The 57,671-nt window shown below is 61.5% G+C and carries 47 protein-coding genes and 2 tRNA genes (2 of these 49 cut by a window edge); 15 read left to right on the top strand and 34 right to left on the bottom strand.

The window, feature by feature from the left end:
• Window positions 1–342, top strand: the 3' end of a protein-coding gene (gene nadE / locus RG836_RS12085; protein ID WP_310845677.1) for an ammonia-dependent NAD(+) synthetase. Its footprint begins 486 nt before the window's first position; 342 of the gene's 828 nt are visible here — the last part of the coding sequence; its start codon lies off the left edge, out of view; it ends in the stop codon at window positions 340–342.
• 107 nt (window positions 343–449) lie between these two features.
• Here nadE and azu read toward each other — a convergent pair whose 3' ends face one another.
• A complete protein-coding gene (gene azu, locus RG836_RS12080; RefSeq protein WP_310845676.1) occupies window positions 450–896 on the bottom strand; it encodes an azurin in 447 nt (148 codons plus the stop codon).
• 551 nt (window positions 897–1,447) lie between these two features.
• Here azu and RG836_RS12075 point away from each other — a divergent pair.
• A complete protein-coding gene (locus tag RG836_RS12075; protein ID WP_310845674.1) occupies window positions 1,448–1,639 on the top strand; it encodes a hypothetical protein in 192 nt (63 codons plus the stop codon).
• A 49-nt stretch (window positions 1,640–1,688) separates the two neighbouring features.
• Here RG836_RS12075 and RG836_RS12070 read toward each other — a convergent pair whose 3' ends face one another.
• The 11 genes from RG836_RS12070 to rnr form a co-directional block, all read right to left on the bottom strand.
• Window positions 1,689–2,621: a transglutaminase family protein gene (locus tag RG836_RS12070; protein WP_310845673.1), complete on the bottom strand. Its 933-nt coding sequence runs from the start codon at window positions 2,619–2,621 to the stop codon at window positions 1,689–1,691.
• Complete coding sequence (locus RG836_RS12065; protein ID WP_310845670.1) at window positions 2,621–5,107, bottom strand: circularly permuted type 2 ATP-grasp protein; 2,487 nt, start codon at window positions 5,105–5,107, stop codon at window positions 2,621–2,623. The genes RG836_RS12070 and RG836_RS12065 overlap by 1 nt, the downstream gene beginning before the upstream one ends.
• A gap of 87 nt (window positions 5,108–5,194) precedes the next feature.
• Complete coding sequence (locus RG836_RS12060) at window positions 5,195–8,470, bottom strand: transglutaminase family protein (protein ID WP_310845669.1); 3,276 nt, start codon at window positions 8,468–8,470, stop codon at window positions 5,195–5,197.
• Between the two features lie 385 nt (window positions 8,471–8,855).
• A complete protein-coding gene (locus RG836_RS12055; protein ID WP_310845667.1) occupies window positions 8,856–11,159 on the bottom strand; it encodes a YgiQ family radical SAM protein in 2,304 nt (767 codons plus the stop codon).
• Window positions 11,160–11,417: 258 nt separating this feature from the next.
• On the bottom strand, window positions 11,418–12,815 hold the full coding sequence (gene dnaB / locus RG836_RS12050) for a replicative DNA helicase (RefSeq protein WP_310845665.1): 1,398 nt from the start codon (window positions 12,813–12,815) through the stop codon (window positions 11,418–11,420).
• Window positions 12,816–12,925: 110 nt separating this feature from the next.
• Window positions 12,926–13,372 carry a 50S ribosomal protein L9 gene (rplI, locus tag RG836_RS12045; protein ID WP_075117606.1) on the bottom strand — a complete coding sequence of 149 codons (447 nt, stop codon included), beginning with the start codon at window positions 13,370–13,372 and terminating at the stop codon, window positions 12,926–12,928.
• 19 nt (window positions 13,373–13,391) lie between these two features.
• Window positions 13,392–14,282 carry a YybS family protein gene (locus RG836_RS12040; RefSeq protein WP_310845663.1) on the bottom strand — a complete coding sequence of 297 codons (891 nt, stop codon included), beginning with the start codon at window positions 14,280–14,282 and terminating at the stop codon, window positions 13,392–13,394.
• A 36-nt stretch (window positions 14,283–14,318) separates the two neighbouring features.
• Complete coding sequence (gene rpsR / locus RG836_RS12035; RefSeq protein WP_002551829.1) at window positions 14,319–14,549, bottom strand: 30S ribosomal protein S18; 231 nt, start codon at window positions 14,547–14,549, stop codon at window positions 14,319–14,321.
• A 28-nt stretch (window positions 14,550–14,577) separates the two neighbouring features.
• Entirely contained in the window at window positions 14,578–15,000 is a 423-nt protein-coding gene (gene rpsF / locus RG836_RS12030; protein WP_003217491.1) for a 30S ribosomal protein S6, read from the bottom strand.
• 308 nt (window positions 15,001–15,308) lie between these two features.
• The gene (gene rlmB, locus RG836_RS12025) at window positions 15,309–16,070 is read right to left on the bottom strand and encodes a 23S rRNA (guanosine(2251)-2'-O)-methyltransferase RlmB (protein ID WP_007939580.1); all 762 of its coding nucleotides are present in this window, start codon (window positions 16,068–16,070) and stop codon (window positions 15,309–15,311) included.
• Window positions 16,067–18,694: a ribonuclease R gene (gene rnr, locus RG836_RS12020; protein WP_310845658.1), complete on the bottom strand. Its 2,628-nt coding sequence runs from the start codon at window positions 18,692–18,694 to the stop codon at window positions 16,067–16,069. The genes rlmB and rnr overlap by 4 nt, the downstream gene beginning before the upstream one ends.
• A gap of 225 nt (window positions 18,695–18,919) precedes the next feature.
• On the opposite strand from rnr, the gene RG836_RS12015 reads away from it, so the two are divergent.
• The 4 genes from RG836_RS12015 (at window position 18,920) to RG836_RS12000 (ending at window position 22,028) form a co-directional block, all read left to right on the top strand.
• A tRNA-Leu gene (locus RG836_RS12015) sits at window positions 18,920–19,006 on the top strand.
• Window positions 19,007–19,173: 167 nt separating this feature from the next.
• Window positions 19,174–19,260 (top strand) — tRNA-Leu (locus tag RG836_RS12010).
• 198 nt (window positions 19,261–19,458) lie between these two features.
• Window positions 19,459–20,469 carry an extracellular solute-binding protein gene (locus tag RG836_RS12005; protein WP_310845657.1) on the top strand — a complete coding sequence of 337 codons (1,011 nt, stop codon included), beginning with the start codon at window positions 19,459–19,461 and terminating at the stop codon, window positions 20,467–20,469.
• Window positions 20,469–22,028, top strand: a complete 1,560-nt coding sequence (locus tag RG836_RS12000) for an ABC transporter permease (RefSeq protein WP_310845656.1) — start codon at window positions 20,469–20,471, stop codon at window positions 22,026–22,028. The genes RG836_RS12005 and RG836_RS12000 overlap by 1 nt, the downstream gene beginning before the upstream one ends.
• 92 nt (window positions 22,029–22,120) lie before the next feature.
• On the opposite strand, the gene RG836_RS11995 is transcribed toward RG836_RS12000, so the two are convergent.
• The 12 genes from RG836_RS11995 to RG836_RS11940 form a co-directional block, all read right to left on the bottom strand.
• Complete coding sequence (locus RG836_RS11995; protein ID WP_310845655.1) at window positions 22,121–24,055, bottom strand: methyl-accepting chemotaxis protein; 1,935 nt, start codon at window positions 24,053–24,055, stop codon at window positions 22,121–22,123.
• Between the two features lie 140 nt (window positions 24,056–24,195).
• Complete coding sequence (locus RG836_RS11990; RefSeq protein ID WP_310845653.1) at window positions 24,196–25,488, bottom strand: adenylosuccinate synthase; 1,293 nt, start codon at window positions 25,486–25,488, stop codon at window positions 24,196–24,198.
• Window positions 25,489–25,542: 54 nt separating this feature from the next.
• Window positions 25,543–26,730 (bottom strand): ATP phosphoribosyltransferase regulatory subunit, encoded by a 1,188-nt coding sequence (locus RG836_RS11985; RefSeq protein ID WP_310845651.1) that lies wholly within the window; start codon window positions 26,728–26,730, stop codon window positions 25,543–25,545.
• Between the two features lie 319 nt (window positions 26,731–27,049).
• Entirely contained in the window at window positions 27,050–27,919 is an 870-nt protein-coding gene (gene hflC, locus RG836_RS11980) for a protease modulator HflC (protein WP_310845649.1), read from the bottom strand.
• The gene (gene hflK / locus RG836_RS11975; protein WP_310845648.1) at window positions 27,919–29,094 is read right to left on the bottom strand and encodes an FtsH protease activity modulator HflK; all 1,176 of its coding nucleotides are present in this window, start codon (window positions 29,092–29,094) and stop codon (window positions 27,919–27,921) included. Before hflK ends, hflC begins: the two co-directional genes overlap by 1 nt.
• A 96-nt stretch (window positions 29,095–29,190) precedes the next feature.
• Window positions 29,191–30,492 carry a ribosome rescue GTPase HflX gene (gene hflX / locus RG836_RS11970; protein WP_310845647.1) on the bottom strand — a complete coding sequence of 434 codons (1,302 nt, stop codon included), beginning with the start codon at window positions 30,490–30,492 and terminating at the stop codon, window positions 29,191–29,193.
• 12 nt (window positions 30,493–30,504) lie between these two features.
• Window positions 30,505–30,765: an RNA chaperone Hfq gene (gene hfq, locus RG836_RS11965; protein WP_007902656.1), complete on the bottom strand. Its 261-nt coding sequence runs from the start codon at window positions 30,763–30,765 to the stop codon at window positions 30,505–30,507.
• 93 nt (window positions 30,766–30,858) lie between these two features.
• Window positions 30,859–31,830 (bottom strand): tRNA (adenosine(37)-N6)-dimethylallyltransferase MiaA, encoded by a 972-nt coding sequence (miaA, locus tag RG836_RS11960; RefSeq protein WP_310845646.1) that lies wholly within the window; start codon window positions 31,828–31,830, stop codon window positions 30,859–30,861.
• Window positions 31,830–33,740 carry a DNA mismatch repair endonuclease MutL gene (mutL, locus tag RG836_RS11955; RefSeq protein ID WP_409078077.1) on the bottom strand — a complete coding sequence of 637 codons (1,911 nt, stop codon included), beginning with the start codon at window positions 33,738–33,740 and terminating at the stop codon, window positions 31,830–31,832. Before mutL ends, miaA begins: the two co-directional genes overlap by 1 nt.
• Window positions 33,737–35,173 (bottom strand): N-acetylmuramoyl-L-alanine amidase, encoded by a 1,437-nt coding sequence (locus RG836_RS11950; protein ID WP_310845810.1) that lies wholly within the window; start codon window positions 35,171–35,173, stop codon window positions 33,737–33,739. The genes mutL and RG836_RS11950 overlap by 4 nt, the downstream gene beginning before the upstream one ends.
• Window positions 35,174–35,176: 3 nt before the next feature.
• Window positions 35,177–35,647, bottom strand: a complete 471-nt coding sequence (tsaE, locus tag RG836_RS11945) for a tRNA (adenosine(37)-N6)-threonylcarbamoyltransferase complex ATPase subunit type 1 TsaE (RefSeq protein WP_310845645.1) — start codon at window positions 35,645–35,647, stop codon at window positions 35,177–35,179.
• The gene (locus RG836_RS11940; RefSeq protein ID WP_310845644.1) at window positions 35,635–37,134 is read right to left on the bottom strand and encodes an NAD(P)H-hydrate dehydratase; all 1,500 of its coding nucleotides are present in this window, start codon (window positions 37,132–37,134) and stop codon (window positions 35,635–35,637) included. The genes tsaE and RG836_RS11940 overlap by 13 nt, the downstream gene beginning before the upstream one ends.
• 63 nt (window positions 37,135–37,197) lie before the next feature.
• Between RG836_RS11940 and queG the strand changes: the two genes are divergently transcribed.
• Window positions 37,198–38,277 carry a tRNA epoxyqueuosine(34) reductase QueG gene (queG, locus tag RG836_RS11935; RefSeq protein WP_310845642.1) on the top strand — a complete coding sequence of 360 codons (1,080 nt, stop codon included), beginning with the start codon at window positions 37,198–37,200 and terminating at the stop codon, window positions 38,275–38,277.
• On the opposite strand, the gene RG836_RS11930 is transcribed toward queG, so the two are convergent.
• Together RG836_RS11930 and orn are read right to left on the bottom strand one after the other, a co-directional pair.
• The gene (locus tag RG836_RS11930) at window positions 38,259–38,870 is read right to left on the bottom strand and encodes a trimeric intracellular cation channel family protein (protein WP_310845640.1); all 612 of its coding nucleotides are present in this window, start codon (window positions 38,868–38,870) and stop codon (window positions 38,259–38,261) included. The two genes, queG and RG836_RS11930, sit on opposite strands and share 19 nt — an antisense overlap.
• Window positions 38,871–39,063: 193 nt before the next feature.
• On the bottom strand, window positions 39,064–39,606 hold the full coding sequence (orn, locus tag RG836_RS11925; RefSeq protein ID WP_310845639.1) for an oligoribonuclease: 543 nt from the start codon (window positions 39,604–39,606) through the stop codon (window positions 39,064–39,066).
• Window positions 39,607–39,713: 107 nt separating this feature from the next.
• Here orn and rsgA point away from each other — a divergent pair, with 107 nt between their 5' ends.
• The 3 genes from rsgA (at window position 39,714) to RG836_RS11910 (ending at window position 41,910) form a co-directional block, all read left to right on the top strand.
• Window positions 39,714–40,745, top strand: coding sequence for a small ribosomal subunit biogenesis GTPase RsgA (rsgA, locus tag RG836_RS11920; RefSeq protein ID WP_310845637.1), 1,032 nt, complete (start codon window positions 39,714–39,716; stop codon window positions 40,743–40,745).
• A 362-nt stretch (window positions 40,746–41,107) separates the two neighbouring features.
• Window positions 41,108–41,392: a hypothetical protein gene (locus tag RG836_RS11915; RefSeq protein ID WP_310845636.1), complete on the top strand. Its 285-nt coding sequence runs from the start codon at window positions 41,108–41,110 to the stop codon at window positions 41,390–41,392.
• Entirely contained in the window at window positions 41,392–41,910 is a 519-nt protein-coding gene (locus RG836_RS11910; RefSeq protein ID WP_310845809.1) for a helix-turn-helix transcriptional regulator, read from the top strand. The genes RG836_RS11915 and RG836_RS11910 overlap by 1 nt, the downstream gene beginning before the upstream one ends.
• A gap of 49 nt (window positions 41,911–41,959) precedes the next feature.
• Here the strand turns inward: RG836_RS11910 and motB are convergent, their stop codons facing one another.
• Both motB and motA read right to left on the bottom strand, forming a co-directional pair.
• On the bottom strand, window positions 41,960–43,006 hold the full coding sequence (gene motB / locus RG836_RS11905; protein WP_310845634.1) for a flagellar motor protein MotB: 1,047 nt from the start codon (window positions 43,004–43,006) through the stop codon (window positions 41,960–41,962).
• 3 nt (window positions 43,007–43,009) lie between these two features.
• Window positions 43,010–43,861, bottom strand: a complete 852-nt coding sequence (gene motA / locus RG836_RS11900; RefSeq protein ID WP_310845632.1) for a flagellar motor stator protein MotA — start codon at window positions 43,859–43,861, stop codon at window positions 43,010–43,012.
• 166 nt (window positions 43,862–44,027) lie between these two features.
• On the opposite strand from motA, the gene RG836_RS11895 reads away from it, so the two are divergent.
• The 4 genes from RG836_RS11895 to RG836_RS11880 all read left to right on the top strand — a co-directional run bounded on the left by RG836_RS11895 (window position 44,028) and on the right by RG836_RS11880 (window position 49,252).
• Entirely contained in the window at window positions 44,028–45,566 is a 1,539-nt protein-coding gene (locus RG836_RS11895) for an HDOD domain-containing protein (protein WP_310845630.1), read from the top strand.
• 43 nt (window positions 45,567–45,609) lie between these two features.
• Window positions 45,610–46,425: a rhodanese-like domain-containing protein gene (locus RG836_RS11890; protein WP_310845628.1), complete on the top strand. Its 816-nt coding sequence runs from the start codon at window positions 45,610–45,612 to the stop codon at window positions 46,423–46,425.
• 18 nt (window positions 46,426–46,443) lie between these two features.
• Window positions 46,444–47,304 carry an archaetidylserine decarboxylase gene (gene asd, locus RG836_RS11885; RefSeq protein WP_310845627.1) on the top strand — a complete coding sequence of 287 codons (861 nt, stop codon included), beginning with the start codon at window positions 46,444–46,446 and terminating at the stop codon, window positions 47,302–47,304.
• Between the two features lie 184 nt (window positions 47,305–47,488).
• The gene (locus tag RG836_RS11880; RefSeq protein WP_310845626.1) at window positions 47,489–49,252 is read left to right on the top strand and encodes a molecular chaperone; all 1,764 of its coding nucleotides are present in this window, start codon (window positions 47,489–47,491) and stop codon (window positions 49,250–49,252) included.
• A gap of 58 nt (window positions 49,253–49,310) precedes the next feature.
• On the opposite strand, the gene serB is transcribed toward RG836_RS11880, so the two are convergent.
• Complete coding sequence (gene serB, locus RG836_RS11875) at window positions 49,311–50,525, bottom strand: phosphoserine phosphatase SerB (RefSeq protein ID WP_310845624.1); 1,215 nt, start codon at window positions 50,523–50,525, stop codon at window positions 49,311–49,313.
• Between the two features lie 133 nt (window positions 50,526–50,658).
• Between serB and RG836_RS11870 the strand changes: the two genes are divergently transcribed.
• A complete protein-coding gene (locus tag RG836_RS11870) occupies window positions 50,659–52,176 on the top strand; it encodes an AhpA/YtjB family protein (RefSeq protein WP_310845623.1) in 1,518 nt (505 codons plus the stop codon).
• A gap of 194 nt (window positions 52,177–52,370) precedes the next feature.
• On the opposite strand, the gene RG836_RS11865 is transcribed toward RG836_RS11870, so the two are convergent.
• The 5 genes from RG836_RS11865 to parE form a co-directional block, all read right to left on the bottom strand.
• Window positions 52,371–53,084 (bottom strand): PqiC family protein, encoded by a 714-nt coding sequence (locus tag RG836_RS11865; protein ID WP_310845622.1) that lies wholly within the window; start codon window positions 53,082–53,084, stop codon window positions 52,371–52,373.
• A gap of 176 nt (window positions 53,085–53,260) precedes the next feature.
• Window positions 53,261–55,525: a DNA topoisomerase IV subunit A gene (gene parC / locus RG836_RS11860; protein ID WP_310845621.1), complete on the bottom strand. Its 2,265-nt coding sequence runs from the start codon at window positions 55,523–55,525 to the stop codon at window positions 53,261–53,263.
• A 10-nt stretch (window positions 55,526–55,535) separates the two neighbouring features.
• Window positions 55,536–56,057: a retropepsin-like aspartic protease family protein gene (locus tag RG836_RS11855; RefSeq protein ID WP_310845620.1), complete on the bottom strand. Its 522-nt coding sequence runs from the start codon at window positions 56,055–56,057 to the stop codon at window positions 55,536–55,538.
• A complete protein-coding gene (locus RG836_RS11850) occupies window positions 56,054–57,043 on the bottom strand; it encodes an esterase-like activity of phytase family protein (protein ID WP_310845618.1) in 990 nt (329 codons plus the stop codon). The genes RG836_RS11855 and RG836_RS11850 overlap by 4 nt, the downstream gene beginning before the upstream one ends.
• Window positions 57,043–57,671: the 3' end of a DNA topoisomerase IV subunit B gene (gene parE, locus RG836_RS11845; protein ID WP_310845617.1), read on the bottom strand. The gene runs 1,276 nt beyond the window's last position; 629 of the gene's 1,905 nt are visible here — the last part of the coding sequence; its start codon lies off the right edge, out of view — the gene reads right to left on this strand; its stop codon occupies window positions 57,043–57,045. Before parE ends, RG836_RS11850 begins: the two co-directional genes overlap by 1 nt.

Genomic DNA, 57,671 nt, shown 5'->3' with positions numbered 1-57,671 from the left:
TTGGTGATCGGCACCGACCACGCCGCTGAAGCGGTGATGGGCTTCTTCACCAAGTTCGGCGACGGCGCCTGCGACCTCGCGCCACTGAGCGGGTTGGTGAAAAACCAGGTGCGGTCGATTGCCCGGCATTTCGGCGCACCGGAGTCGCTGGTGGAAAAAATCCCTACCGCCGACCTCGAAGACTTGTCACCGGGCAAACCAGATGAAGCGTCGCACGGCGTGACCTATGCCGAAATCGATGCGTTCCTGCACGGCAAACCGGTGCGTGACGAGGCGTTCAAGATCATTTGCGATACCTACCGCAAGACCGAGCACAAACGAGTGTTGCCGTTTGCGCCTTGATAGGTGAGAGGCCTTCACCCTTCTATTCGCGAGCAGGCTCAATCGGTTGAAAGCCAGGCACAAAAAAAAGCGTCCGCAATGGACGCTTTTTTATGCGCGGAGCCTGATCACTTCAGCGTGACAGTGCCTTTCATCATCGAGATATGGCCCGGGAACGAGCAGAAGAAGCCGTATTTTTGCGTCGGGTCGAGTTTCGACACATCAAAGGTCACCGAGTCAGATTCTTTGGCGCCGATGATTTTGGTGTGGGCGATGACACGGGTATCGCCTTCCTTCAGATAGTCCTTGTCGATACCGGCGCCCAGGCCATCGGTGGCGATCGGCTGCATGTCGGCTTCTTTACTGATCACCAGGTTATGGCCCATGACGTTCTTCGGCAGGGTGCCGCCGTGGGTCAGCTTGACGGTGAAAGTCTTGCAGCTCTTGTCGATGGCGATGTCCTTGGTGTTGAAGGTCATCTGGTCTGTGGAGTCGACGGTGACCTCGCACTCCGCGGCCATCAGTTGGCTACTGGCCAGCGTCAGCAGGGATACCGCAACGAGTTTGGCAAACATGGTGATTCTCCAAGGCAGGGTGTTGTTATTGAATCGTCTGGAGCAGAAGACTGCCTGAATTTTTCGCAAGTTCCTATGATCTGGATCAAAAAATTGTATACAACTTGACGCTATAGCCCCCATCGAGACAATCAAACAGCCGGCCCACGGGGCGCGCACCTATGATCGGCGCATCGACTTGCTTACCCACATACCGGAGCGCTCACCATGTTTATCAACAGCCTTTTTTGCAGTTTGCTCGCCGCCTACGCCTGCGGCGCCAGTGGTACGTACGAAACCCCAAAACGCGAAGCTTGAACGCCGAATCATCCGGACCAGCCCCTCTGGCGCGATTTTCTCGCTCATATCGTCGGCGAACGCTTCGTTCGCGGGCAGCGCCGTGACATGCTGCCACCGAGCGAGTCGCCGCCACGCCTGCCGGATACACCTGACCTCTGGCAACGGGCGGTGCTTCCGAAACGGTTCGAGCGAAAACCCAGCTAACGGCTCGACCTCGATACAGGGCAGAATACGCGCCGCTCAACCTCACCTTCGACCCAAGAGGATCGCCCATGGCTAAACCTAATTATTCCTTCGCCAAACGTCAGAGAGACTTGGCCAAGGAGCAGAAGAAAGAGGAAAAGCTTCAGCGCAAGAAAGCCACTGCTGAAGAAGAAGCCGCTGCACTGAACCCGGAAGCCGAGGGTGACGTCGCCGCAGAAGATGATGTTGAAGCACCGAAAGATCGGGCGCCCGACGCCTGAGACCTCAGGGCCGATGTTCTGATCTGGCCCACCGGATCTGTGTCCGGGGTCAGCAGCCTGGCTGCTGCCCCTCACAGAAGACCGGCACCTCTTCCTCCAGTGGCATCACCGTGACCTGAACCTCGGGGTCATGATTGCCGCCTCCCAGAATCACCCCACGCAACGGCGACACATCGGAAAAATCCCGGCCCCAGGCCAGGGTGATGTGCTCCAGCGCCGGCTGAACGTTGTTGGTCGGATCGAAATCGACCCAACCCAGCACTGGGCAAAACACTGAAACCCAGGCATGCGACGCATCGGCGCCGATCAACCGTGGCTGGCCCGGCGGTGGCTGGGTCAGCAAGTACCCGCTGACATAGCGGGCGGCCAGACCGCGAGAACGCACGCAAGCCAGCATCAAGTGCGCGAAGTCCTGACACACCCCGCGCTTGCGCTCCAGCACTTCCACCAGCGGAGTGGCGACCTGAGTGGCTTCCGAGTCGAAGGTGAACTCGCTGAAGATCTTGTGCATCAACGCCTGCACCCCGAGCATCAACGGCCGCCCAATGGGAAAGCAGCTTTCGGAGAATTCGACGAAATTGCGCTTCAGGTGGACGTAGGGGGATTCGAAACGATAGCGGCAGGCTTCCAATATTTGCGGAGCCAATGGCTGACTGCTGTAAGTAAGCGCCTGACGGGTCAATTCCCAGGCAGGTGACTGGTTGAAATCCAGCAGTGGCCGGGCGAGGACTTCGACCGTCAATTGCGCATTCACCCGCAACTCGTCGTGGGGGCGCTCGAACGCGAGGCGGGTCAGCGGATTGCCGAACACGTCCAGTTCATCCCGTCGAGCCGTCGGGTCCGGGCTGATCTGCAACTGCCGCGCCCTGCAACGCTGCCACTCGCAATCCCGTGGCCATAAATGCGCCAGCTGCTGCGCCAGGGACACCGGGCTGTCGTAGTGATAATGAGTGTCGTGGGAAATCTGATAACGCGCGCTCATCAGACAGACACCGTGCGCTGGCTGACGTCGTCGACATGGGCAAAATGACGCAGGGCCAGGCGATCCGAGACTTGGCCACTGGCCCCGGCAATCTCTTGCAGCAGATCAGCCAGGCCCTCGACCGCAGCTTCAACAGCGGCCGCACCAAACAGCGAGTTTTCCAGGCAACGTAGATCGAATTGCGCCAGTCGCTCCACCAACACTGGCAAACCGGCTTCGCGCGGTGCGCCGAAGTCATCGTTCAAGCGCTTGAGCGAGCGCGTCACCAGCTTCAACTGGAACAGCACCGCGTGCGGGTTTTGTTCATCGAGCAACAGCAAGTCGAGCACCGGGACCAATTGCGCCACGGCCAGATAGCGGGCGCGGTAGGTGATGCTGCTATTGCCCAGCTCCAGCAACCACTCCAGCCCGGCCTGATCGTGGGCACCGCTGCCTCGCAGGAACGCCGCGAGGCTGTTGCTGAGAAACTGCAAACGCTCGATGCGCCGGCCGATCATCAGAAAACGCCAGCCTTCGTCGCGGGTCATGTCGTCGAGGGCGAAACCGGAGAGCGCCGCCAGGGACATCACCAAGCGGTTGAGGAAGTCGAGCAACTCGCCGAAATCCGGTTCTTCGGTTTCCAGTTCCAGGGCTTCGCGCTGCAGTTCCACCAGCGCCTGCCAGTTTTCCCGGGACAACTTGCCGCGAACCTGGGACGCCGCCCACTGCAAGCGCTGCAAGTTGGAACGCAGACTGAACGACCAGTCATCACCCAGCAAGGCGGCGAGCAGGCGCTCCGGCAACTCGCCCTCCTCCGGCAACAGCATCAGCCGTTCGCCGAGGTCGACCGCCGCTTGCAAGGCTTGCGGATCGTCGCCATCGACATAGCGCGCGAGCATGATCCGCAACAGTCGCGCGCTGTCGTCGCAGCGCTCGCAATAACGGCCGAACCAGAACAGGTTTTCCACCACCCGCGACGGCAGGTACGGATCGCGGCGCACCAGATCGTGAACGCCGATGGTTCGCTCGGCGGTCCATTTCTCGCCGGTGGGTGCGTGTTCGCCGACCACCCAAGTGTCCTTGCTCGCGCCACCGCGCTGCATCGACACCACCTCGGCATCGGCCTGCGCCGCGACACGGGTCAGCCCGCCGGGCAACACCCGATAACCGTTGCGACTGGCCACTGCATACATCCGCATGCCGATGGCCCGCGGTTGCAGTTGCCCGTCCTCGGCCTGCCAGATCGGCGCCTGGGACAGTTGCGCCAGTTCTTGTGCCACGTAAGCGTAAGGCCGCGCCTGCATTCGCGCAGCCAGGGACTGGCGCTGTGGCTCTGTGAGATCGCGGCCGAACACCGGGGCGAAACTTTGTGAGGGGAATGCCGGTTTGATCAGCAGCTCCGGCAACTTCTCCAGCGCTTGCGCCAGCACCGGCGCTTCGCCGCACCACCACGTGGCAATGGAGGGCAGGATCAAATCTTCGCCAAACAGAAATTGGCTGATCCTTGGCAAAAACCCCAGCAAGCCTGGCGATTCAAGCACACCGCTGCCCAAGGCATTGGCCACCAGCACCCGCCCCTGACGCACCGCCTCCAGCAAACCCGGTACACCCAACGCCGAGTCGGTGCGCAATTCCAGCGGGTCACAGAAGTCGTCGTCGAGCCGGCGCATGATTGCGTGGACCCGGCGCAAGCCGCTGAGGGTTTTCAGGTACACCGTGGCATCGCGCACGGTCAGGTCGCCGCCTTCGACCAGGGGATAGCCGAGTTGGCGCGCGAGGTACAAATGTTCGAAATAGCTTTCATTGAAGCGCCCCGGCGTGAGCAGCACGATCAATGGCGTCTCGTTGTCGCTGGGGGCCTGGCGAGCGAGAGTTTCCTGCAACGAGCGGAAGAACCCCGCGAGGTGCTGCACTTTCAGGTCGCGGTACAACTCGGGAAATGCCCGGGACACAATAGTGCGGTTTTCCAGGGCATAGCCCGCGCCCGACGGCGCCTGGGTACGGTCCGCCGTGACCCACCAGCGACCATCGGGCGTGCGCGCCAGGTCAACCGCATACAGGTGCAAAAAGGCCCCGTCCGGCGGTTGGATGCCCTGACAGGGCCAGAGGAAGTTGTTGTGACCGAACACCAACTCGGCCGGCAGCAAACCTTCGCTGATCAAGCGCTGCGGGCCGTACAGGTCCGCCAGCACTGCGTTCAGCAACCGCGCACGCTGGGCGATGCCCGCCGACAAGTGCTGCCATTCATCGGCGGCAATCACGTGGGGCAACAGGTCCAGCTCCCAGGGCCGATCAGCGCCCTTGGGGTCGGCATAAACGTTATAAGTGACGCCGTTTTCCTGGATCTGCCGGGCCAGCAAGGCTTGGCGCTGCACCAGTTGCGCAGGCGTGCTGCGTTGCAACTGATCGAACAGCCGCTGCCAGTGGGGGCGCACCCTCCCCGTGTCATCGAGCAGTTCGTGATACGTGCCCGTGGTGCGCGGGTAGCGGTCAAGCAGGTCAGGCATGGAAAGCTCGGCAGACGGCAAGGAAAGTCAGGTTAACGCAGGCACATGACACCCGGATATCGGAAATATCCGAGCGTCGTGTCTGATTTAGAAACGTCGTAAATCGAGAGTCATCGGCAGCTCGTCGTTGATCTCCAGCGCAGGCGTCGGAATATTCCCTGGTGTGTGACCGACCCGGAAGAATCGCGCCATCCGCCGGCTCTCCGCTTCGTTGGCGTTGACCGGCAGGCTGTCGTAGTTGCGCCCGCCCGGATGGGCGACGTGGTACTGGCAACCGCCCAGTGAACGCTGCATCCAGGTGTCGAGCACATCGAACACCAGCGGCGCGTGTACCGGAATGGTCGGTTGCAGGCAGTTAGCCGGTTGCCAGGCGCGGAAACGCACTCCGGCGACGAATTCGCCCACTCGCCCGGTCGGCTGCAACGGCACCGGCACCCCGTTGCAGGTCAGCAGATAACGCTGCGGCGCCAGGCCGGTGAGCTTGACCTGCAAGCGCTCCAGCGACGAATCCACGTAGCGCACGGTGCCGCCAGCGGTGCCCTCTTCGCCCAGCACGTGCCAGGGCTCAAGGGCCTGCCGGACTTCCAGCTCGATGCCGCTGACTGCGTAATCTCCGACTTTCGGGAAGCGGAACTCCAGGTGCGCGGCAAACCATTCGGCGCGCACCGGATATCCGGCGGCGTTCAGGTCGACCATCACATCGGCGAAGTCCTGCTCGATAAAGTGCGGCAGCATGAAACGGTCGTGCAGCTCGGTGCCCCAGCGCGCCAGTTTTGCCGGCGCGTAAGGCTCACGCCAGAACCGCGCCACCAGCGCCCGCAGCAACAATTGCTGGGCCAGGCTCATGCGTGCGTGCGGCGGCATTTCGAAGGCCCGCAGTTCGAGCAGGCCGAGACGCCCAGTGGCACCGTCCGGCGAGTACAGCTTGTCGATGCAGAACTCGGCGCGGTGAGTATTGCCAGTCACATCAATCAGCAGGTTGCGCAGCAACCGGTCGACCAGCCAAGGCGCGCACTCTTCGCCCGGCGCCGGCATCTGCGCAAAAGCGATTTCCAGCTCGTACAAGGCGTCATTGCGCGCCTCGTCGACTCGCGGCGCCTGGGACGTCGGGCCAATGAACAAGCCGGAGAACAGGTAGGACAAGGACGGGTGGTTATGCCAGTAACTGATCAGGCTGCGCAGCAGATCCGGCCGGCGCAGAAACGGTGAGTCCGCCGGGGTCGCGCCGCCGAGGACGAAATGGTTACCGCCACCCGTGCCGGTATGCCGGCCATCGATCATGAACTTCTCGGTGGTCAGGCGATTCTGCCGGGCCTCTTCGTAGAGAAACTCGGTGCGCTCGACCAACTCGTCCCAACTGGCGGACGGCTGCACATTGACCTCGATCACGCCCGGATCCGGGGTGATGCGGAAGTTGCACAGGCGCGGATCGCTCGGCGGTTCATAGCCTTCGAGCAGCACCGGGCAGTGCAACTCCTGGGCGGTGGCCTCAATCGCGGTGACCAGTTCCAGGTAATCCTCGACCCGCTCCAGCGGCGGCATGAACAGGTACAAGCGACCGTTGCGGGCCTCGGCGCAGAATGCGGTGCGGGTCAGCCAATCGGCGGACTCGTCGATCTTCGGTTCTTTATCCATAGCCTCGGCGGCGAGACCCGGGCTTTTGAGCTGGACCGTGTCCGGCAGGGTCGGAAATTCCTGGTTCGGATCGTTGGGGTGGATAAACGGATATTCCGCCGCCGTCACCCACGGCTGCGAACCCAGCGGCAGGCGATAGCCCAGCGGCGAATCCCCCGGCACCAGTCGACAATGGTTGTCACGCAGGTACCAGCGACCGCTCTGCCATTGATCGCCCTTGGCGGTGCGCGCCAGCGGCAGGACCTGGCCAATGACTTTGTCGAGGCCCTGGCTGAAGACTTTGCGCAACCGCGCGCGCTCCAGCGGTTCTTCGAGGCGTGAATCTTCAGCACTGACGTTCGACGGCAAGGCGCCCTCGCGCCACAGGTAATAGAAATTGTCTTCGTAGGCCGGGAACACGAAGCGCGTGGGAATTTTCAGGCGTTCGGCGACACTCGCCAGAAAACGCCCGGCCAATTCGCCATCGGCGCCGTAGTCCTGCTGCTCATCGGCAATCAGCGCACTGTTGTGCCAGATCGGCACGCCGTCGCGGCGCCAGTAGCAGTTCAGCGACCAGCGCGGCAGTTGCTCGCCGGGGTACCACTTGCCCTGGCCGAAGTGCACCAGGCCTTTGGGCGCATAGTGCTTGCGCATGCGCTGGAACAGTTCCGCCGAGAGCTTGCGCTTGTCCGCGCCGAGCGCGGCGGTGTTCCATTCCTCGCCGTCCGGGTCGTCGATAGAGACGAAGGTCGGCTCGCCGCCCATGGTCAGGCGCACGTCGCCTTCAAGCAGGTCGGCATCAATCTGCCGGCCGAGGGCCTGGATCGCCTTCCATTGTTCTTCGGTGTAGGGCTTGGTGACCCGTGGCGCCTCCCAGATCCGCTCCACCGACATTTCGTGAGTGAATTGCGTCTCGCAAGGTTCGACCAAGCCGCTGATCGGTGCCGCAGAGCCCGGATCGGGACTACAGGCCAACGGAATATGTCCTTCACCAGCGAACAGCCCTGACGTGGCGTCCAGGCCGATCCAGCCGGCACCTGGCAGGTAGACTTCGCACCAGGCGTGCAGGTCGGTGAAATCCACTTCTGTGCCGGAAGGCCCGTCGAGGCTTTTGACGTCGGCGGTCAACTGGATCAAATAGCCGGAGACAAAACGCGCGGCCAGCCCGAGATTGCGCAACAACTGCACCAGCAACCAGGCCGAGTCGCGGCACGAACCGGACGCATGTTCCAGGGTGTGCTCAGGGGTTTGCACCCCCGGCTCCATGCGGATCAGGTAGCCGATGTCTTCGCTCAGCCGCTGGTTCAGTGCCACCAGGAAATCCACCGCCGGCAACGGCGTGCGGTCGATGGCGTCGAGGTAGGCCTTGAACTTCGGCGTGAGCGGCAGGGTTTCCAGGTACGGCGCCAGTTCCTTGCGCTCATCGGACGCGTAAGTGAACGGAATGCGCTCGGCGTAGGGTTCAAGGAAGAAGTCGAACGGGTTGAACACCGCCATTTCCGCCAGCAAGTCGACTTCAATGCGCAGTTCATCGGTCTTTTCCGGGAACACCAACCGCGCCAGGTAATTGCCCTGGGGATCTTGCTGCCAGTTGATGAAATGCTGCTCGGGCGAGACTTTCAGGGCATAGGAGAGAATCCGCGTGCGGCTGTGGGCAGCCGGGCGCAGGCGGACGATCTGTGGGCCGAGTTCGACGGCGCGGTCGTAGCGGTAATGCGTGACATGGTGCAATGCGACATGTATCGACACGGCGTGCCTCCTGCGAGCCTAAAGCGTATTCGACAGCGCGCAAGACTTATGCCACACGGCAGGTGCGGCGCTTTCGCGAACGACTTCAGGCAGTACAGCACCAAAATCGGGCGATGCGGGAAAATGCTTTGCGAGGATTGCACGTAAATGTGGCGGGATGTGCCGAGGGTCGGGATTCATCGGTGTCACGACTGGCTCATTCGCGAGCGGGCTCGCTCCCACAGGTTTTGTCTGTGGGTGCAGAATTTGTTGACGACAGGAATCCCTGTGAGAGCTGGCTTGCCAGCGATGCGGCCAGTAGCCCCGACCCAAGACCAGCCTCTGTAAAGCCCACCATGCAAAACGCCAACCCGAGGGTTGGCGTTCTGTTCATCCACGTCAAAGCTTAGCGCGGCACAACCGGCTTGCGGGCCGGTTTCGGCCCTTTGCCCTTGGCCGCATCCTTGCGCTCCTTGGCGGCTTGCTGGTTGCGGGCAAACGCGGCGGCCTTGGCCTGTTCGCGCTTGTCCCACGCGTTGCCGCCGTCGCTCGCGCGCGGTGGCAGGCCGGTGTGCTGGGTGAGGATCTTGGTGGTCTTCTCCCCCGCCACTTTATGGCTGCCGGCCGGTGTCGAATTCTTACGACGGGCGCTTTGGTAGCTGTCGGTCGCCGGCTGATGCAACGGGATCAACTGGTGCTTGCCCGGCCCGATCAGGTCGGCGCGGCCCATGCGGGTCAGCGCTTCACGCAGCATTGGCCAGCCCTTTGGGTCGTGATAACGCAAGAAGGCTTTGTGCAGACGACGCTGTTCTTCGCTCTTGACGATAGTCACCGCGTCACTCTTGTAGGTGACCTTGCGCAGCGGGTTCTTGCCCGAGTGGTACATCGCAGTGGCGGTGGCCATCGGCGACGGGTAGAACGCCTGCACCTGGTCGGCGCGGAAACCGTTGCCCTTGAGCCACAGCGCCAGGTTCATCATGTCTTCATCGGTGGTGCCGGGGTGGGCGGCGATGAAGTAAGGAATCAGGTACTGCTCCTTGCCCGCTTCCTTGGTGTACTTCTCGAACATGCGCTTGAACTTGTCATAGCTGCCGATGCCCGGTTTCATCATCTGGTTGAGCGGACCTTCCTCGGTGTGTTCCGGGGCGATCTTCAGGTAACCACCGACGTGGTGGGTCACCAGCTCTTTAACGTATTCCGGCGACTCGACCGCGAGGTCGTAACGCAGGCCGGAGGCGATCAAAATCTTCTTCACACCCGGCAAGGCACGGGCGCTGCGGTACAACTGGATCAGCGAAGAGTGGTCGGTGTTCAGGTTCGGGCAGATACCGGGGAACACGCAGGACGGCTTGCGGCACGCGGATTCGATTTCCGGGCTCTTGCAAGCGATGCGGTACATGTTCGCGGTCGGGCCACCGAGGTCGGAGATCACGCCGGTGAAGCCCGGAACCTTGTCGCGGATCTCTTCGATTTCGCGAATGATCGACTCTTCGGAACGGTTCTGGATGATCCGGCCTTCGTGCTCGGTGATCGAGCAGAAGGTGCAGCCGCCGAAGCAGCCACGCATGATGTTCACCGAGAAGCGAATCATGTCGTAGGCCGGAATCTTCTCCTTGCCGTACGCCGGGTGCGGAACCCGCGCGTAAGGCATGCCAAACACGTAGTCCATTTCTTCAGTGGTCATCGGAATCGGCGGCGGGTTAAACCAGACGTCGACTTCGCCATGCTTCTGCACCAGCGCACGGGCGTTACCTGGGTTGGTTTCCAGGTGCAGCACGCGGTTGGCGTGAGCGTACAACACCGCATCGCCACGGACTTTTTCCACGGAGGGCAGACGGATGACGGTCTTGTCGCGGGTCATCCGAGGGCTGGCGAGGATCTGCACGACCTTGGCTTCGTTCGGGTCTTCGACCGGGCCTTTCTCTTGCTCAATCGCGCAGGCCTGGGTGTCCTGGGTGTTGACGTAGGGGTTGATGATCTTGTCGACCTTGCCCGGGCGGTCGATACGCGTGGAGTCCACTTCGTACCAGTCTTTCGGGGTGTCGCGACGAATGAACGCGGTGCCGCGCACGTCGGTGATGTCTTCGATCTTGTGGCCATAGGACAGGCGCTGCGCCACTTCGACGATGGCCCGCTCGGCGTTGCCGTACAGCAGGATATCGGCGCAAGCGTCGATCAGGATCGAATTGCGCACCCGGTCCTGCCAGTAGTCGTAATGGGCGATGCGGCGCAGGGACGCTTCAATGCCGCCGAGCACGATCGGCACATGCTTATAGGCTTCCTTGCAGCGCTGGCTGTAAACCAGGCTGGCGCGGTCCGGCCGCTTGCCCGCCATGCCGCCCGGCGTATAAGCGTCATCAGAGCGGATTTTCTTGTCGGCGGTGTAGCGGTTGATCATCGAGTCCATGTTGCCGGCCGCGACGCCGAAAAACAGGTTCGGCTCGCCGAGCTTCATGAAGTCGTCTTTGGACTGCCAGTTGGGCTGGGCAATGATCCCGACGCGGAAGCCTTGCGACTCCAGCAGCCGGCCGATGATCGCCATGCCGAACGATGGATGATCGACGTAGGCATCACCGGTAACGATGATGATGTCGCACGAATCCCAGCCAAGCTGATCCATCTCCTCCCTGCTCATCGGCAGGAATGGCGCGGGACCGAAACATTCGGCCCAGTACTTGGGATAGTCAAATAACGGCTTGGCTGTTTGCATGACGATGACCGGTGTTGAGATGAAAAATCGCGGGCGCGGAATATAGCACAAAAAATAACCAATTCCGACGGCTATGGTCGGAATTGGCTGAAGCAAATGTCATTGGCAACCACGAACCCTTGTGGCGAGGGAGCTTGCTCCCGCTCGAGTGCGCAGCGCTCGCCTGATCGAGGTCTGCTGCGCAGCCCAGCGGGAGCAAGCTCCCTCGCCACAAAAGGAAGATTGCAGCAAGCTCCCTCACGAAAGCGACAACGCGACTTATTCGTCGTCGTCGAAGTTATAGCTGCCCGGCGCCAAATTTTCGAAGCGGGTGTATTTGCCGATGAACGCCAGACGGACAAAACCGATGGGGCCGTTCCGCTGCTTACCGATAATGATCTCGGCGATGCCTTTGTGCTCGGTTTCCGGGTGATACACCTCGTCGCGGTAGACGAACATGATCACGTCGGCATCCTGCTCGATCGCTCCGGATTCCCGCAAGTCGGAGTTCACCGGGCGCTTGTTCGGCCGTTGCTCCAGAGAACGGTTGAGCTGCGACAGCGCCACCACCGGGCACTGGAACTCTTTCGCCAGGGCTTTCAGGGACCGGGAGATCTCGGAAATCTCGTTGGTCCGGTTGTCACCGCTGGAGCCGGGGATCTGCATCAGTTGCAAGTAGTCGATCATGATCAGGCCGACTTCGCCGTGCTCGCGCACCAGGCGGCGGGTCCGCGCACGCATTTCCGAGGGGCTGATGCCCGCGGTATCGTCGATGAACAGTTTGCGGTCATTGAGCAGGTTGACCGCCGAGGTCAGGCGCGGCCAATCGTCATCTTCCAGTTGGCCGGAGCGGACCTTGGTCTGGTCGATGCGACCCAGGGACGACAACATCCGCATGATCAGCGATTCGCCAGGCATCTCGAGGGAGTACACCAGCACCGCTTTCTCGCTGCGCAACACGGCGTTTTCCACCAGGTTCATCGCGAAGGTGGTTTTACCCATCGACGGACGACCGGCGACGATGATCAAGTCGGACGGCTGCAGGCCGCTGGTCTTCTCGTCGAGGTCGGTGTACCCGGTGGACAGGCCAGTGATGGCGTTGTCGGTGTTGAACAGCGTATCGATCCGGTCAATGGCTTTGGTCAGCAGGTCATTGACGCTCACCGGGCCGCCGGTTTTCGGCCGGGCCTCTGCGATCTGGAAGATCTGCCGCTCGGCTTCGTCAAGGATTTCCGCGGCGGTGCGGCCTTCAGGGTTGAAGGCGCTGTCGGCGATCTCGGTGCTGATGCCGATCAGTTGGCGCAAGGTGGCCCGTTCGCGGACGATCTGCGCGTAGGCCTTGATGTTGGCGACCGACGGGGTGTTCTTTGCCAGTTCGCCGAGGTAGCCGAGGCCGCCCACTTGCGAGGTCTGGCCTTCCTTGTCCAATTGCTCGGCCAGGGTCACCACGTCGATTGGCATGTTCTGATCGGCGAGCTTGGCGATCGCACGGAAGATCAGGCGGTGGTCATGCCGATAGAAATCACCATCAGAGACTTGATCGAGCACACGTTCCCAGGCGTTGTTGTCCAGCATCAGACCACCGAGCACGGCCTGTTCGGCCTCGATGGAATGCGGCGGCACCTTGAGGGCAGCGGTTTGCAGATCGTATTGCTCGGGAGCGGAGATTTCGTTCATGGCCACTTGGAATTAGGGGAAGTCATAAAAGACAAAGGGCACGACCTGTAAACAGGATCGTGCCCGATGTTACCGACAAGCACCCGAGGGTGCCAGCCGACGAGTACTGCTTAAGCAGCTACCACGACAACGCGTACGGTGGCTTCAACTTCGGCGTGCAGGTGCACGGCTACGTCGAATTCGCCTACGTTGCGGATGGTGCCGTTCGGCAGACGAACTTCGCTCTTCTGCACTTCAACGCCGGAGGCGGTCAGTGCATCAGCGATGTCGTGGGTGCCGATCGAACCGAACAGCTTGCCTTCGTCACCGGCGGTGGCAGTGATAGTCACTTCCAGCTCGGCCAATTGGGCAGCACGGCTTTCAGCCGAAGCTTTACGGTCTGCAGCCAGTTTTTCCAGCTCAGCGCGACGCTCTTCGAACGCAGCCAGGTTGGCAGCGGTCGCAGCGGTAGCTTTGCCGTAAGGCAGCAGGTAGTTACGACCGTAACCGGCCTTAACGTTTACTTTGTCGCCCAGGTTGCCCAGGTTGGCGACTTTTTCCAGAAGGATCAGTTGCATGTGAAAATCCTCTTAACTTTTAACCTTCACCGTTCGCGCTATCGGGGTCTTTCGATCCCAGACGACCGCGAAAATCAATCAGGCTGTCGACAATGGCCATGACCACGAGCAACGGACCCATCAGGTGCATGAATGGCACCAGCGTGACGTACAACCCCACCAGCCAGAAACCGGCCAGCCTTTTTTGCGCCACCAACCCATGAATCAGGGCTAGCCCGGCGAAGACCAGCGGTACGCTGCACAACGGCAACAGAATCAGCATTTGTGCGCCAAAGAACGGCCCCACAAGCATGATTGCCAGCAGCAACAACGCCAGTCCCTTGGGAATTCTGATCTGGCGAAACTCGCGACCAAAACCACCGGAGTTGTACAACAACGCTTGCCAATAGCGCCCAAGAATCAGGCACAACACACTGAATATCTGAAACACCACCGCGATCGAACTGATCATGAGGGGTGCAATCAGTGAAGCGAGGGACGCTCGCTGGTCGACCGAGAGTTTCTCGTAGACCTCACCGAGGGCTTGCGGCAGGACTTTTGCAAACTCCTGCGACAGACCATCGACCATGGGGCTGAACAACGTCCCAAGACTCACTGCACACAACAACCCGATTGCCATGCTGCACAGCAGCACGCGGTTCCAGGAATGGCCTGCGCGTAAAACCAGCGACAGGCCACAAGTCCCGAGCAGCACCAATAGCGCGCTGGGGTCTTTCTGGAAGTGCCAGCAAACCAACGCTGAAAGCACCCCCACACCAATGACGCCCAAGGCGTCCGAACCGCGCCGCAGCAGCACAAGGCTAGCCGCGGCGGCACTCAACCAGAACAACAGCGGCAATGCCGCAGACCCGACCACGACCAGCATGGCCTGCACACGTCCTCGCATGATGAATTCAGCTACGGCGCGCATGCATTCGATCCTTTACTACGTGTCGACTGCCCGGTCTCAGCGGCCGTGGCTGTCGGTGTAGGCCAGCAGGGCCAGGAAGCGGGCGCGCTTGATAGCGGTGGCCAGCTGACGCTGATAACGAGCTTTGGTACCGGTGATACGGCTTGGAACGATTTTGCCGGTCTCGGATACGTAGGCTTTCAGAGTGTTGAGATCTTTGTAATCGATCTCCTTCACGTCTTCAGCGGTGAAGCGGCAGAATTTACGACGACGGAAGAAACGTGCCATTTGATAGGCTCCTTAAAAGGTCCGTGGATTACTCGTCAGCGTTATCGCTGTTGTCGCTGTCATCACTATCAGCGCTTTCAGCGCCTTCGTGCTCAGGACGGTCGCGACGCTCACGGCGCTCACTGCGGTTTTCTTCAGCCTTGAGCATCTCGGATTGGCCGGTAACGGCTTCTTCGCGACGGATGACCAGGTTACGGATCACTGCATCGTTGTAGCGGAAGTTGTCTTCCAGCTCGGCCAGGGCCTTGCCAGTGCACTCAACGTTCAGCATCACGTAATGAGCCTTGTGAACATTGTTGATTGCGTAGGCCAGTTGACGACGGCCCCAATCTTCCAGACGGTGGATTTTACCGCCGTCTTCTTCGATCAGCTTGGTGTAACGCTCTACCATGCCGCCGACTTGCTCGCTTTGATCCGGGTGGACCAAAAAGATGATTTCGTAATGACGCATGAATGCTCCTTACGGGTTGTAGCCTGCCGCTCAAAAGCGGTCAGACAAGGAGTGAATGACACTTATGGACTTGCTGGCATCAGGCACATGCGCGCCTGCCGTCACAGCAAGGGGCGCAATTGTAGAGAAGGGACCGGAGCGGCGCAAGGCAATTGGTGATTATTTGAACAGCCGGGAGTATTCGCCTAATCGCACAAAACACTGTGGGAGCGAGCCTGCTCGCGAAGGGCGCCAGCATTCAACATTGATGCTGAATGTAACTCCGCATTCGCGAGCAGGCTCGCTCCCACATTTTTAACCGATCAGGCTCAGGACTTCTTGCCAGCCGCCTTTACACCACGCTGGCGCAACGCCTCGAACAAGCACACGCCCGTTGCCACGGAAACGTTGAGGCTGCTGACGCTACCGGCCATTGGCAGGCGCACCAGGTAGTCGCACAGGTCGCGGGTCAAGCGACGCATGCCGCTGCCCTCGGCGCCCATGATCAGGATGGTCGGGCCGGTCAGGTCTTGCTGATACAGATCCTGTTCAGCCTCGCCTGCCGTACCGACGACCCACAATCCGCGCTGCTTGAGTTTTTCCAGGGTGCGCGCCAGGTTAGTCACAGCCACCAACGGAATCACTTCCGCCGCACCGCAGGCGACTTTACGCACGGTCGGCGTCAGGGTGGCTGACTTGTCTTTCGGCACGATTACCGCCAACGCACCGGCGGCATCCGCCGAACGCAGGCAGGCGCCAAGGTTGTGCGGATCGGTCACGCCGTCGAGCACCAGCAACAGCGGCGCGCCTTCGGTGCGATCGAGCAACTCGTCGAGCATCGCCTCACCCCAGACCTGGCTTGGGCTGACGTCCGCCACCACGCCTTGATGCACGCCTTCGACCCAGGCATCCAGCTCGCGGCGCTCGGCCTGACCGACAGCTACGCGATTTTCCGCAGCCAGTTCGATCAAGGTCTGCACCCGCGGATCACTGCGGCCTTCGGCCAGCCAGATCTGCTTGACGCGTTTCGGGTGATGACGCAACAGCGCCTCTACGGCATGCACGCCGTAGATTTTTTCCAACTGACTCATGACTTGGCCTTAGGCTTACGCGCGCCGCCACTGCGGGCCGGCGCCGAACCCGCTTTTGGCGGGCCTTTACGGTGTTTGCTCGGTTTGGCTGGCTTGCCGCCGGCGTCCCTGTCAGGCGCCGACCGCGAGGTCTTTCCCCCAGACGCCGCTTTACCACCGCTTTTGGCTTCAGACAGCAACGCCTGCTTCATTTCACGGCTTTTACGGACTTCAGCGTTTTTCGCGGCGGCATCGCTTGGGCGATAAGCCTCGACGGCTTTCTCCTTGGCAGGACGACGACCGGCTTTCGCCGGCGCCGGTTCTGCGGCGGTTTTGGCCGCTGGCGTAGTGGCTTCAGTGCCGCGCTTCTTGCGACCGATCGGTGCGCTGATGGTTTTCTCGGCCATCTCGAAGTCGATCTTGCGTTCGTCGAGATCGACGCGCATCACGCGCACTTCAACGGTGTCTCCCAGGCGGAAACTGCGGCCAGTGCGCTCACCGGCGAGGCGATGGTGCACAGGATCGAAGTGGTAGTAGTCGCCCGGCAGCGCGGTGACGTGCACCAAGCCTTCGACGTAGATGTCGGTCAACTCGACGAACAGGCCGAAACCGGTCACGGCGGTGATCACACCCGGGAACGATTCGCCCACGCGGTCCTTCATGAACTCGCACTTGAGCCAGTTCACCACGTCGCGGGTCGCTTCATCGGCACGGCGCTCACTCATCGAGCACTGCTCGCCGAGCTGTTCCAGCGCCGCTTCGTCGTACGGGTAGATGCGCGCCTTCGGAATGGTCATCGCACCGGCACGCTTGACGTGCGGGGTGTCCTGCTTCGAATGGATCACGCTGCGAATGGCGCGGTGCGTGAGCAAGTCCGGGTAACGGCGGATCGGCGAGGTGAAGTGGGTATAAGCTTCGTAATTCAGGCCGAAGTGGCCCTGGTTATCGGCGCTGTACACCGCTTGGCTCAACGAGCGCAGCATGACGGTCTGGATCAGGTGGAAATCCGGACGGTCCTTGATCCCGGCGAGCAACGCCTGGTAATCCTTCGGCGACGGGCCGTCCTTGCCTTTGTGCAGGGACAGGCCGAGCTCACCGAGGAAAGCGCGGAGTTTTTCCAGACGCTCCGGCGGCGGGCCGTCGTGCACACGGTACAACGCAGGAATCTCGTGCTTTTTCAGGAATTCAGCAGTGGCCACGTTGGCCGCCAGCATGCATTCCTCGATCAGCTTGTGGGCATCGTTGCGCACGGTCGGCCGAATTTCGGCGATCTTGCGTTCAGTGCCGAAGATGATTCGGGTTTCCTGGGTTTCGAAGTCAATCGCGCCACGGACATGACGAGCCGCCAGCAACACCTTGTACAACGCGTAGAGCTGCTTGAGGTGCGGCACCACGTTGGTGTACTCGCCGCGCAATTCCCGCGCCTGCGTGGTTTTCGGCTGTTCGAGCATCGCGCTGACTTTGTTATAGGTCAGGCGCGCGTGGGAGTGAATCACCGCTTCGTAGAAGCAGTAGTCGGTCATTTCGCCAGACTTGGAAATGGTCATCTCGCAGACCATGGCCAGGCGATCAACGTGCGGGTTCAGCGAGCACAGTCCGTTGGACAGCTGCTCCGGCAGCATCGGCACCACGCGCTCGGGGAAGTACACCGAGTTGCCACGGACCTGGGATTCATTATCAAGGGCCGAGCCGATTTTCACGTAGCTGGACACGTCGGCAATCGCCACGTAGAGCTTCCAGCCACCGGAGAACAGGCGCAGCTTGCCCGGCTTGGCTTCGCAATACACCGCATCGTCGAAGTCGCGCGCGTCTTCGCCGTCGATGGTCACAAACGGCAAGTGCCGCAGGTCAATGCGCTTCTCTTTGTCTTTTTCTTCAACTTCCGGCTTGAGCTTGGCGGCTTCTTTGAGCACCGCTTCAGGCCAGACGTGGGGAATATCGTAGGTGCGCAGCGCAACGTCGATTTCCATGCCCGGCGCCATGTAGTTGCCGACCACTTCCACGATGTCGCCTTGGGGCTGGAAGCGTGGCGTCGGCCAGTGCGTGATCTTCACTTCGACGAACTGACCGATATCGGCATTGGCGTTGCGACCCGGCGTCACCAGCACTTCCTGCTGGATCTTCGGATTGTCCGCGACCACGAAGCCGATCCCGCCCTCTTCGAAGTAACGGCCGACGATGGTCTCGTGAGCACGGGACACCACTTCGACGATCATGCCTTCACGGCGACCGCGACGGTCCAGGCCGGACACCCGCGCCAGGGCGCGGTCACCGTCAAACACCAGGCGCATCTGCGCCGGGCTCATGAACAAGTCGTCGCTACCGTCATCCGGCACCAGGAAGCCGAAGCCGTCGCGGTGACCACTGATGCGACCGAGGATCAAGTCGAGCTTGTCCACCGGCGCATAAGTGCCGCGGCGTGTGTAGATCAATTGAGCGTCGCGCTCCATGGCGCGCAGACGGCGGCGCAGGGCTTCGATCTGGTCTTCTGTGGTCAGACCAAACTCTTCGACCAGTTGCTCGCGGTTAGCAGGCGAACCTCGATCAGCAAGGTGCTGAAGGATCAGTTCACGGCTAGGAATAGGGTTTTCGTATTTTTCCGCTTCACGAGCGGCCTCGGGATCGAGGGACTGCCAATCGGCCATTAGAGAGTTTTCACCTTGTCTATATGCGGGTTAGTTTGGCATACGCGTATTGAAACGGGAAATTTCGAGCTTTAAAGCCCCTGGAAAGACCTGCGCCGACGCGCGAAACGGGCCTTTGCACACCACTCGCGAAATTTCTCAGGTTTTTTCTACAGCAGGGGTTTACAGTTAAAAAGACGCTCCGTATAGTGCGCGCCATCGACGACGCACACGCGTTTCGAGACTGCCCAGATGGTGAAATTGGTAGACACGCCAGCTTCAGGTGCTGGTGACCGCAAGGTCGTGGAAGTTCGAGTCTTCTTCTGGGCACCAATTTCGAGCTTGAGACTAGACCAGTTTCAAGGCTCACACAAAAACCCGCGAAAGCGGGTTTTCTGTTTTTCAAACCGTTGATTTTATTAAAACAAAATCAGGGGTTTACAGATTAAAAGGCGCTCCGTATAGTGCGCCACATCAACAGCGGCGACGCTGAAGATGCTGCCCAGATGGTGAAATTGGTAGACACGCCAGCTTCAGGTGCTGGTGACCGCAAGGTCGTGGAAGTTCGAGTCTTCTTCTGGGCACCAATTCAAATTCAAGGTTTCGACCTTGGATTTCACAGAAACCCGCGAAAGCGGGTTTTTGCGTTTCCGGGGTTCGAAAAACAATGTTGTGCTGTGGCTAGGCAGCTAGGCAGCTTGCGCAAGCCTCAACGCGCACTTGAGAAACAATATCGTTTATCATTGTTACGAGATTTTGCAATGCGACAGTGAGGAACCCCGCGAATGACGTTTCGAAATACCCTGCGCCGAGCCCTGACCACCAGCCTGCTCGGCCTGGCACTCGCCACTCCCCTCACCCAGGCGGCCGATCCGGTTTCCCTGACCCTGTACAACGGCCAGCACAAAGAAGTTGGCGATGCCGTCGCCAAAGCCTTCGAGGCCAAGACCGGGATCAAGGTCAACGTGCGCAAAGGCAGCAGCAACCAGCTCGCCAGCCAGATCGTCGAAGAAGGCGAGCGCTCCCCCGCCGATGTGATCTACACCGAAGAATCGCCGCCGCTGAACAAACTCGGCGAACAAGGCGTGCTCGCCCAGACCGATGCCGCCACCCTCGCCGTGTTGCCGAAAGACTACGTGGCCGCCAACGGCACCTGGATTGGCGTGACCGCTCGCGTACGCGTCGTAGCCTTCAACCCGAAACTGGTGGACGAGAAAGACCTGCCCAAATCGGTGCTGGAATTTTCCGATCCCAAGTGGCAGGGCAAAGTCGGCTTCGTCCCCACCAGCGGCGCCTTCCAGGAACAAGCCGTGGCCATCATCAAGGTGCACGGCATGGATGCAGCGGAAGAATGGCTCACCGGCCTGCGCGCGTTCGGCAAGGTCTACAGCAACAACATGGTGGCGTTGAAGGCGGTGGAGAACGGCGAAGTCGCCACGGTACTGGTCAACAACTACTACTGGTTCGCCCTGCAACGGGAAAAAGGCCAGCTCGACTCGAAGCTGCATTACTTCAGTGGCGGCGACGTTGGCGGCCTGATCACGGTGTCCAGCGCCGCGGTGCTGAAATCCAGCAAACACCCGAAAGAAGCCCAGCAATTGCTCGCCTACATGGCCAGCGAAGAAGGCCAGCGCGTCATCACCCAGACCACCGCCGAGTACCCGCTGCATAAAGGCATGCAGTCGGACCGTGGCCTCAAACCTTTCAGCGAACTGGAAGCGCCGAACGTCACCCCGGCCGACCTCGGAAATGCCGAAGAAGCCCTGGACCTGGAACGTGACGTTGGCTTGAACTGATGAGCGCCTACCTCGCCGCGGCTGCGGGGCGCTACGTCCCGCGGCGCAAGCGTCCGTCGATCTGGTTGCTGCTGCCGGTATTGTTGCTGGTGGTCCTCAGCCTGCTGCCGCTGGCCTATGTCGGGCTCAAAGCCTGGCAGGCCGGATGGGCCGAAGCGCTGCACCTGTTGTGGCGGCCCTACGTCTTTGGGCTGCTGCGCAACACCTTGCTACTGATGATCGGTGTGACCGTCGCCTGCGCGGTGATCGGCCTGTCGCTGGCCTGGTTGCTGGAGCGCAGCAACCTGCCCGGGCGACGACTCTGGGGGGTGATTCTGTGTCTGCCGTTCGCGGTGCCGGCCTTTGTCAGCAGCTTCACTTGGGTGTCGCTCAGCGCGAACTTCGAAGGTCTGGGCGGCGCGATCCTGGTGATGACCCTGTCCAAATACCCGCTGGTGTTCCTACCGGTGGCGGCGACCCTGCGCAATCTTGATCCGTCCCTGGAAGAGTCCGCGCGCACCCTCGGCCAGAACCGCTGGGGCGTGTTCTTCCGCGTCACTCTGCCACTGCTCTGGCCGTCGCTGCTGGCCGGCTCGCTGCTGATCGCGCTGCACATGCTGGTGGAGTTCGGCGCGCTGTCGATCATCGGCCTGCAAACCTTCACCACTGCGATCTATCAACAGTTCGAACTGGAATTCAGCAACGCCAACGCAGCGATGCTCTCCGCTGTGCTGCTGGTGATGTGCCTGATCCTGCTGTGGCTGGAGTTGCGCGTGCGCGGCAAGAGTCGTCACGTGCGCATCGGCCAGGGCGCGGCGCGACGTGCCGAACAGGTGCACCTCGGCCCGTGGGCCGCGCTGGGCCAGGTGTATTGCCTGGCGCTGGCGCTGATTGGCAGCGGCATTCCGCTAGGCATGCTCGGGTACTGGCTGGCAGTCGGCTCGTCGGCAGCGTTCCCGATGGCGGCGATCGGCGAGGCGCTGCTGTCATCACTGGCACTGTCGCTGGGTGGCGCGGCACTGTGCCTGGTACTGGCGGTGCCGGTGGGGTTGCTGGTGGTGCGTTATCGCGGACGCCTGGCCATCTGGGCCGAGCGCTTGCCGTATCTGCTGCACGCGTTGCCGGGGCTGGTGATTGCACTGACACTGGTGTATTTCGCCCTGCACTACGTGCCGGTGTTGTACCAGACCTCAGCCTTGTTGCTGATCGCTTATGCGCTGTTGTTCCTGCCGCTGGCTCAGGCGCCGATCCGCACGGCGCTGAACAAGGCAGCGCCGCAACTTGAAGAAGCCGCGCGGACCCTGGGCGAGTCTCCTTTTAGTGCATTCTGCCGGGTGACCCTGCCGATCATTTTCCCGGCGCTGGGAGCAGCGTTTGCGCTGGTGTTCCTGGATGCGATGAAGGAACTGACCGCCACCCTGCTGCTCAGTCCGACCGGGCTCAACACCCTGGCGACCGAAGTATGGGCGCATACCGCCAACGTCGAGTTCGCGGCAGCCGCGCCTTACGCGGCGTTGTTGATTCTGGTGTCGGGGTTGCCGGTGTATCTGCTGACGACGCGGATGTATCTGAGCCGCTGAACGCTTGGCGAGCAGGCTCGTTCCCACAGGACATCGAAACGCAATGTGGGAGCGAGTCTGCTCGCGAATAGCTCAGCCGGCGGCCGCAAGGCTCAAGCCCTGAACTGCCCCAGGCTCGCCTTCAACTGCGCCGCCAAGCCATCCAGCACTTTGCCGCTGGCAGTGGTTTCCACCACGGCCTGCGCGGCTTTCTCAGCCTGGGCGTGAATCGTCTCGACGCGACCGCGAACCGCCTGCGCGCCTTGCGCCTGATGCTCGGCGGCCTGAGTCGCCAGACCGATCGCCGCGTGCACTTGCTCCACCGACGCCTGCACCGATTGCTGCAGTCGTGCGCTGTCGCGCAGCACTGCCAAACCTTCGTTGGCTTGACGCCCGGCCTGGCCGATGGCCGCCACCGCTTCCCGCGCACCTTGCTGCAGCGCCACGATGTGCGCCTGGATGTCGCCGGTCGAGCTTTGGGTCTTGCTGGCCAGAGCTCGCACTTCATCCGCCACCACCGCGAAGCCACGCCCGGTTTCACCGGCACGCGCTGCTTCGATGGCCGCGTTGAGCGCCAACAGGTTGGTTTGCTCGGCAATGCCGTGAATCACTTCCAGCACCACCTCGATCTGCTCGCTCTGTTGTGCCAGCCGCTCAATCACCTTGGCGCCCGTATCAACCTGCCCCGCCAGCGCCTCGATCAAACCGCCAACCTTGGCCGAGGTGCGGGTGTTTTCGTCGGTGGCCTGGCGAATGTCCACCACCTGTTGCAAGGCCGCTTGCATCGCCTGGCTTTCCGACTGCGCTTCGTCCGCCATCTGCGACAAGGCGCGCAAACTTTCCGCGACCTCATCACGCTGCATGCCGGCCGCCGCGTCGGCGCCGGCATTGCGCAGGGTCATGGCACCGATCTCCACGCCTGTGCGCTGGGCCACATCACCCGCCTCGCGAACGATGGGCTGCAGCTTGTCGACAAAGCGATTGACCGCCGAGGCCATGTCGCCGATTTCGTCCTTGCTGTTGATTTGCACGCGCTTGGTCAAATCGCCTTCGCCGGCAGCCAGGTCATCCATCGCCGCGATCAGCAGCTTCAAACGGTTAACCACCCGCCGACCGAGCACCACGGCCAACAGCAGCAGCACGCCAAAACCTACGACCGCCAGGCCCATGCCGATCCGCCACCGCAATGTGCTCGCCGCTTCCTGCACGGTGCTGGCGGTGTTGGCTTTCATTTCCGTGGCTGTGCCCTGGGCCGAGGCCAGGCGCGAACGCATGGCCGCGGCACTGTCGGCGGCCGCGCCTTTGAGGCTGTCGCCGACCAGTTGATCACTGCTGGCGATCAACGCGGTAAAGCGCTTGTCCAGTGCGGCCAGATTGGTTTCCACCGAGGCCGTCGACACGCCCATCAGTACTTTGCCGATCTCCACGCCGTTAGGGTTGATCGACGCTTCGAGGTAGTAGACCGACGGATCGTTTTTCGCCGCATCCAGCAACTTGTCCAGCGCCCGCTCGCCCTGGCCTTTTTCCAGCAAGGCTTTGTTGATCGGGTTTTCCCGATTCAGGTAGCGCGTCAGATGTTGCCCGGTGGCATCGTCGTAGACCACGAACAGCACGTTGGGATTGCGTTGCGCACGGCGAGCAAACTCCGACAGGGTCGGCACGTCGCTGTCCCACATGGCGCGCGGGGCGACCGACGCCAGGAGCTGCGCCATGTCATTGGCAGAGTCCTTCAGGTCTTTTTCCAGGGTCGCACGCAACTGCGCCTGCTCGTCCTTCAGACGTGAGGACAAACCGGCCGTGAGGCGCTGGCGGGTATGGGTGGATAAGGTGTCGAGGCTGGACGTGACTTCACGCTCGGCCTGCTCCAGTTCACCGGAAAGCTTTTGACTGTCGGCACCCAGGCGTGTGGCCAGATCGGCTTCCAGCGCCGTGACGGTGCTCCGAGTCAGGGCGACCGCGACCAGCACTTGCACCAAAAGGGCGATACCGAGGGTTACGAACACAGGCCGCAGCAAACGGCTTTGTAACAATGAGAGAACGGCCGACACAGGATAATCCCTCTGTTTTGACGCCATTAAATTGATGGCACGCCAGAAGAAATAATCCACAGCAAAGGTCATGCCGTATCACAACCAATAACGACAAAGGGCACCCGAAGGTGCCCTTTATCTTTTACATCAACGACTTATCAGGCGAACGGGTGACGCAAAACGATGGTTTCGTTGCGGTCCGGCCCCGTCGAAATAATGTCGATCGGCGCACCGACCAACTCTTCAACACGCTTGATGTAGTTACGAGCGGCTTGCGGCAGCTCTTCCAGGGTCTTGGCGCCGAGGGTCGACTCGGTCCAGCCTGGCATCTCTTCGTACACCGGCTCGAGACCGATGTAGCTGTCGGCGTCGGTCGGCGCGTCGATCACTGCACCGTCCTGGTTCTTGTAGCCAACGCAGATGTTGATGGTTTCCAGACCATCGAGCACGTCCAGCTTAGTCAGGCACAGGCCCGAGATGCTGTTGACGTCGATCGCGCGACGCAGGATCACAGCGTCAAACCAGCCGCAACGACGAGCACGGCCGGTGGTCGCACCAAACTCGTGGCCACGCTTGGCCAGGAACGCACCGACGTCGTCGAACAGCTCAGTCGGGAACGGACCCGAACCGACGCGGGTGGTGTAGGCCTTGGTGATGCCGAGGATGTAATCCAGGAACATCGGGCCGACGCCCGAACCGGTGGCGATGCCGCCAGCGGTGGTGTTGGAGCTGGTCACGTACGGGTAGGTGCCGTGGTCGATGTCCAGCAACGACCCCTGGGCACCTTCGAACATGATGTCTTTGCCAGCGCGACGCAGGTTATGCAGTTCGGCGGTGACGTCGAGCATCATTGGCTTGAGCAGCTCGGCGTATTCCATGCACTCGTCCAGGGTTTTCTGGAAGTCGATGGCCGGCTCTTTGTAGTAATTGACCAGGACGAAGTTGTGGTAGTCCAGCAACTCGCCCAACTTGGCAGCGAAACGCTCGCGGTGGAACAGATCACCGATGCGCAGGCCACGACGCGCGACCTTATCTTCGTAGGCCGGGCCGATGCCGCGACCGGTGGTGCCGATCTTCAGCTCGCCACGAGCCTTTTCACGGGCCTGGTCCAGCGCCACGTGGTAGGACAGGATCAGCGGGCAGGACGGGCTGATACGCAGGCGCTCGCGCACCGGTACGCCTTTCTCTTCCAGCTTGTTTATTTCCCGCATCAAGGCGTCGGGTGCAACCACCACGCCGTTGCCGATCAGGCACTGCACGCCTTCGCGCAGCACGCCCGACGGAATCAGGTGCAAGACGGTTTTTTCGCCATCGATGACCAAGGTGTGGCCAGCGTTGTGGCCACCCTGGTAGCGCACTACGGCGGCAGCATGTTCGGTCAGCAGATCAACGATCTTGCCTTTGCCCTCATCACCCCATTGGGTGCCCAGGACTACGACATTCTTACCCATAACACTTGTCCTCATTCGCGCAAACTTGGTGCCGGCAACGGCCGGCAAGGAAACTCAAGAAGCCAGCGGCAGTACCTGCCAAAGCCCGTTCTGCTGAATCAATTGCCGGTCGCAGTCCGCTTCACGGGCGGCGGCCAAAGGTTGCCCAGGCAACGCCTGAACGACACGCTGACCCTCACTGCGCAACTGGCAAACCTGCTGCCAGAGTGCTGCGTCCGTACTGTCAGGCATCCAGATACCGCCAGACGGTAACTCGACTTCAGCACGCCCCAGGGTCACCAGGGTTTTCAAATCGGTGGAGAAACCCGTCGCCGGGCGCGCGCGACCGAAGTCGGCGCCGATGTCGTCGTAACGACCGCCCTGGGCGATGGACTGGCCAACGCCAGGCACAAACACCGCGAACACCACACCGGTGTGGTAGTGGTAGCCTCGCAACTCGCCCAGATCAAAGTACAGCGGCAGCTCCGGGAAACGCACGGACAACCGCTCGGCAATCGCCAGCAGGTCGTCCAGTGCCGCCACGACCGGCGCCGGCGCATTGGCCAGGCGCTCACGGGCAGCGCTCAAGACTTCGCGCCCGCCACACAAGTCGACCAGCGCACGCAACATGCCGGACAGATCGGCCGGCAGGCCTTCGGTCAAAGTAATGACCTCGTCAATGGCCTTGCGTTGCAGCGCGTCAAACAGTTGCTGTTCCACTTCGCCAGACAAACCGGCAGCGCGGGCCAGGCCACGGTAGATGCCGACATGACCGAGGTCCATGTGCACGTCCGGCACGTCAGCCAGTTGCAGCATGGCCAGCATCAGGCTGATGACTTCAACGTCGCTGCTGGGGCTCGCATCGCCGTACAACTCGGCGCCCAGTTGAATAGGGCTGCGCGAGGACGACAAGGCGCGTGGCTGCGCATGCAGAACACTGCCGGCGTAACACAGGCGGCTCGGACCTTCGCGACGCAAGGTGTGCGCATCGATGCGCGCCACTTGCGGCGTGATGTCGGCACGGAACCCCATCTGCCGGCCCGATTGTGGGTCGATGACCTTGAAGGTCCGCAGATCGAGGTCCTGGCCTGCGCCAGTCAGCAAGGATTCCAGGTACTCGATATGGGGAGTCACGACAAACTCGTAACCCCAGCTCTGGAACAGATCCAACACCTGACGGCGCGCGACTTCAATGCGCGCCGCCTCCGGTGGCAGTACTTCTTCGATACCATCTGGCAGCAGCCAGCGGTCTACCGTTGCCATTACGCCATTCCCCTGTGATCCGGGCGGCCAGCCGTTGGGCGAGCCTTGAGTGAAGCAGAAAATGACCGGGCCATGCGCAAACCACGCGCATGGGCGACGCGGCGAAAGGCCGGAAACCGGCTTCGCCAATCACTTTCCTCGAAAAACCTGTCGAGTCATTCAACTCGGCGTCTTGCCACATAAAAACAGCAATCAAACATGCAGACGCAAAAAAGCCGGGAATTTCCCGGCTGCCGCATCATACACACGTTTTCCCAAAGGATCACCCCAACCGACGCTTTAGCCGCCGGGCGGGATGATCATTCAGATCAACGTCGCATCAAGGCTTGGCTTTTTCCAGGTAACGGAAGAAGTCGCTGCTAGGGTCCAGGACCATGACGTCGGATTTGTTCGCGAAGCTTTCACGGTAGGCGCGCAGGCTACGGTAGAAACCGTAGAACTCCTGGTCCTGGCCGTAGGCCTTGGAGTAGATCGCAGCGGCCTGGGCGTCACCATCACCGCGAATCTCCTCAGATTCACGATAAGCTTCGGCCAGCAATACGCGGCGTTGACGGTCGGCATCGGCACGGATGCCTTCAGCCAGCTCGTTACCCTTGGCGCGGTGCTCGCGAGCTTCACGCTCACGCTCGGTGCTCATACGTTCGAACACGCTGCGGTTTACTTCTTTCGGCAGGTCGATGGTCTTGACGCGAACGTCGACCACTTCGATGCCCAGTTCTTTCTCGGCCATCTTGTTCAGCGACGCGGTGATGTCAGCCATCAGCGCATCACGCTCACCGGACACGACTTCGTGCAAGGTGCGCTTACCGAACTGGTCACGCAGGCCGGATTCCAGACGGCGCGACAGACGCTCGTCGGCAATCTGCTTCAGACCCGAGGTCGCGGTGTAGAAGCGCTCGGCATCTTTGACCCGCCACTTGGCGTAGGCATCGACCATCACGGCTTTCTTTTCCAGCGTCAGGAAGCGCTGCGTCGGTGCATCCAGGGTCATCAGGCGCGCGTCGAACTTACGCACCTGGTTAACGTAGGGCACCTTCACATGCAGGCCCGGCTGAACATCGGCCTGAACCACGCGGCCGAACTGCAGCAGCACCGCGCGCTCGGTCTGAGCCACGATGTAGAAGCAGTTCCAGGCAGCGATCGCCACGACAACGACGACAATAAGGGCGATCAGCGATCTATTGCTCATCAGCGACTCTCCCGGGTACGTGCTTGCTGTTGCTGCAAGTCAGCCGCTGCACGTGCATTCGCTTCATTGCTGCTGGCGGCGGCGCCGGTCACCGGAGTGCCGGAGGTGCGACCACTGTCGATCATTTTATCCAGAGGCAGGTACAGCAGGTTGCTCTGACCGTTCTTGTTACCGGTCACGAGTACCTTGCTGGTATTGCTGAAGACTTCCTGCATGGTGTCCAGGTACAGACGCTCGCGGGTGACTTCAGGGGCCTTGCGATACTCCGCCACCAGTTTGGTGAAGCGATCCGCCTCACCCTTGGCGCGAGAGACCGTCTCGTCGCGGTAACCGTTGGCATCCTCAAGGATACGCTGGGCCTGACCACGGGCTTCTGGCACAACGCCGTTGGCGTAGGTTTCAGCCTGGTTGCGCGAACGCTGCTCGTCTTCACGGGCGCGGATCACATCATCGAAGGCTTCCTGTACTTCACGCGGTGCGGCTGCGCTCTGTACGTTGACCTGGGTAACCGTAATACCGGTGCGATAGGTATCGAGGAAGCGTTGCAGACGCTCCTTGATTTCGCTGGCCATCAATTCACGACCTTCGGTCAACACCTGGTCCATCGCGGTAGAACCCACGACGTGACGCAAGGCACTGTCGGTGGCGTGCTGCAGGCTGATTTCCGGCTGATCGACGTTCAGCACGAAATCCTGCAGGTTGCTGATCTTGTACTGCACGGTCAGCGGCACTTCGACGATGTTCTCGTCTTCAGTCAGCATTTGACCTTGCTTGGTGTAGGCACGCTCACGCGTGACGTTCTCCATGTACTTTTTGTCGATCGGCGGCAGGTAGATGTTCAGGCCTGGCCCGACAGTCTCGTAGTACTTGCCGAAGCGCAGCACCACGGCTTGCTCCTGCTCGTCGACGACGTAGACGGCGCTGTACAGCCAAACGGCCGCCAGCACGACAAGACCGATGGCCAGCAGGCCGCCGAAACCGCCGCGTTTGCCGGAACCACCGCCCTCATCACCACCGCGTTTCTTACCACCACCGAACAACCCATTCAGGCTTTCCTGCAGCTTTCGGAAGGCCTCGTCGAGATCCGGTGGTCCCTTGCGGTCGCCGTTATTGCGACGCTTGCCACCCCAAGGATCCTGATTATTCGAGTTGCCACCCGGCTCATTCCAAGCCATAGCGCTCTCCATCTGATAAAGCAAAGACGCACCCACGGCGCGCCGACCAATGCTACAGAATGCCTGCCATCACGGCACAACCGCTTCTTCAGGCTTTTATTGCAAAGTGTGTTGCTCGATGAACTCCGTCGGCACAAGGCCTTCGCGGCTGACCAGCCGGTTGAGCTCCGAGCGCGGCAATCGAACGGCCAGCAAGCTGACACCTTCTTCGTCGTATTCTTCTTTCTGCACCGCGCCGAGTTCGAAAAACTGCGCACGCAGCCGAGCGAATCGTTGCGGCAAGCGCAAGGTCCCCACAAACAACTCACTGCCCAGCAACTCGGCAATGGCCTGTTCAAGTAACTCCAGACCGTTGCCATCACGGGCTGACAGCCAGACCCGTTGCGGCTTGCCATCGGCATCGCGCTGGATTTGCGGCTCGACCCCTTCGAGCAAATCGAGTTTGTTATAGACCTCGAGGATCGGCAAGTCCTGGGCACCAATCTCGCCCAGCACCACCATCACTTGCTCGATCTGCAGCTGGCGATCCGGTTCGGCCGCATCGATCACGTGCAAAAGCAGGTCCGAGTTGCTCGACTCTTCGAGCGTAGACCGAAATGCCTCAACCAGCTTGTGCGGCAAGTGGCGAATAAAACCTACTGTGTCAGCCAGGACAATCGGCCCCAGGTCGTCCAGTTCCAGACGGCGCAGGGTCGGGTCCAGCGTGGCGAACAACTGGTCCGCCGCGTACACGTCAGATTTCGTCACGTTGTTGAAGAGTGTGGATTTGCCAGCGTTGGTATAGCCCACCAGAGACACAGTAGGGATATCCGCACGCGTGCGGCCACGTCGTGACTGTTCGCGCTGGCTGCGCACTTTTTCCAGCCGGCCCTTGATCTGTCGCAGGCGCACTCGCAGCAGACGGCGGTCCGTTTCCAGCTGGGTCTCGCCTGGGCCTCGCATACCGATACCGCCGCCCTGGCGCTCAAGGTGAGTCCAGCCACGAACCAGCCGAGTACTCATGTGGTCAAGCTGGGCCAGTTCGACCTGCAGCTTGCCTTCATGCGTACGGGCACGTTGGGCGAAAATATCGAGAATCAGACCGGTGCGGTCGATCACGCGACACTCGAAAACACGCTCGAGGTTACGTTCCTGGCTGGGTGTGAGGGTGTGATTGAAGATCACCAGATCGGCCTTTTCGGCATGGACCAGGTCGTGCAGTTCCTCGACCTTGCCGCTGCCGATCAGGTATTTAGCGGTTGGCCGATGACGCGGCACGTTAAAAAACGCAACGGTCTCGGCGCCGGCCGAATTAGCCAATTCCTGAAACTCCTGCGGGTCTTCGCGCGCCTCAGGGTCCTGTCCATCCAAGTGAACGAGGATGACTCGCTCACCACCACCGTGGCGCTCAAAGAACAAAGGAGACTCCTATCAGGCGTTACCTGGCTCAGCGTCACCCGCTTCGGATTCGGTTGCGCTAGGCAGACGAATTGGACGAACCGGCACCACTGTAGAGATAGCGTGTTTGTAAACCATCTGGCTGACGGTGTTTTTCAGCAGGATGACGAACTGGTCGAACGACTCGATCGTGCCTTGCAGTTTGATCCCGTTGACCAGATAGATGGAAACCCCAACTTTCTCTTTACGCAAAGTATTCAAGTAAGGGTCTTGTAGCGAATGCCCTTTTGACATGTGCCGCACTCCTTTAAGGATTCATAATAAAAATAGGTAATTCAGATGGCTTCGGCCGTCACACCCCCAAGGATAGACGGCAATTGCAAGGACTCAGCTCAATATGGAGATGGTCCCCAGGTATTTCAAGGCGCGCGGCAGATTGTCGCAATCCAGGCTGTCCAGCCACTGCAGGTCAGCCCAGCTGCGCAGCCAGGTGAACTGGCGCTTTGCCAATTGGCGCGTGGCGATGACTCCACGTTCCTGCATCTCGGCGTACGTCAGCTTGCCATCCAGGTAGTCCCAGACTTGGCGATAACCCACAGCGCGTATAGACGGCAACCCAGGGTGCAGGTCACTTCGCTCACGCAGGGCTACGACCTCGTCGATGAATCCCTGTTCCAACATCAAGGTGAATCTTTGTTTAATTCGCTCGTGCAGCACCTGACGGTTCGCCGGAGCGATGGCCAAGTTGGCGACAGTATAGGGCAATTGTGGGCGCCCCGAAGTGCCTGCGTCGGCACTTTGCGCTAATTGTTGCTGACGCAGCTCGGTCATGCTCTGACCGCTGACGCGAAACACTTCCAGCGCACGACTCAGGCGCTGCGGATCGTTCGGGTGAATACGCGCCGCCGACACCGGGTCAATAATCGCCAGTTGATCGTGCAACGCCTGCCAGCCAAGGCGCGCCGCCTCCTCTTCGATCTGCGCACGGACCTCGGAGTCGGCGGCCGGCATGTCCGCCAGACCGTCGATCAACGCCTTGTAATACAGCATGGTGCCGCCCACCAGCAGCGGTATCTTGCCTCGCGCGGTGATCTCGGACATGGCTTGCAACGCATCCCGGCGAAAATCCGCTGCGGAATACGCCTCGGCAGGATCGAGAATATCAATGAGACGGTGGGGGAATTGCGCCAGTAGTTCTTTCGAAGGCTTGGCGGTGCCGATGTCCATGCCGCGATAGACCAGCGCCGAATCGACACTGATCAATTCGCACGGCAGCACTTTGGTCAATTCGATGGCCAGGTCGGTCTTGCCCGCGGCGGTCGGGCCCATCAAGAAAATCGCCGGTGGCAACGGCTTCATCAACGACCGCGCAGAAACAGTTTGTCCAGATCGTCCAGGCCCAATTGGGTCCAGGTCGGTCGGCCATGGTTGCATTGGCCGCTGCGCTCGGTGTTTTCCATGTCCCGCAGCAGACCGTTCATTTCCGGCAAGGCCAGGCGCCGATTGGCGCGGATTGCACCGTGGCAGGCCATGGTGCCGAGCAATTCGTTGAGGTGCGCTTGAATTCTGTCACTGGTGCCGTATTCCATCAGGTCGGCCAGTACATCGCTGACCAAGCGTTCGGCCTCGGCCTGTTTGAGCAGCGCCGGGATCTGCCGGATCGCCAGGGTTTCCGGGCCGAGGCGTTGCAACTCGAAGCCCAGGCGCTGGAACCAACTGGCGTGTTCCTCGGCGCAATCGGCCTCGCGCTGGCTGACCGCCAGGGATTCCGGAACCAACAGCGGCTGACCGCTCAAGCCTTCGCTGGCCATGGCGATTTTCAGCCGTTCATACATGATTCGCTCGTGGGCGGCGTGCATGTCCACCAACACCAGCCCGTGGGCGTTCTCGGACAAAATGTAGATGCCCTTGAGTTGCGCCAAGGCGTACCCCAAGGGCGGCACATCGCCCTGACCGTCCGGCAACGCCGCGGCATTGGCCTCGGGCAAGGGCGCGAAAAACTCGCGATACGCTGCTTGGGCTTCGGCCGCTGGAACGGCCGACTGCGGGCGCGGCGTGTACTGGTACTGATAACCGGCCCCCGCTCCGGAACCCGGCGCGGTGTAGGTCGGCTGGGCCTGGGGTTGCTCCAGCAACGCATTGGCGGCCAGGCGCATTTCCCCTTGCGGGCCGAATTCACCGGCCTCGATACCGCTGGGCCGAACCATGCCCGGCACCGCCAGCGGCGCGGCCAGGTGATCTTCCGGCCGCACGTCGCCCAGGGCACGATGCAGAGTGCCGTAGAGAAAATCGTGAACCATGCGTCCGTCACGGAAACGCACTTCGTGCTTGGTCGGGTGCACGTTGACGTCGACCACCGCCGGATCAACCTCGAAGAACAGCACGAAGGTCGGGTGCCGGCCGTTGAACAGCACGTCGCGATACGCCTGGCGTACCGCGTGCGCCACCAGTTTGTCGCGCACCGCACGGCCATTCACGAAGAAATACTGCAAGTCTGCCTGGCTGCGGTTGAACGTCGGCAAACCGACCCAGCCCCACAGGTGCAAGCCATTACGTTCGATCTCGATCGGCAACGCCTGCTCAAGGAAGCCGCTGCCGCAAATCGCCGCCACGCGTCGGGCACGGGCGGCGTCATCGTGGGCTTCGTGCAGGCTAAGGATGGTTTTGCCGTTGTGACGCAAATGGAACGCCACGTCGAAACGCGCCAGCGCCAGACGCTTGATCACTTCTTGCAGGTGATCGAATTCGGTTTTTTCGGTCTTGAGGAATTTGCGTCGCGCGGGGGTGTTAAAGAACAGATCACGCACTTCCACCGAGGTACCGACCGGATGCGCGGCGGGCTGCACTCGTGGCGCCATGTCTCGGCCTTCGGTCTCGACCTGCCAGGCCTGATCGGCATCGCGGGTGCGTGAGGTCAGTGTCAGGCGCGCCACCGAACTGATCGACGCCAGGGCCTCACCGCGAAAGCCGAGGCTCATCACCCGTTCCAGGTCTTCGAGGTCGCGGATTTTGCTGGTGGCGTGACGTGCCAGGGCCAGCGGCAGGTCGTCGGCGGAAATACCGCTACCATCGTCGCGCACTCGCAACAACTTGACCCCACCCTGCTCAACGTCGACGTCGATGCGCTTGGCGCCGGAGTCGAGGCTGTTTTCCAGCAACTCCTTGATCACCGAAGCCGGACGCTCGACCACCTCGCCCGCGGCGATCTGGTTGGCCAGACGCGGACTCAGCAGTTCAATGCGCGCGCTGCTGTTCAAGACCTGATTCATTCTTTGGCCGCCAGTTCATTGCCAGGAATGGTCAAGGTCTGGCCCACTTTCAGCTCATCGCTTTTCAGGTTATTGGCGCTGCGCAGAGTGGCCGGCGACACCTGGTAGCGCACGGCGATCATCGCCAGGGTTTCGCCCGGGTTGACGCGGTGGTCACGCGGGCCTTGGGCGATTTTGCCAGAGTCACGCATCCAGGCAATGTAAGTACCCGGTGGCGGATTCTGCTGGAAGAACTGGCGCACACCACTGCTGATCGAACGGGCCAGGGCTTGCTGGTGGCTCGCCGCCGCCAGTTTCGAGGCCTCGTTGGCATTGGAGATGAAGCCGGTTTCCACCAGGATCGACGGGATGTCCGGCGATTTCAGCACCATGAACCCGGCTTGCTCCACACGTTGTTTGTGCAGCGGCGTGACCCGGCCGATGTTGCTCAAGACCTTCTGGCCAACGTTGAGGCTGGAGGTCAGCGAAGCGGTCATCGACAAATCCAGCAACACACCGGCAAGCATCCGATCCTTGTCATCGAGGCTGACGTTGCCGGCCCCGCCGATCAAGTCTGAACGGTTTTCGCTGTCGGCCAGCCAACGGGCAGTTTCCGACGTGGCACCACGATCGGACAAGGCAAACACCGAGGCGCCAAACGCGGCGGCGGAAGGTGCGGCGTCGGCGTGGATCGAGACGAATAGGTCGGCGCCCTTCTTGCGGGCGATTTCAGTACGACCGCGCAGCGGAATAAAGTAGTCGCCGGTGCGCGTCAGCTCGGCGCGGAAACCTTTCATGCCGTTGACCTGGCGTTGCAGCTCGCGAGCGATCGCCAGCACCACGTCTTTCTCACGCTGGCCACGGGAGCCAGATGCACCGGGGTCTTCACCACCGTGCCCGGCGTCGATCACCACAATAATGTCGCGCTTACCGGCCGGTGCCGGAGGTGCAGGCGGCAGTTTGACCGGTGGCTCGGTCGGTGTGACCGGCACCGCTGGAATGGTCGCCACCGACGGCGTCGGGGCGGGCGGCGGCGCGGCATCGGCGGCGTTGTCGAACAGGTCGACCACCAGGCGATTGCCGTACTGCGCGTTCGGCGCCAGGGTGAAGCTTTTCGGCGTCACGGCTTTTTTCAGGTCGATGACCACCCGCAAGTCAGTCGGCGTGCGTTGGGCCGAGCGCATGGCAGTAATCGGGGTATTGGCGGTCGAGACATTCAGCGGCGCGCCGAGGCTGGCACCGTTGATGTCGATCACCAGCCGGTCCGGGGCGGACAGGGTAAATACGCTGTGCTGCACAGGGCCGGTCAGGTCGAACACCAGTCGGGTGTTATCCGGCGCCCGCCACAAGCGAACGCTGTTGACCTTCGATTCAGCCACAGCGTCGACGGTCACCGCCAAAAGCAACACACCTACGGCAGCCACCAACGCGCGAAAGCGCATACCTAACCCCATCATCTAATTGGATTCCAATGCCAAAGCGGCACACCACGACTCGCCACGCGAGCCTTGCGGTAAAATTTTCAGCGAACGCCCGCTGCCATGCGCAGCAATGGTAATGGTCAGGTCAGGCTTTGGCAAAAAGCCTGCACCCTTATCTGGCCATTCGATCAGGCACAGGGCGTCGTCTTCGAAGTAATCGCGGATGCCAAGAAACTCCAACTCTTCCGGATCGACCAATCGATACAGGTCGAAATGGAAGGCGCGCATGCCTGCGATCTCGTAGGGCTCGACCAAAGTGAAGGTCGGACTTTTTACCGCGCCCACGTGGCCCAAACCCCGAATAATCCCCCGCGACAGGGTGGTTTTACCCGCCCCAAGGTCGCCTTCTAGAAAAATCAGACCCTGCCCTTGGGTGACACGGGCGATTCGCGCGCCAAAGTCGGTCATGGCCTGTTCATCGGCCAGGTACAGAATTACTTCAGACACGGTGCTTGCTCCTCCAACAACTGACGAATGGCTGGAATCAAATCACTGGCCGCCAGCCCACGGCCGTATTTACCTTGCTGGGCGCCGGCATTGGCGTGCAGCCAGACCGCCAGGCACGCTGCATCGTAGGCGTCGAGGCCTTGGGCCAGCAATGCGCCGACCAGACCGGCCAGCACATCGCCGAGCCCGGCGGTGGCCATGGCCGGATGGACCTGATGACATAACGCCAAACGGCCGTCGAGGCTGGCAATCAGGCTGCCGGCGCCTTTCAGGACTACAGTGGTCGAGTATTTTTTGCTCAGGGCTTGGGCCGCCGCCGGGCGATCAGCCTGCACTTGCGCGGTGGACAGGCCCAGCAGCCGGGCAGCCTCACCCGGATGCGGGGTGATCACGCTGTCTGTGGGCAGGGTCATGGTGCCAGCGCTGAGCAGGTTCAACGCATCGGCATCCCACACCTGCGGCATTGGCGCATTGGCCGCCGCCGACAGCAAGCTGCGCCCCCACGACGCCTGGCCCAAACCGGGACCGACCACCAGCACACTGACTTTCTTCAGCAATGCCATCAGCTGATTGGCCGAGTGCGTGCCCAGCGCCATGACTTCCGGTAGCCGGGTCAACGCCGCCGGGACGTGCTCCGGGCGCGTGGCTAGCGAAACCATCCCCGCACCGCTGCGCAAGGCGCTTTCGGCGCTTAGCAGGATGGCGCCGCCGAAACCGCGATCACCGCCGACCAGCAGCACATGGCCGAAACGTCCTTTATGGGATGCCGGCGCACGCGGTGCTACGCGAGGCAGGTTGCCGGGGTTCAGGCGTTGCGCCACGGCGGGGGCACTACTGACGATGGCCGTGTCGGCCTGCAAATCGTTGAACACCAGCTCGCCGACCTGGTCCGCCGCATCGCCGGTAAACAGGCCAAGCTTGAGGCCGATAAAAGTCACTGTCAGGTCAGCACGCACCGCCGAGCCGAGGACCTGGCCGGTGTCGGCACTTAAACCGGAAGGGATATCCACCGCTGCCACGGGCAAACCGATGGCATTGATCGCCTCGATGACTGCCGAATAAGGTTCGCGCACGTCACCGTTGAGGCCAGTGCCGAGCAAGGCGTCGAGCAGCACGCCGCGCAGTTCGCTGGACGGCGACCAGGCATCGATCGGCACGCCGGCCGCTAACGCATCGCGATAAGCCGCAGCCGCATCGCCCTGCAAACGGGACGGCTCGACCACTGCCAGCACCCGCACCGCCCAACCCGCACGCAAGGCCAGAGCGGCCACCAGGTAACCGTCACCGGCATTGTTGCCATGGCCGGCCAGCACCGTCAGTTCGCTGGCGTCCGGCCAGTGCCGGACCAAGGCCCGCCACATCGCACGCGCCGCTCGCTGCATCAATTCGAAGCCCGGCGTGCCGGCCGCAATCAGGCGCGCATCGAGCCCGCGAACCTGCTCTGCGCTGTACAGCGCGTCGGGTAAATCATCTTTAGTGTGCGGCATGCGTCTTCGGGCTCCGATGTCTGGCAGAATTATACGCACCTCAGCTCCGGTTTCTCTCGCCTCATGCCCGCTATGACCCCAGACCTCCCCGTTCTCGCACAATCGATCAAGGATTGGGGCCGTGAGCTGGGTTTCCAGCAAGTCGGCATCAGCGGCCTGGATCTTGGCGAGCATGAGCAACACCTACAGCGCTGGCTCGACGCCGGCTACCATGGCGAAATGGAGTACATGGGCGCCCATGGCAGCAAACGTTCACATCCGGAACAGTTGGTACCGGGCACCTTGCGCGTGGTTTCCCTGCGCATGGACTACCTGCCCGGCGATACGCAAATGGCGCAGATGCTCGGCCAACCGGAAAAAGCCTACGTCTCGCGTTATGCCTTGGGCCGCGATTACCACAAATTGATCCGTAAACGTGTGCAACAACTGGCAGAAAAAATTCAGGCCGTGATCGGGCCGTTCGGCTACCGGGCGTTTGTCGACAGCGCGCCAGTGCTGGAAAAAGCCATCGCCGAGCAAGCCGGGCTGGGCTGGATCGGCAAAAACACCTTGGTGCTGAACCGCAAGGCCGGCAGTTATTTCTTCCTCAGCGAGTTATTCGTCGACCTGCCGCTGCCCGTCGACCCGCCCCACACCAGCGAGCATTGCGGCCGCTGCACCGCCTGCCTTGACGTCTGCCCGACCAACGCCTTCGTCGGCCCCTACGTGCTGGACGCCCGGCGCTGCATTTCCTACCTGACCATCGAACTGAAAAGTGCCATCCCCGAAGACTTGCGACCGTTGATCGGCAATCGTGTGTTCGGCTGCGACGACTGTCAGATGGTTTGCCCGTGGAACCGCTTCGCCAAGCCATCGGGGGAGAGCGACTTCAAGCCGCGGCACAACCTCGACAATGCCGAACTGGCCGAGCTGTTCATGTGGGATGAAGACAAGTTCCTCAGCAACACCGAGGGTTCACCACTGCGTCGCGCCGGTTATGAACGCTGGCTGCGCAACCTCGCCGTCGGCCTGGGCAACGCACCGTCGAGCATCCCGGTATTGGAAGCGCTGAAAGCCCGCCGGGAATACCCGTCAGACCTGGTGCGTGAGCATGTGGAGTGGGCGTTGAAACAGCATGCCGAGCGTCAATTCTCATCGCTATAAACAAACTTCGGCATTTCCCAGTGAAAGCGGATCGCCAACAGGCGCAGCAGAAAGCCGCCGAACAGGGTGATGAGGATCGCTTGTTCGTTGGGCAGTTGCAGGTAGACGCAGAGCATGTAGCACCAAGCGGCGAGGAACGAGACGCTCGCATAGAGTTCGCGGCGGAAGATCAGCGGAATATCGTTGCAGAAGATGTCGCGAAGGATGCCGCCGAATACCCCGGTGATCACCCCGCTGACCGAGGCGACCAGCATGCCGTGGCCCATTTCCAGGGCGGTCATGCAGCCGATCAGGGTAAACGCCACCAGGCCGACGGCGTCGAGCACCAGGAACAGCGAGCGTAAGTGTCGCATCCAGCGTGCGGTAAACACGGTAATCATTGCCGCCACCGAGGTCAGCACCAGGTACTCCGGATGCTTGACCCAGGTCAGCGGGTAATGCCCCAGCAACACATCGCGCATCGAGCCGCCGCCGAGTGCGGTGATGCAGGCGATCAGCACCACGCCAAACCAATCCATGCCGCGACGTCCGGCAGACAGCGCACCAGTCATGGCTTCGGCGGTGATAGCGATCAGGTAGAGCATCAGCAGCATGAGGGCAGTCCTTGCACGGAGGCGCGCAGTCTAGCGATTTCGCCAAGACACCTGAAGACTCAGTGTGGCGAAGGAGCTTGCTCCCGCTGGAGTGCGCAGCGCTCCCCCTGCAACAGTCTCGACGCGACGTGGGTTCAGGGCCGCTTCGCGTCCCAGCGGGAGCAAGCTCCCTCGCCACAACAGCTCCGTGGCATCAAAACTTGATGAAGTGCTTGCGGTAGTGCTGCAGCTCGGCAATCGACTCGCGAATGTCGTCCAGAGCCAGGTGCGTGCTGCCTTTCTGGAAGCTGTCGCGCACGTCCGGGGCCCAGCGCGCGGCCAGTTCCTTGAGGGTCGACACATCCAGGTTGCGGTAATGGAAATAGCTTTCCAGCGCCTTCATGTGGGTATAAAGGAAGCGCCGGTCCTGGCAGATGCTGTTGCCGCAGATCGGCGACTTGCCCTTCGGCACCCATTTCTCCAGGAAGGCGATGGTTTCGGCTTCGGCTTCGGCCATGCTGATGCGGCTATCGCGCACCCGCTGGGTCAGGCCCGAGCCGCCGTGTTGACGGGTGTTCCACTCGTCCATGCCGGCGAGGATCTCGTCGCTGTGGTGAATCGCGATCACCGGACCTTCGGCCAAGGTGTTGAGGTTGCTGTCGGTGACGATGGTCGCCATCTCGATGATGACGTCGGTGTCCGGGTTCAGACCGGTCATTTCCAGGTCGATCCAAATCAGGTTCTGTGGGTTTTGCATATAAAAGCTCCTCGGCGTAGCTGCGCAGTTTAGCCTAGGCAATCGGCGGGGCGTGCTAAACTCGCGGCCGTTTTACCTAATCGCTGCATTCTCCATACGGAACACCCATGGCCAAACGCCAACTCAATCGTCGTCAAAACTGGCGCATCGAAAAGATTCAAGGCGAGCGCGCCGCCCGCGCTGCCAAACGCGAGTCCTCCGCCGTCGAGGCTTTGGAGGGCGGTGACCTGGGCCCGGAACAGACCGGCCTGGTGATCGCGCACTTCGGTGTGCAGGTCGAAGTCGAAGCGCGCGACGGCGAATTGGCCGGCCAGGTTTTCCGCTGTCACTTGCGCGCCAACCTGCCGGCGCTGGTCACCGGCGACCAGGTTGTCTGGCGTGCCGGCAACCAGGGCATCGGTGTGATCGTCGCGCAATTGCCGCGCAACACCGAGCTGTGCCGGCCTGACAGCCGCGGCCAGTTGAAGCCCGTGGCGGCCAACGTCGACATGATCGTCATCGTCTTCGCGCCACTGCCCGAGCCGCACGCTAATCTGATCGACCGCTACCTGGTCGCGGCCGAACACGCCGGCATTCGGCCCTTGCTGCTGCTGAACAAATTCGACCTGATCGACGAGCAGAACGCCCCGGCGCTTAACGCGCTGCTGGCGGTCTACCGCACGCTCGGTTACCCGGTGCTGGAAGTTTCGGCACACCACGGCAACGGCATGGAACAGCTGCAACAGCAACTGGACGGGCGCATCAGCGTGTTCGTCGGCCAGTCCGGCGTCGGTAAGTCGTCGCTGGTCAACAGCCTGCTGCCGGAAGTCGAAACCCGCGTAGGTCCGTTGTCTGAATTGTCTGGCCAGGGCACGCACACCACGACCACCGCGCGGCTGTTCCACTTCCCCGGCGGCGGTGAACTGATCGACTCCCCGGGCATCCGCGAATTCGGCCTCGGCCACGTTAGCCGCGCCGACGTCGAAGCCGGCTTCATCGAGTTCAACGACCTGATCGGCACCTGCCGCTTCCGCGATTGCAAACACGACCGCGAACCCGGCTGCGCCCTGCTCAAAGCCCTCGAAGACGGTCGCGTCCAGCAGCAACGCATGAACAGCTACCGCTCGATCATCGCCAGCCTGCCGGAAACCAGTTACTAAACCGAGCGTCTGGCGTCTCTAATCGAAGAGGCGCCGGGCTCAGGTTTCACCTCCCAAGCTCCCGCCACATCCGCGATGTAAGACTGCGGCATCCCCTTCCGCAGGACATTTCTCTTTATTCGCACAGGCCTTGTCAGCGCCATATCACTGATTAGATTCGAGCCCTCTGCACACTTGTGCGCAATCGAGGGACAAACATGCGAGACATCTACTCATCTATCCGTTGTTCGAATAGCCACTTCCAGGCCAACACCTTACGCCTGAAAACAGCGCAATCCCATGCCATCTAAATTAGCCCGACGATCCCAAAAAAGGTTGTCACTTGACAACCTGTAAGCTCATTTCGATACTGGAGCACATCAATGACGAGACCCTCCCATTCTAAAAAGGAGGTTGAGCAAGCACTCAGGCATGCTGAATCGCAAGGCTGGAGAGTGGAAGTCGGCGGTTCCCATTGCTGGGGTAAGCTCTATTGCCCTTACAACGACAATGAATGCCGCTGTGGAGAGTTTTGCATCGCCAGCGTCTGGAGTACGCCAAAAAATCCAGGCAATTTTGCGAAACAGTTAGTACGGGTGGTGAACAACTGCACAGCGCACCGTGCCAGGGAGGCAAAGGGGAAACACGTGGAAGTGGAGGAAAAATGATGGAATATGTTTTTACGTTGAAGTATCAACTCGCGACTGAAGATCAGGACACGGACTCGCTCGTCGAGCGCTTGGGTGACGGAGGTTGTGACGATGCGCTCATCGGCATAGGTCAGCCTGGCCGACTGGCACTGGAGTTTGTTCGCGAAGCTGCATCAGCGCAGGAGGCAGTCAACAGCGCGTTGCGGGATGTTCAAATCGCCAGCCCGGGCGCGCGCCTGATTGAGGTAACTCCGGATCTGGTCGGTTTGACAGATGTTGCAGAGATAATGGGCGTGTCGCGTCAAAACATGCGCAAGCTCATGCTTGCCCATCCCACCAGTTTCCCGGTGCCAGTTCATGAAGGCAGCTCTTCAATTTGGCATCTTGCAGAAGTCATGTGCTGGATGCAGTCCCGCGGAACCTACACCTTGGCTCAAAACGTACTGGATGTTGCTTGCATCGCGATGCAAGTAAATATCTCCAAGGAATATCAGCGAGTCTCAGAGAAGTACCAAACCCCACTGATCTTCGCCTGACAAGTTAACCGACAAAAAAAGCCGACATCACTGTCGGCTTTTTTGCTTTTTACGGTTTCGGCGCTTCTGCCGGTTTGGCGGGGTCGCCCGGCTTGGGCGCCGGGTCGTCGAACAGGTTGAGGCGTTCGCGCAATTCGTGGGCCGGGACCGGTTGTTGATCGGCCGGCAGTGCGTTTGGATCGACCGGTGTATCGCCAGGTGCGGCGGCGCCAGAATCTGGCGTGGCTGCCGGGGCATCGTGGTTGACACTTTGCGAACCTTCGATCGCGGCTTGGGCTTTCTTGGTCAGGACCACAATGTCGATACGGCGGTTGACCGGGTTGAACGGGTGCTCGCGGTCGAACAGCACCGACGAGGCATAGCCCACCACCCGCGCCACTTGCGCATCCGGGTAGCTGCCCGCCACCAGCGCCCGGCGTGCGGCGTTCGCGCGGTTGGCCGAGAGTTCCCAGTTGCCGTACTCACCGCTGCCGGTATACGGCTTGGCATCGGTGTGGCCGCTGATGCTGATCTTGTTCGGCACCGCTTTGATGGTGTCGGCCATGGCCAGCAGGATGTCTTCGAAGTACGGCTTCAGGCGTGCGCTGCCGGAGTCGAACATCGGCCGGTTCTCGGCGTCGCGAATCTGGATGCGCAAACCGTTCGGCGTGATCTCGAACAGGATCTGGTCCTTGAACTTCTGCAGTTGCGGGTTCTCTTCCACCTTGTTCTGCAGTTCTTGCAGGAGCAATTCCAGGCGTTCCTTTTCGACCATCTCGGCCATGCCTTCGGCCTGTTCGGCGTCGACCGTCACTTTGTCCGGCTGCGGCTGGGATTTCACCTCGGGGTTGAGGGTGTTCTCCGGTGCCAGGGTCGGGCTGCCGCCGAGGTCGATGATGTAAGGCGTGCCGCTCTCGGAGAAACCGACCGGGTCCTTGAAGTAACCGGCGATGGCGATCTTCTGTTCCGGGGTGGCCGTGGACAGCAGCCACAGCACCAGGAAGAACGCCATCATCGCCGTGGCGAAGTCGGCGAAGGCGATTTTCCACGCGCCCCCGTGATGCCCGCCCGCGTATTTTTTTACGCGCTTGATAATGATCGGCTGGTTATTTTCCATGACTTAACGACCGCGAACCGCTTGTTCCAGCTCAGCAAAGCTCGGGCGATGCGCCGGGTACAGAACCTTGCGCCCGAACTCTACCGCCAGCGACGGCGGCATGCCGGAAGCCGAAGCCACCAGCGACGCCTTGATCGCTTCGTAGATGTTCAGCTCTTCCTTGGCGTCGTGGGCCAGGGAATGCGCCAGCGGGCCGAAGAAACCGTAGGCCGCCAGAATACCGAAGAAGGTCCCCACCAACGCCGCACCGACGTGCAGGCCGATAGACGCCTGGTCACCCTCGCCCAGAGACGCCATGGTCACTACGATACCCAGTACTGCCGCGACGATACCGAAACCCGGCATGCCGTCGGCAATGCCATTCACGGCGTGGGACGGGTGATCGAGGTCTTCTTTGAGGCTGGTCAGCTCCATGTCGAACAAGCCTTCGAGCTCGTGGGGCGCCATGTTGCCGGACGACATGATGCGCAAGTAATCGCAGACGAACGCGGTCATGCGTTCATCCTTGAGCACCGCCGGGTACTTGGCGAAGATCGGGCTCGCGGCGGCATCTTCGATGTCGCCCTCGATCGCCATCATGCCTTCGCGGCGGCTCTTGTTGAGGATCTCGTAAATCAGCCCCAGCACTTCCAGGTAGAACGTGTGGGAAAAACGCGAACCGAACATGCTCAGGGACTTCTTGAGCACATGCATGGTCATGTAGCCGGGGTTCGCCTGCAGGAATGCACCCAGTGCGGCACCGCCGATAATCAGCACTTCGAAAGGCTGGATCAGAGCGGCAATCTTGCCGTGGGAGAGCACGTATCCGCCGAGCACGCTCGCGAATACGACGATGATGCCGATAATTTTAGCCATAGGTAGGAGAGCACTTACTGAGTCGGGTTCAAGGTCATATTCGGAAGTTAAAAAATCTCTTCTTCTACTTATCGGCAAAACTGCGCCAGACTATAGCCAGTTCCGGCGAAAAGCCAATTTGCCCCGTTCCGGGCGCTGATCCAGCAGACGATGACCGCCTCCCACCATGGCTAATGAAACGAACGTCACCTCTGTAAAACCGAACACGATTGAAGGCTGGGTCAAGCTGCTCGACGGGGTTCGCTTGCCGGTTCCGCAATCGAGTCATGACCGGGTTTGCCGGGCGATCGCCAACAATCGCAGCTCGATGCGCGACATCGCCGACCTCATGCAAGACAGCCCCGCGCTGGCCTTGAGCGTGATTCGCGAAGCCAACCAGCACACTCACGGCAGCATGACCGAGCCAGCGGAAAACCTCGAAGTGGCGCTCAATCGCCTGGGCCTCAAGCGCACCGAAGTGCTGCTCGCGCGCCTGCCCGCCCAGCCCGACGGCGATATCCCGAAAGCCCTGCGCCATTTACAGATGATCAGCCAGCACGCCACGCAACAGGCGAACGGTTTTTTTGCCGGACGCCTGGCCCGGCTGTGGCAGGACATTCACTGGGGCAGCCTGTTGTTTCTCTCGCCGCTGTGGCCGATGGCCCTGGCTCATCCGCAACTGCTGGAAGAGTGGGAACTGCGGGTGATCCACAAAGGCGAACGGGCGAGCAAGGTCGAGAGGCAATTGTTCGGCGTCAGCCTGCTGAAGATTTGCGAAGCCATGGTCAACCAGTGGCGCTTGCCGATCTGGGTCCAGCAAGGCTATCGGCTGCTGCTCAGCGAACAGCGCGAACTGGTGAAAGTGCTGCGCATCGCCCGCGACAGCGAGCATCCGCTGCGCCAGCAAAATCGCCTCGACGATGACCCGACGCTGCGTCGCTGGCTCAACCAGCCGGCCAACACAGTGCTGCTGGCCAACGGCCTGGCATTGTCGGCGCAGCAGGCTTGGGACAGCCCGCACAGCGAGCGCTGGCAGTACCTCACCAGCCTCTATTTGCAGATGTCGATGGACGAGGTGCAGCAGCAATTGCACCAACAGGCCGCCATCAGCGCCCGCCATCACGCCATGCCCGATTTGTGGCACCCGGCGCAGTCGCTGATCTGGCCCTGGGGCACGCGGCGCGTTCACAGTGGCCTGTTGCCGGCGGCCGCCCCCAACACCGACGACCTCGCCCACTGGCGCAAGCAGTGCGCGCAACTGTTGGCGGAACCGAGCCGCTTCAGTAACGCCATGCACCTGACCACGGCGGCGCGCGATGCCTTGGTCGCGTGCGGTATGCGCCGGGTGATGTTGCTGATGATCGACCGTAATCAAACGCACCTGCGGGTGCATTCACACGCCGGGCTGCCGGCGGAAACCGCCAGCCTGAAAATCCCGGTGGGCAAAAGTACGGTGCTGCAGCGGCTGCTGGCGCAGCAGGCGCAGGTGCGCCTGACGCCGGCCAACAACGCGCAATTTTCCGCGCTGCTGCCAGCGAGTCTGCGCGGGCTATTCGGCGGCGAACATTTGCTGTTGCGCTCGCTGGTCAATAACGACCGGGTGGTGATGCTGGTGGTCGCCGATCAGGGCGGTGGGCCGTTTTCGGAGATCACCGTGCAGGCCTTCGGCAAAACCGCGCAGTGCATCGAGAGAGCGCTGCACAGCTTTACCAATCGCAGCCACTGACGCTTGCGTTACAATCCGCCTCTTTGTGCTCTGGAGACCTCACATGTCTGACTTCTCTGGCTTGGCTTTGGTGATCGAGCCGAGCGACCTGCTGCCGCGCCTCGACGCCCGCGAACTGATTCTGGTGGACCTGACCAGCGCCGCCCGTTACGCCGAAGGGCATTTGCCCGGCGCGCGTTTTGTCGACCCCAAGCGCACCCAACTCGGCCAGCCGCCGGCGCCAGGCCTGCTGCCGCCGCAGGCAGCGCTTGAGGCATTGTTCGGCGAACTGGGCCACAACAAGGATGCGGTTTACGTGGTGTACGACGACGAAGGCGGCGGCTGGGCCGGGCGCTTTATCTGGTTGCTCGATGTGATCGGTCACACCCAGTATCACTACCTCGACGGCGGCCTGCTCGCGTGGCTGGCGCAAGGTTTGCCGGTCACGACGCAGATCCCCGAAGCGGTGGGCGGCCCGGTGCCGTTGACCCTGCTCGAAGCGCCCACCGCCACCCGCGAATACCTGCAAAGCCGCCTCGGCGCCGCCGACCTGGCGATCTGGGATGCCCGTGGACCGCTGGAGTTCTCCGGCGAAAAAGTCCTCGCGGCCAAGGCTGGGCATATACCCGGCGCGGTCAATTTCGAATGGACCGCCGGCATGGACCCGACGCGGCAACTGCGCATTCGTCGCGACATGCCGCAAATCCTGGAACAACTGGGGATCACCCCGGACAAAGAAATCATTACTCACTGCCAGACGCATCACCGTTCTGGCTTCACCTATCTGGTGGCCAAGGCACTCGGTTATCCGCGGGTCAAGGGCTACGCCGGCTCCTGGGGCGAATGGGGCAACCACCCCGACACGCCCGTCGAGATTTAAGGTTTTTAAGGACCGCACATGAATAAGCGTCTGTTTATCCTCAGCCAATACCTGCTGCCCCATCACCTGCTGTCGCGCCTGGCCGGTTGCGTCGCCGAGTGCCGTGTGCGCTGGTTCAAGAACGCCTTCACCGCCTGGTTTGCCAAGCGTTATCAGGTGGACATGTCCCAGGCACTGGTCGAAGACTTGACCGGTTACGAGCACTTCAACGCCTTCTTCACCCGTGCCTTAAAGGACGGCGCACGGCCGCTGGACCCGACACCGGGCGCGATCCTCAGCCCCGCCGACGGCGCGGTCAGCCAGTTGGGCCCGATCGAGCACGGCCGGGTGTTCCAGGCCAAGGGCCACAGCTTCAGCGTGCTGGAACTGTTGGGCGGTGACGCGGCCAACGCGGCGCCGTTCATGGGCGGCGACTTCGCCACCATTTACCTGTCGCCGAAGGACTACCACCGCGTGCACATGCCGCTGGCCGGCACGCTGCGGGAAATGGTCTACATCCCTGGGCGCATTTTCTCGGTCAACCAGACCACCGCCGAAAACGTCCCGGAACTGTTCGCCCGTAACGAGCGGGTGGCGTGCATTTTCGACACCGAGCGCGGGCCGATGGCCGTGGTGCTGGTGGGCGCGATGATTGTTGCGTCGATTGAAACCGTGTGGGCGGGTCTGGTCACGCCGCCGAAACGCGAGCTGAAAACCTTCCGCTACGACGAAGCCGCCCGCGCGCCGATTCACCTCGAAAAAGGCGCGGAGCTGGGCCGCTTCAAACTCGGCTCGACCGCCGTGGTGCTGTTTGGCCCGGACCAAGTGAAATGGGCTGAAGGCCTCGGCGCCTTGTCGCCGGTGCAGATGGGCCAGGCCCTGGGCCTGCCTAAGGCTTAAGCGCTTTAACCGGTCCCGCGACGAACTGTGCGGGATCGGTTATTTGCAGTATTTGCAACGCCCTCCCCGCTTCGCCAGCCCTCCTTTTCTGCGTGAAATCCGATACATCGTCCGACGAAAGCAGGCCATAGCTGCTAAGGTTTTCAGATCGCCCCCCTTTTCTTCGCCGGAGCCTTTGAACGGCATGACTCAGACCAGCCCCTACTCATTGCGGGCGCCTACGCCGATCCAGTTGCGACTGTCGTTCTGTGAACCCACCCCGCGTGATCTCAAACGCTGGATTGCCGGCCTGCCGAAAGCCAATATCGGCGAAACCGCGCGCCAGTTGTACCAAGGTCTCGGCGAGCTGAATCAACTGCTTACCCCCAGCGATAATCGCCTGCAGTTGCTCGAATTGCTGCGCCCGGAGGTGTACTACGTCTGTCAGCACCTAGAGCGGCATTTCCTGCACCAAGCCATCGTGCTGGACGAACGCTCGCGCAAAATCGCCAACCTGTGCCAGGCCCTGCAAAGTCAGTTAGCCATCGGTTACAAACAGATTGTGCTGCGGGTCGGCCCGCGCTTCAGTAAGGATCGCGCGGCGCTGTTGACCCTGGCGTTGCAACGGGCCAGCCACAGCCTCAAAGGGCCGCTGGTGCGCGCCACGCAGCTGTACTGTCCGCCACCCGAAGGGCTGTGGCGAGAGCTGCATCAGTTGTATCGCATCGGCTGCGAGCACCACTTGCAGCAACGCGTGGTGCGCGACGATCTGGCCAGCCTGGCCGGGGAGTTGAGCCTTGAACAAACCTACATCGCGGCCCTGCTGCTGGGCACGGCGCGTTGCAGCCAACTGCGGCAGAACCAGATCGCGCGCCTGGCGGAAGTGCTGGAACCCTGGAGCACTTGGCTGACACTGCGGCCATCCACCGACAGCCTGTTCGCGGTGCTGCCCGAACTGGACGCCGCCCCGCGTTACCGCAAACTGTTTCGCGCCGATCAGCCTGCACCCTTGCTGGCCTTTGACCCGCAGCCGCTGGTGGCAGCCATCGAAGCGCACTTGCAACGCACCACCACCGGCGCGCCATTGCCAGTGCCGGCGGGGCTGAGCCTGGACACCTTGCAGCACTTGCACGCGGCGTGGGGCCAGTCCGCCGAGCGCAGTTTCCAGCGCACTGTGGGCCAAGGCAGCCTGACATTGTGCGTGGGCATGAGTGCTCTGCATTTTTACCTTGGAGGCGAACAACCCTTCAGCGAAATGCTCAAGCACCCAGGGACGCGCGCCGCCGATTTCAGCGCCGAACTCCGCAAAAATCCACAGGACGGCTGGAGCCATGCCTTTGATGCCGCGCCTGACAGCAAGGGCGATCAATGGCTGCCCTATGAAGAGATCCAGTACGAACAACTGCAGGGCGACGAGGACGACACCACCCTCAACCCGCCGCACTACCCGACCTACGCGCTGCCGGTCATCAACCACAGCCCCGGCGGTTACTGCCTGGCCTGGCCGAAAGACGTGCCGCCGGAGTTGCAGGCAGGGGAAATGGTCGGCATTCAGGACAGCACCCATCAGGGCTGGAGCATCGCGGTCGTGCGCTGGATCCGCCAAGTGCGCGGCGGCGGCACGCAAATGGGCATCGAGTTGGTAGCCCCGCACGCCGAGCCTTGCGGTTTGCAATTGGTGCGCAACCAGGATGGCCACAGCCAGTATCTGCGCGGCCTGCTGCTTCCGGAGATCAGCGCCGTGGACTTGCCGCCGACCCTGCTCGCGCCACGCCTGCCGTTCCAGGAAGGGCAGAAGGTGATGATCAATACCCACGGCAATGAACGACGCGCCGGCCTCGACCGCCGGGTGTCCAGCACCCACAGTTTCAACCAGTTCGCGTATCGGGCCCTCGATACCGGCCGAAACGACAACGCCGCTAAAAGCGGCGCCGAAGAGGAGTTTGATTCATTGTGGGCGTCGCTCTAGCTCGGACGCCCTTTGTGGGAGCGAGCCTGCTCGCGAAGAGGCCCGCTAAACACCACCTTCAGAGCTGCCCGTCCCGATCGCGGAACCCCAGCAGATAAAGCACCCCATCCAGACCCAAGGTCGAAATCGCTTGCTTCGCCGATTGCTTGACCAGCGGCTTGGCACGGAACGCCACGCCCAGTCCGGCAATTGCCAGCATCGGCAGGTCATTGGCGCCGTCGCCCACAGCGATGGTCTGCTCCAGGCGCAGGCCTTCTTTCTCGGCCAGTTCTTTGAGCAGATCAGCCTTGCGCTGCGCATCGACAATCGGCTCGACCGCCACGCCGGTGACTTTGCCATCGACCACTTGCAGCTCGTTAGCGAACACGTAGTCGATGCCCAATTTGGCCTGCAACTGCTTGGCGAAATAGGTGAAGCCGCCAGACAGAATCGCGGTTTTGTAGCCCAAGCGTTTGAGTTCGGCGAACAGGGTTTCGGCGCCTTCAGTCAGGCGCAGCGAGGCGCCGATTGAATCCAGCACACTGACATCCAGACCTTGCAGCAGCGCCAGGCGCTCCTTGAAGCTGGCGCGGAAATCCAGTTCGCCGGCCATTGCTCGCTCGGTGATCGCCGAGACCTGGTCGCCCACGCCGGCGGCTTTCGCCAGTTCATCGATGACTTCAGCTTCGATCAGCGTCGAATCCATGTCGAACACCGCCAGGCGCCGGTTGCGGCGGAACAGCGAATCTTCCTGGAAGGCGATGTCGACATTCAATTCCTGCGCAACGCTGAGAAATTCGGCGCGCAGTGCTTGCGGGTCAGCCGCTTCGCCACGCACGGAAAACTCGATGCAGCCCTTGCCCTTGTCCGCCGGCGTGTCCAGCGGCATGCGCCCGGACAGGCGATCGATATGATCGATATTCAAGCCATATTTGGCAGTAATCGAACTCACGCGCTGCAACTGCTCAGCCGTGACCTTGCGGGTCAACAAAGTGACGATGTGGCGTTTCTTGCCTTGGCCACCGACCCATTGCTGGTAATCCTCTTCGGACACCGGAGTGAACCGCACCTGCTGATCGAGTTTATAGGCGGTGAACAGAATGTCCTTGAGCACCGACTTGCCTTGCTCGGTGTCCGGGATTTCCACCAGGATGCCGAACGACAGGGTGTCGTGAATCACCGCCTGACCGATGTCGAGAATGTTCACACCACCCTGGGCCAGAACGCCGGTAATGGCCGCAGTGAGACCGGGACGATCTTCACCAGTGATGTTTATCAGGACGATTTCGCGCAAGGCGCACCCCCGCAAGTGGAAAAAAACCGCATTCTACCCACTTTCAGTGACCATCGGGCACCGCGAGCGCTTTGCCGGTCTAGGGCCTGTCGCTATACTGCGCGTCAACTTCACGGACAAAGAGCCGAGCTCAGTGAACCGGCCCACGCCAGTTAAAACCGATAACTTCTTTCTGCTGATCTTCCGTGCACTGCGTCATCGCCGTGTACCGATTGCATTGCGCATCGCCAGCCATAACGTGATCCTGGTCGCTCTGGCCCTGGTGATCTACGCCTGTGTGATGGGTTTGCAGTTCAAGCAGGCCATGCATGAGCAGGCCGATGCGCTGGGTGAAAGCCTCACCACCCAGACCGCAACGTCCGCCACCGAGCTGTTGGTGTCCAACGACATCCTCAGCCTCAACGTGCTGCTCAATAACCTGACCAAGAACAAACTGGTGGCCCACGCGGCGATCTATAGCGTGGATAACCGCATCCTCGCCGAAGCCGGCCAGCGGCCCAAGCACGGCCTTCTGGGCGAAGCCGAAGGCATGTACGAGAGCAAAATCACCTTCCAGGACGTGACGGCCGGGCAACTGCGCATCAGCCTGGACATGGATCAGTTCCAGCAGCCGATGACCATCAGCCTGCAAAGCATGGGCATTCTCAGCGCGATTCTACTGGCACTGGCCCTGGCCCTGAGCCTGCGCCTCGGTCGGCACATCTCCACGCCGCTGCTGCAATTGCGCGTGTGGCTGCGCAACATCGACGAATACACGCCAGCCACCCAGCGCCAGGATGAAATCGGCGACCTGGCGCGGCAGCTGCATTCCAGCTTCGCCCCGGAGCCCGTCGAGCCTGAGCCGGTGCCAGAACCGGAGTTCGACGAAGTAGCCGAGGACGAGCCGGAGTTCGAGGTGCGCAACCTGCGCGACCCGAGTTTCGACGAATCGCGCCCGGTCGCGGCCCTCAAACCGGCGCCGCGCCGCGTGGTGAGCACAGTCGAGGACGAGGAAGACGACGACGCCTTCGCCGATCTGCGCGACGAGTCGGCCAATAATGCGCCGCTGGTGGTGGCTAAAAAAGTGCCGTCGGACATTCCTCAGCACAGCGCCGTGCTGGCGGTGCAACTGGGCGCCCAGGATCAACTGCGTCGTTTGCCACGCACGCGTCTGGAAGAATTGCTCAAACGCTATCGTGATTGCCTCGACCAAGCCGCGTCGCTGTATCAGAGCGAGCTGCACACGCTGAACGACGGCAGCACGTTGATGCTGTTCCACACCGAAGACAGCGGCGACGACTACCTGACTAACGCCATTTGCTGCGGTGAATTGCTGCGGGCCTTGGGCCATCAGTTGCAAATCGAAGTGGCGGACAGCGGCATCACCCTGCAACTGCAACTGGGCCTGACGTTGGGCGACGAGTTGTTTGGCCTGAGCCAGATCGACCTGTTGCTGACCGAAACCGCCCAGGATGCCCTGGCCCTGTCGCAACACAGCCGCAACCTGCTGCTGGTGGAGCGAAAGATTGGCGACGACGTCCTGATCCGCCAACGGGCGCGCATCCGGCCGATCGCCAGCCCGGAAGGTGCGTGCTGCGTTGAGCGATTGATGGAGCCTTACCCGTCGATGCTCGAGCGGCAACTGGCACGAATGCATGAGAAACGCAGTTAAGCGTTAGCCTGACCACCACCTTAAAGCCCGCGGATGAGTGATCGTCTGCGGGCTTTTTTGTTATCGGTGCTGGCCTCTTTAAGAGCAGGCTCGCTCCACAGCGGCGGGTACCGCCCACCAGACGGCACAGACTCTCAAACTCCAGAACCAACAAAGCCCGCATCGCTGCGGGCTTTGTCTTGAGGCAGACGACCTTAGAAGCGGAACACTTCCAGGTCGGTGCGGATCGGCGAGGCCATCGGGATCTTCGGCTGCTTCTCCGGCCCTGCTGCCGGGGCCACTGGCTTAGGCGCTTTACGCGGCGCGGTTTCAGCGATCGGCGGCTGGTTGGCCAGTGGCTTGAGGGCCACGGACAACTGCTCGGCCAGACGCTGCACCAGCACACCCTGGGCCTGAACCTGAGCGGCGGTGGTACCGGCGTGCTGCTCCTGCAGATGCACGATACGGTTATCGCGCACCTTGCCGCGGCGGTCGATCAGACGCCACTGGGCATCGAGGATCGCCGGCTGGGTCTTGCCCGAGTCGAGGCGCGTGATGGTCAGCAACACCTGCACATCCGGGGCGAAGCCCAAGGTCGCCGGCGCCAGCACGACGCGCTGGCTATCGAGGTGACCCGCCACCTGACGCAGCAGCAACTGGTCGATGTCCGACGACAGGCTGCCGGCCCAACGACCGTCCGTCGACGCTTGCAGGCTGCCGTCCGGCTGGCGCTGCAACAGGGTTTCACGTTGCAGGTAATCGGCGATGGTCACGGGGCCCAGCAATACCGCCATGCCAGCGGTTTGCGCAGGTTGGGCCGGGGTGCCGCTGTCCAGCTGATACAGCGAAACCGGCGGGTTTACGCTGCAACCCGCCAGGCCAAGAACCCCAGCGAGCAACAAAATAAAAGGAAGGCGCAGAGCAGTCATCGTCCCGTCCAGGTGGCAGCCACAAGGCTTACCACAGTGAAAATACTCAATAAATATGAAGAACGCTCGACCACGCCGGCGCTTGAAAGGCCATATCATCCGTGAATATGCGTCCCGACTCCAGCGCGAATGCGTCGATCTACGGGTTAAATCGTAGATCGAACGCTCTAGCGCGCTTAATTGAGGTTTTCGACGAGCAACGCGTCCACACGCTGGAAGCCACGTGGCAATTTGTTACCACGGCGACCACGCTCACCCTTGTAGTGTTCGAGATCGTCTGCTTTCAGTGACAAGGTACGTTTTCCGGCCTGCAATACCAGGGTCGCGCCCTCCGGGATGACGGCGATATCAGTGACGTACTCCTCGCGACTGGCCACCCGCTCACCGGAAATCCCGATGATCTTGTTGCCCTTGCCTTTGCCCAACTGCGGCAGGTCGCTGATCTTGAAGATCAGCAGCCGACCTTCGGTGGTCACCGAGGCCAGCCAGTTGTTTTCGCGATCAGCCACCGGGCGCGGCAGAATCACTTTCGAGTTGTTCGGCAAGCTCAGCAGCGCCTTGCCGGCCTTGTTCTTGGCCTGGAAGTCTTCGCCCTTGACCACAAAACCGTAGCCGGCGTCGGAGGCGATGACATACAGCCCGTCGTCTTCGGGCATCAGCACGCATTCAAACGTGGCGCCTGGGGGCGGCGTCAGGCGCCCGGTCAGCGGTTCGCCCTGGCCACGGGCCGATGGCAAGGTGTGCGCGGCCACCGAATAACTGCGGCCGGTGGAGTCGATCAGCACCGCAAACTGGTTGGAGCGCCCCGCCGCCGAGGTCTTGAAGCCGTCCCCGGCCTTATAGGAAAGTCCCGTCGCGTCGATATCGTGACCTTTGGCCGAGCGAATCCAGCCTTTTTCCGACAGCACTACGGTGACTTTCTCATTCGGCAGCAGGTCGTGCTCGGTCAGGGCCTTGGCTTCGGCGCGCTCGACGATCGGCGAGCGACGGTCGTCGCCATACGTCTCGGCGTCCTTGAGCAACTCGGTGCGCACCAGTTTCTTCAGCTTGGCTTCGCTGCCCAGCAGGGCTTGCAGCTTGGCTTGTTCCTTGAGCAATTCATCCTGCTCGGCGCGCAGCTTCATCTCTTCCAGGCGCGCCAACTGTCGCAGGCGGGTGTCGAGGATGTAGTCGGCCTGGATTTCGCTGAGGGCAAAGCGGGCGATCAACGCGGCCTTCGGGTGTTCCTCGGTGCGGATGATATGGATCACTTCATCCAGGTTGAGGTAGGCAATCAGCAAGCCGTCCAACAGGTGCAGGCGACGCTCGACCTTGTCGAGGCGGAATTGCAGGCGGCGGCGCACGGTCAGGGTGCGGAACTCCAGCCATTCCACCAGCAAGGCGCGCAGGTTTTTCAGCTGCGGCTTGCCGTCGAGGCCGATGATGTTGATGTTCACCCGGTAGGTGGATTCCAGCTCGGTGCTGGCGAACAGATGCTGCATCAGCGCGTCGTGGTCGACCCGGCTGTTGACCGGAATGATCACGATACGGCACGGGTTTTCGTGGTCCGACTCGTCGCGCAGGTCGGCGATTTGCGGCGCTTTCGACGGCTTGGCCTGCATCAGTACGGCGATCTGCTCCAGCACCTTGGCCCCGGAGACCTGATGCGGCAGCGCGGTGACGATAATGTCACCGTCCTCGACGTGGTACACAGCGCGCATGCGCACCGACCCCTTGCCGGTTTCGTACATTTTCAGCAGGTCGGCGCGCGGGGTGATGATTTCCGCTTCGGTCGGGTAATCCGGGCCCTGGATGTGCTCGCACAGCTGTTCGACCGTGGCTTTCGGCTCATCGAGCAAACGCACGCACGCGGTGGCTACTTCCCGCAGGTTGTGCGGCGGCACGTCGGTGGCCATGCCCACGGCGATGCCGGTGGTGCCGTTGAGCAGGATGTTCGGCAAACGAGCAGGCAATACCAGCGGTTCTTCGAGGGTGCCGTCGAAGTTCGGCCCCCAGTCCGCGGTGCCCTGGCCCAGCTCGCTGAGCAGCACTTCGGAGTAACGCGACAGCCGCGCCTCGGTGTAACGCATGGCGGCGAACGACTTGGGATCGTCCGGCGCGCCCCAGTTACCCTGGCCGTCGACCAAGGTGTAGCGATAGCTGAACGGCTGGGCCATCAGCACCATGGCTTCGTAGCAGGCCGAATCGCCGTGCGGGTGGAACTTGCCGAGCACGTCACCGACAGTACGCGCCGATTTCTTGTGCTTGGAGTCGGCGTCCAGGCCCAACTCGCTCATCGCATAGACGATGCGCCGCTGTACGGGTTTCAGGCCGTCGCCGATGTGCGGTAAGGCACGGTCCATGATCACGTACATGGAGTAGTTGAGGTAGGCACTTTCGGTGAAGTCAGCCAGTGATCGGCGTTCTACGCCATCTAAGCTGTCTGCAAGGATGTCGCTCATGCGGGCCTCATCAATTCGTGGTCTGGCGCAGCAGCAAGGTGCCACCGCGCTGGGTAAATTCAAGTTTGTTCAGCGCGCTCATACCGAGCAGCACTTGATTGCCGCCCAAGCCTGGCGCCACCAGGGCACGCACGTCACGCAGCACGATGTCCCCCAGTTGCAGCCGCTCGATGCGGGTTCGGTACCCCTGGCTCGGGCCGTTGGCCGTGCTCAGGGTGACCGGGAAACCTTTCTCCAGCTTCAGCGTGTCTGCCATTTCCACCGGGATCGCCACATCGGTCGCCCCGGTGTCCAGCATGAAATCCACCGGCTGGCCGTTGATCTGGCCGCTGGCGACAAAATGGCCTTGGCGATTACTCACCAGTTTCACTTCAATAAAGCCTTGCCCCTGCTGCGTCGTGACCTGCGCATTGGGGTTTTCCTGGCGCGCCTCCCATTGCGCAAAAAACCGCGTCGCCAGAAACAGCGCCGCGCACCAGGCCAGCACCAGCAATACACGCCCGGCGCGTCGGCCCGGCGGTTGCTGGCTCACGGCTTGGCGCTCCAGCCGCCTTCGGGCGCGGCGAAGCGATAGACCATCGGGCGTTTTTCACCGTCGGCGCGAGCATCGTTGTTGTTATCGATGCCGACCCACGCACCTTCGCTGTCCACCACCAGGGCCTCCGCCAGGCCGTAAGGGTCTTTGTAACGCCGCTGTTCCTGCAAGGCTTCAGCGGCGAACGACCAGCATTTTTCCACGCTGGCGGTCTGCGGATCGCGTCGGCAGATTTCGAACGCGTTGCGCTCCAGGGTAAAGAGCTTGCCGTTGAACAGCGCCAGGTCGGCGAAATCCCGCGACACCGCGCGCGGCTTGGGAAACTGTTCCGGCTGCATTTCTACCCCCGCCTCGCTCAGCAACACACAGCCGCCGTCGCAATCCCAGGTGGTTTGCTTGCGTTTGATCAGCAACAGGCCACGGCGCTCGCGTTCGGCCGCCAGCCACAACTGGTCGCCTGCCGGGCTGACCGCCACGCCTTCGAACAGCGCATTGAAGCGCAGCAACATTCCGCTGGCCCGTGCTTCGCGCACCAGCAGCGGCGAGATGCTCAGCCAGTTCGCCGGTCCCTGCGGCGGCACTTGCAACACCGCCGCGTGGGCTTCGCTGACCAGGTAACGGTTGCCCGCGCTGTCACAGCTGATGCCTTCGAAATCCAGGTCGCCGCCACGCACCAACCCCGCCGCCCAGGAGCGCGAACTCAAACTCAAGGGCAAGCCACTGTCCGGCACTGGCGGCGCGGCAATGTGCTGTGCTTCTGCCTGCCAGACCTGAGCGCGGGTGTCGAGCCGGTAGATCAGCTCGTCATCGCGATCGGACACCGCCCACAGTTGCCGGCCGCACAGCGCCAGCCCGGACAGGTTGCCGCCACGCATGCCGTCGACAGCATGCTCGGACACCAGACGCAGTGCCTGCGTGGGTTCGGCCATCGCTGTCCCGGAAACCAGCAGTAATGCACACGCCAAGGCAAAACCAACCCGCATCAGCCAAGAACCTCGGCCAGGTTGCCCTTGGATTCAAGCCAGGTCTTGCGATCACCGGCGCGTTTCTTCGCCAGCAGCATGTCCATCATTTCCGAAGTCGCGTCGAAATCTTCCAGGGTCAACTGCACCAGGCGCCGAGTGTTCGGGTCCATGGTGGTTTCCCGCAGTTGCGGCGGATTCATTTCGCCCAGCCCTTTGAATCGGGTGACCTGCGGCTTGCCGCGTTTCTTCTCGGCCACCAGGCGATCGAGGATGCCATCGCGTTCGGCTTCGTCCAGGGCGTAGTAAATCTCTTTGCCAAGGTCGATGCGGTACAGCGGCGGCATCGCGACGTAGACGTGACCGGCATCCACCAACGGGCGGAAATGCTGGACGAACAGCGCGCACAGCAGCGTGGCGATGTGCAGGCCGTCAGAGTCGGCGTCGGCGAGGATGCAGATTTTGCCGTAGCGCAACTGGCTCATGTCCGCCGCGCCCGGATCCACACCGATGGCCACGGCAATGTTGTGCACTTCCTGGCTGGCCAGTACTTCGCTGCCGTCGACTTCCCAGGTGTTGAGGATCTTGCCGCGCAACGGCAGGATCGCCTGGAATTCTTTATCCCGCGCCTGTTTGGCCGAACCGCCGG

Source organism: Pseudomonas rhizozeae (assembly GCF_031583775.1).
GTDB lineage: Bacteria > Pseudomonadota > Gammaproteobacteria > Pseudomonadales > Pseudomonadaceae > Aquipseudomonas.
The sequence above is the reverse complement of the archived record's forward strand: the minus strand, read 5'-3'. Positions and strand labels throughout refer to the sequence as shown.

What these genes read in the sequence shown, in the direction of transcription:
- azu (WP_310845676.1), bottom strand. Translation starts at nt 896, where the DNA reads ATGTTTGCCAAACTCGTTGCGGTATCCCTGCTGACGCTGGCCAGTAGC.
- RG836_RS12075 (WP_310845674.1), top strand. Translation starts at nt 1,448, where the DNA reads ATGGCTAAACCTAATTATTCCTTCGCCAAACGTCAGAGAGACTTGGCC.
- RG836_RS12070 (WP_310845673.1), bottom strand. Translation starts at nt 2,621, where the DNA reads ATGAGCGCGCGTTATCAGATTTCCCACGACACTCATTATCACTACGAC.
- RG836_RS12065 (WP_310845670.1), bottom strand. Translation starts at nt 5,107, where the DNA reads ATGCCTGACCTGCTTGACCGCTACCCGCGCACCACGGGCACGTATCAC.
- RG836_RS12055 (WP_310845667.1), bottom strand. Translation starts at nt 11,159, where the DNA reads ATGCAAACAGCCAAGCCGTTATTTGACTATCCCAAGTACTGGGCCGAA.
- dnaB (WP_310845665.1), bottom strand. Translation starts at nt 12,815, where the DNA reads ATGAACGAAATCTCCGCTCCCGAGCAATACGATCTGCAAACCGCTGCC.
- rplI (WP_075117606.1), bottom strand. Translation starts at nt 13,372, where the DNA reads ATGCAACTGATCCTTCTGGAAAAAGTCGCCAACCTGGGCAACCTGGGC.
- RG836_RS12040 (WP_310845663.1), bottom strand. Translation starts at nt 14,282, where the DNA reads ATGCGCGCCGTAGCTGAATTCATCATGCGAGGACGTGTGCAGGCCATG.
- rpsR (WP_002551829.1), bottom strand. Translation starts at nt 14,549, where the DNA reads ATGGCACGTTTCTTCCGTCGTCGTAAATTCTGCCGCTTCACCGCTGAA.
- rpsF (WP_003217491.1), bottom strand. Translation starts at nt 15,000, where the DNA reads ATGCGTCATTACGAAATCATCTTTTTGGTCCACCCGGATCAAAGCGAG.
- rlmB (WP_007939580.1), bottom strand. Translation starts at nt 16,070, where the DNA reads ATGAGTCAGTTGGAAAAAATCTACGGCGTGCATGCCGTAGAGGCGCTG.
- rnr (WP_310845658.1), bottom strand. Translation starts at nt 18,694, where the DNA reads ATGGCCGATTGGCAGTCCCTCGATCCCGAGGCCGCTCGTGAAGCGGAA.
- RG836_RS12005 (WP_310845657.1), top strand. Translation starts at nt 19,459, where the DNA reads ATGACGTTTCGAAATACCCTGCGCCGAGCCCTGACCACCAGCCTGCTC.
- RG836_RS12000 (WP_310845656.1), top strand. Translation starts at nt 20,469, where the DNA reads ATGAGCGCCTACCTCGCCGCGGCTGCGGGGCGCTACGTCCCGCGGCGC.
- RG836_RS11990 (WP_310845653.1), bottom strand. Translation starts at nt 25,488, where the DNA reads ATGGGTAAGAATGTCGTAGTCCTGGGCACCCAATGGGGTGATGAGGGC.
- RG836_RS11985 (WP_310845651.1), bottom strand. Translation starts at nt 26,730, where the DNA reads ATGGCAACGGTAGACCGCTGGCTGCTGCCAGATGGTATCGAAGAAGTA.
- hflC (WP_310845649.1), bottom strand. Translation starts at nt 27,919, where the DNA reads ATGAGCAATAGATCGCTGATCGCCCTTATTGTCGTCGTTGTCGTGGCG.
- hflK (WP_310845648.1), bottom strand. Translation starts at nt 29,094, where the DNA reads ATGGCTTGGAATGAGCCGGGTGGCAACTCGAATAATCAGGATCCTTGG.
- hfq (WP_007902656.1), bottom strand. Translation starts at nt 30,765, where the DNA reads ATGTCAAAAGGGCATTCGCTACAAGACCCTTACTTGAATACTTTGCGT.
- miaA (WP_310845646.1), bottom strand. Translation starts at nt 31,830, where the DNA reads ATGAAGCCGTTGCCACCGGCGATTTTCTTGATGGGCCCGACCGCCGCG.
- mutL (WP_409078077.1), bottom strand. Translation starts at nt 33,740, where the DNA reads ATGAATCAGGTCTTGAACAGCAGCGCGCGCATTGAACTGCTGAGTCCG.
- RG836_RS11950 (WP_310845810.1), bottom strand. Translation starts at nt 35,173, where the DNA reads ATGGGGTTAGGTATGCGCTTTCGCGCGTTGGTGGCTGCCGTAGGTGTG.
- RG836_RS11940 (WP_310845644.1), bottom strand. Translation starts at nt 37,134, where the DNA reads ATGCCGCACACTAAAGATGATTTACCCGACGCGCTGTACAGCGCAGAG.
- queG (WP_310845642.1), top strand. Translation starts at nt 37,198, where the DNA reads ATGCCCGCTATGACCCCAGACCTCCCCGTTCTCGCACAATCGATCAAG.
- RG836_RS11930 (WP_310845640.1), bottom strand. Translation starts at nt 38,870, where the DNA reads ATGCTGCTGATGCTCTACCTGATCGCTATCACCGCCGAAGCCATGACT.
- orn (WP_310845639.1), bottom strand. Translation starts at nt 39,606, where the DNA reads ATGCAAAACCCACAGAACCTGATTTGGATCGACCTGGAAATGACCGGT.
- rsgA (WP_310845637.1), top strand. Translation starts at nt 39,714, where the DNA reads ATGGCCAAACGCCAACTCAATCGTCGTCAAAACTGGCGCATCGAAAAG.
- RG836_RS11915 (WP_310845636.1), top strand. Translation starts at nt 41,108, where the DNA reads ATGACGAGACCCTCCCATTCTAAAAAGGAGGTTGAGCAAGCACTCAGG.
- RG836_RS11910 (WP_310845809.1), top strand. Translation starts at nt 41,392, where the DNA reads ATGGAATATGTTTTTACGTTGAAGTATCAACTCGCGACTGAAGATCAG.
- motB (WP_310845634.1), bottom strand. Translation starts at nt 43,006, where the DNA reads ATGGAAAATAACCAGCCGATCATTATCAAGCGCGTAAAAAAATACGCG.
- motA (WP_310845632.1), bottom strand. Translation starts at nt 43,861, where the DNA reads ATGGCTAAAATTATCGGCATCATCGTCGTATTCGCGAGCGTGCTCGGC.
- RG836_RS11895 (WP_310845630.1), top strand. Translation starts at nt 44,028, where the DNA reads ATGGCTAATGAAACGAACGTCACCTCTGTAAAACCGAACACGATTGAA.
- RG836_RS11890 (WP_310845628.1), top strand. Translation starts at nt 45,610, where the DNA reads ATGTCTGACTTCTCTGGCTTGGCTTTGGTGATCGAGCCGAGCGACCTG.
- asd (WP_310845627.1), top strand. Translation starts at nt 46,444, where the DNA reads ATGAATAAGCGTCTGTTTATCCTCAGCCAATACCTGCTGCCCCATCAC.
- RG836_RS11880 (WP_310845626.1), top strand. Translation starts at nt 47,489, where the DNA reads ATGACTCAGACCAGCCCCTACTCATTGCGGGCGCCTACGCCGATCCAG.
- RG836_RS11865 (WP_310845622.1), bottom strand. Translation starts at nt 53,084, where the DNA reads ATGACTGCTCTGCGCCTTCCTTTTATTTTGTTGCTCGCTGGGGTTCTT.
- parC (WP_310845621.1), bottom strand. Translation starts at nt 55,525, where the DNA reads ATGAGCGACATCCTTGCAGACAGCTTAGATGGCGTAGAACGCCGATCA.
- RG836_RS11850 (WP_310845618.1), bottom strand. Translation starts at nt 57,043, where the DNA reads ATGCGGGTTGGTTTTGCCTTGGCGTGTGCATTACTGCTGGTTTCCGGG.